34 protein-coding genes, 1 pseudogene and 2 riboswitches are annotated in these 43,992 nt (G+C 54.0%); of the genes and pseudogenes, 13 read left to right on the forward strand and 22 right to left on the reverse strand.

The features are described from left to right. Positions 1-140: 140 nt before the first annotated feature. Genes IM299_RS21200 through IM299_RS21210 form a run of 3 tightly spaced genes read right to left on the reverse strand, consistent with a single transcriptional unit; the run spans position 141 to position 1,414 of the window. Complete coding sequence (locus IM299_RS21200) at positions 141-626, reverse strand: type VI secretion system tube protein TssD (RefSeq protein ID WP_193358065.1); 486 nt, start codon at positions 624-626, stop codon at positions 141-143. Between the two features lie 18 nt (positions 627-644). Further along, a complete protein-coding gene (locus IM299_RS21205) occupies positions 645-971 on the reverse strand; it encodes a DUF1493 family protein (protein WP_047959075.1) in 327 nt (108 codons plus the stop codon). After that, complete coding sequence (locus IM299_RS21210) at positions 965-1,414, reverse strand: STM2901 family protein (protein WP_193358066.1); 450 nt, start codon at positions 1,412-1,414, stop codon at positions 965-967. Before IM299_RS21210 ends, IM299_RS21205 begins: the two co-directional genes overlap by 7 nt. A 418-nt stretch (positions 1,415-1,832) precedes the next feature. Further along, a riboswitch (TPP riboswitch) is annotated at positions 1,833-1,929 on the forward strand. Between the two features lie 67 nt (positions 1,930-1,996). On the opposite strand from IM299_RS21210, the gene IM299_RS21215 reads away from it, so the two are divergent. Together IM299_RS21215 and IM299_RS21220 are read left to right on the forward strand one after the other, a co-directional pair. Continuing rightward, positions 1,997-3,298: a tyrosine-type recombinase/integrase gene (locus IM299_RS21215; protein ID WP_193358067.1), complete on the forward strand. Its 1,302-nt coding sequence runs from the start codon at positions 1,997-1,999 to the stop codon at positions 3,296-3,298. Between the two features lie 147 nt (positions 3,299-3,445). Further along, positions 3,446-4,915 (forward strand): ATP-dependent endonuclease, encoded by a 1,470-nt coding sequence (locus IM299_RS21220; protein ID WP_193358068.1) that lies wholly within the window; start codon positions 3,446-3,448, stop codon positions 4,913-4,915. Positions 4,916-5,035: 120 nt separating this feature from the next. On the opposite strand, the gene IM299_RS21225 is transcribed toward IM299_RS21220, so the two are convergent. From IM299_RS21225 to IM299_RS21240, 4 genes are all read right to left on the reverse strand, one after another. Then, positions 5,036-5,857 (reverse strand): hypothetical protein, encoded by an 822-nt coding sequence (locus tag IM299_RS21225; RefSeq protein WP_193358069.1) that lies wholly within the window; start codon positions 5,855-5,857, stop codon positions 5,036-5,038. A 172-nt stretch (positions 5,858-6,029) separates the two neighbouring features. Beyond that, positions 6,030-6,812 (reverse strand): hypothetical protein, encoded by a 783-nt coding sequence (locus tag IM299_RS21230; protein WP_193358070.1) that lies wholly within the window; start codon positions 6,810-6,812, stop codon positions 6,030-6,032. A 449-nt stretch (positions 6,813-7,261) separates the two neighbouring features. Further along, positions 7,262-7,819 (reverse strand): recombinase family protein, encoded by a 558-nt coding sequence (locus IM299_RS21235; RefSeq protein ID WP_193358071.1) that lies wholly within the window; start codon positions 7,817-7,819, stop codon positions 7,262-7,264. Positions 7,820-8,099: 280 nt separating this feature from the next. Beyond that, positions 8,100-8,450, reverse strand: coding sequence for a hypothetical protein (locus IM299_RS21240; protein WP_045345137.1), 351 nt, complete (start codon positions 8,448-8,450; stop codon positions 8,100-8,102). 185 nt (positions 8,451-8,635) lie between these two features. Between IM299_RS21240 and IM299_RS21245 the strand changes: the two genes are divergently transcribed. From IM299_RS21245 to IM299_RS21270, 6 genes are all read left to right on the forward strand, one after another. Further along, entirely contained in the window at positions 8,636-8,842 is a 207-nt protein-coding gene (locus tag IM299_RS21245; RefSeq protein WP_047173552.1) for a hypothetical protein, read from the forward strand. A gap of 894 nt (positions 8,843-9,736) precedes the next feature. Next, positions 9,737-10,063, forward strand: coding sequence for a hypothetical protein (locus IM299_RS21250; protein ID WP_080337719.1), 327 nt, complete (start codon positions 9,737-9,739; stop codon positions 10,061-10,063). 120 nt (positions 10,064-10,183) lie between these two features. After that, on the forward strand, positions 10,184-11,644 hold the full coding sequence (locus tag IM299_RS23020) for a DEAD/DEAH box helicase family protein (protein WP_227013211.1): 1,461 nt from the start codon (positions 10,184-10,186) through the stop codon (positions 11,642-11,644). Between the two features lie 277 nt (positions 11,645-11,921). After that, positions 11,922-12,018, forward strand: a riboswitch (TPP riboswitch). 35 nt (positions 12,019-12,053) lie between these two features. Further along, positions 12,054-12,824, forward strand: a complete 771-nt coding sequence (gene thiM / locus IM299_RS21260) for a hydroxyethylthiazole kinase (protein WP_193358072.1) — start codon at positions 12,054-12,056, stop codon at positions 12,822-12,824. Further along, a complete protein-coding gene (thiD, locus tag IM299_RS21265) occupies positions 12,821-13,621 on the forward strand; it encodes a bifunctional hydroxymethylpyrimidine kinase/phosphomethylpyrimidine kinase (protein WP_193358073.1) in 801 nt (266 codons plus the stop codon). The genes thiM and thiD overlap by 4 nt, the downstream gene beginning before the upstream one ends. A gap of 42 nt (positions 13,622-13,663) precedes the next feature. Further along, positions 13,664-14,410, forward strand: a complete 747-nt coding sequence (locus tag IM299_RS21270; RefSeq protein WP_028013821.1) for a GntR family transcriptional regulator — start codon at positions 13,664-13,666, stop codon at positions 14,408-14,410. Here the strand turns inward: IM299_RS21270 and IM299_RS21275 are convergent. From IM299_RS21275 to IM299_RS21285, 3 genes are read right to left on the reverse strand one after another with little or no spacing between them, the layout of a single operon-like run. After that, a complete protein-coding gene (locus tag IM299_RS21275) occupies positions 14,384-15,337 on the reverse strand; it encodes a PfkB family carbohydrate kinase (protein WP_047363134.1) in 954 nt (317 codons plus the stop codon). The two genes, IM299_RS21270 and IM299_RS21275, sit on opposite strands and share 27 nt — an antisense overlap. Further along, positions 15,334-16,338 carry an ADP-ribosylglycohydrolase family protein gene (locus tag IM299_RS21280; protein ID WP_041909084.1) on the reverse strand — a complete coding sequence of 335 codons (1,005 nt, stop codon included), beginning with the start codon at positions 16,336-16,338 and terminating at the stop codon, positions 15,334-15,336. The genes IM299_RS21275 and IM299_RS21280 overlap by 4 nt, the downstream gene beginning before the upstream one ends. Continuing rightward, the gene (locus IM299_RS21285) at positions 16,335-17,612 is read right to left on the reverse strand and encodes a nucleoside permease (RefSeq protein WP_193358074.1); all 1,278 of its coding nucleotides are present in this window, start codon (positions 17,610-17,612) and stop codon (positions 16,335-16,337) included. Before IM299_RS21285 ends, IM299_RS21280 begins: the two co-directional genes overlap by 4 nt. Positions 17,613-17,862: 250 nt before the next feature. Here IM299_RS21285 and fbaB point away from each other — a divergent pair, with 250 nt between their 5' ends. Next, on the forward strand, positions 17,863-18,915 hold the full coding sequence (fbaB, locus tag IM299_RS21290; RefSeq protein WP_008500869.1) for a class I fructose-bisphosphate aldolase: 1,053 nt from the start codon (positions 17,863-17,865) through the stop codon (positions 18,913-18,915). A 68-nt stretch (positions 18,916-18,983) separates the two neighbouring features. Here fbaB and yegS read toward each other — a convergent pair whose 3' ends face one another. The 11 genes and pseudogenes from yegS to yegD form a co-directional block, all read right to left on the reverse strand. Further along, complete coding sequence (gene yegS / locus IM299_RS21295) at positions 18,984-19,883, reverse strand: lipid kinase YegS (RefSeq protein ID WP_193358075.1); 900 nt, start codon at positions 19,881-19,883, stop codon at positions 18,984-18,986. A gap of 160 nt (positions 19,884-20,043) precedes the next feature. Next, a complete protein-coding gene (locus IM299_RS21300; protein WP_041911991.1) occupies positions 20,044-20,595 on the reverse strand; it encodes a hypothetical protein in 552 nt (183 codons plus the stop codon). A 61-nt stretch (positions 20,596-20,656) separates the two neighbouring features. Continuing rightward, positions 20,657-21,622, reverse strand: a pseudogene (locus IM299_RS23120) (hypothetical protein). 415 nt (positions 21,623-22,037) lie between these two features. After that, on the reverse strand, positions 22,038-23,399 hold the full coding sequence (gene yegQ, locus IM299_RS21310) for a tRNA 5-hydroxyuridine modification protein YegQ (RefSeq protein ID WP_008500866.1): 1,362 nt from the start codon (positions 23,397-23,399) through the stop codon (positions 22,038-22,040). Positions 23,400-23,567: 168 nt separating this feature from the next. After that, the gene (baeR, locus tag IM299_RS21315) at positions 23,568-24,290 is read right to left on the reverse strand and encodes a two-component system response regulator BaeR (protein ID WP_028013814.1); all 723 of its coding nucleotides are present in this window, start codon (positions 24,288-24,290) and stop codon (positions 23,568-23,570) included. After that, the gene (gene baeS / locus IM299_RS21320; RefSeq protein ID WP_045260428.1) at positions 24,287-25,690 is read right to left on the reverse strand and encodes a two-component system sensor histidine kinase BaeS; all 1,404 of its coding nucleotides are present in this window, start codon (positions 25,688-25,690) and stop codon (positions 24,287-24,289) included. Before baeS ends, baeR begins: the two co-directional genes overlap by 4 nt. After that, positions 25,687-27,102: an MFS transporter gene (locus IM299_RS21325; RefSeq protein ID WP_193358076.1), complete on the reverse strand. Its 1,416-nt coding sequence runs from the start codon at positions 27,100-27,102 to the stop codon at positions 25,687-25,689. The genes baeS and IM299_RS21325 overlap by 4 nt, the downstream gene beginning before the upstream one ends. After that, positions 27,103-30,180: a multidrug efflux RND transporter permease subunit MdtC gene (mdtC, locus tag IM299_RS21330; RefSeq protein WP_048957538.1), complete on the reverse strand. Its 3,078-nt coding sequence runs from the start codon at positions 30,178-30,180 to the stop codon at positions 27,103-27,105. Next, positions 30,181-33,303, reverse strand: coding sequence for an MdtB/MuxB family multidrug efflux RND transporter permease subunit (locus IM299_RS21335; protein WP_041909095.1), 3,123 nt, complete (start codon positions 33,301-33,303; stop codon positions 30,181-30,183). Then, positions 33,303-34,505, reverse strand: coding sequence for an MdtA/MuxA family multidrug efflux RND transporter periplasmic adaptor subunit (locus IM299_RS21340; protein WP_041909096.1), 1,203 nt, complete (start codon positions 34,503-34,505; stop codon positions 33,303-33,305). Before IM299_RS21340 ends, IM299_RS21335 begins: the two co-directional genes overlap by 1 nt. Positions 34,506-34,664: 159 nt before the next feature. Next, positions 34,665-36,017: a molecular chaperone gene (gene yegD / locus IM299_RS21345; protein WP_193358077.1), complete on the reverse strand. Its 1,353-nt coding sequence runs from the start codon at positions 36,015-36,017 to the stop codon at positions 34,665-34,667. A gap of 129 nt (positions 36,018-36,146) precedes the next feature. Between yegD and alkA the strand changes: the two genes are divergently transcribed. Next, complete coding sequence (gene alkA, locus IM299_RS21350) at positions 36,147-37,019, forward strand: DNA-3-methyladenine glycosylase 2 (protein ID WP_193358078.1); 873 nt, start codon at positions 36,147-36,149, stop codon at positions 37,017-37,019. On the opposite strand, the gene IM299_RS21355 is transcribed toward alkA, so the two are convergent. Then, complete coding sequence (locus tag IM299_RS21355; RefSeq protein WP_193358079.1) at positions 36,984-40,313, reverse strand: diguanylate cyclase; 3,330 nt, start codon at positions 40,311-40,313, stop codon at positions 36,984-36,986. The genes alkA and IM299_RS21355 overlap by 36 nt on opposite strands. 343 nt (positions 40,314-40,656) lie before the next feature. Here IM299_RS21355 and udk point away from each other — a divergent pair, with 343 nt between their 5' ends. The 3 genes from udk to asmA all read left to right on the forward strand — a co-directional run bounded on the left by udk (position 40,657) and on the right by asmA (position 43,844). Then, positions 40,657-41,298 carry a uridine kinase gene (gene udk / locus IM299_RS21360; RefSeq protein ID WP_008500855.1) on the forward strand — a complete coding sequence of 214 codons (642 nt, stop codon included), beginning with the start codon at positions 40,657-40,659 and terminating at the stop codon, positions 41,296-41,298. Between the two features lie 91 nt (positions 41,299-41,389). Continuing rightward, positions 41,390-41,971 carry a dCTP deaminase gene (dcd, locus tag IM299_RS21365; protein WP_028013805.1) on the forward strand — a complete coding sequence of 194 codons (582 nt, stop codon included), beginning with the start codon at positions 41,390-41,392 and terminating at the stop codon, positions 41,969-41,971. 22 nt (positions 41,972-41,993) lie between these two features. Then, positions 41,994-43,844, forward strand: coding sequence for an outer membrane assembly protein AsmA (asmA, locus tag IM299_RS21370; protein WP_193358080.1), 1,851 nt, complete (start codon positions 41,994-41,996; stop codon positions 43,842-43,844). The last annotated feature ends 148 nt before the right edge of the window (positions 43,845-43,992 follow it).

The following is a 43,992-nucleotide window of genomic DNA, read 5'->3' on the forward strand; positions in this document are numbered from 1 at the left end:
CTTACCGCTCATGGGCACCTCTCTTTAAGCCATCTTAAATGACTCTGAGGTGTCTGTTAAACCTGTGGCGATTCATTGTTATACGAAATGGAGAGTTTAGAAGAGGGGGCATGATAGCCCCATATTTAGAGTGGGTTATGCTAAGCTTGTCTCTTTTCATGCCAGGCATCGGAATGCAAGATATTGCCATCTTTATAAAGGTGAGTGATCTTTTCATAAGCTAAAGACACATCTTCCATATGGCCTGTACCCGTAGCCGTTCGGGTATCGTGCATCACAGGGCTAAAGCTAACTACTTTCACATTTTCTAGTGTAATGGTGTAGTAAATTTCCTCTTGCCCGCTGTAGTTGATACGATAGAAATTAAACTCAGCGCTTTTAAGAGTCTGCCCCGTTGCAACAGCTTTAAACAGATAGGGTGATGAACTGTCAATCTCTTTAGTGAAATTGAATGAGCAATGTTGTCGGCTTCCTGTTACTTTACCTGTTAAATTGTCTGTAGGAATGATCACGCTATGCTGTAAGCTACGTAGTTCTATGCTTCCATCACGTCCATGAACGTCACAAGACCCCATGATCTGAGATCCACCATCATCTTTTAAAATCAAATGTACTGGTACAGCCATTTTTAACGCTCCTTGCTGTTAGTCGTATAACCATCTTCCTGCTTTAGCCGATTCTGCAAACATCCTTACAGTAAGAGGTTTTGAGATTTGCTTAACTGGTTTATCAGTAAACCATCTTCTAAAGAACCACGTTCTAAACCACGGATAATATTTCTGATAATTCATTGCTGACATGTCAACATTAAAAAAACTGTCGTATTTATTAATGCAATAAATTAAATCATCATCGTCTGCATAATCTTGAAGAATATCATCAAGCTCTAACGGTATCAGCTTTCCTGTGAATGTACCTAACACAGGTAACTCTTTACGGAATAGCTCTAAAACTTCCTGATCTGTTACCATATGCGATCTTTCTCGTGTGCGATTGTGTTGTAGTCACGAACGGTTTTATAAACGATTTGACTAATATCGCTCGCTACTATAGCCCAACCAACAACAGGTAATCCACGCCCTACAAAAGCGCCCAGGTTAGTAACATATTTAGGCTTAAGTGTTGTTATGCTCGCTTCTGTAAGAGTTGGAAGTCTTACAGGTAATTCAGTGTTAAGAAGTTGGCGAAGGTATTTTGATGCTATTGACGTACCCGCTGTGGTTCCGTAAGGTTTACCTCTTGTTTTTAATAATGGCAGACCCAGAATAATACAGCTCATTGAAATAAAATCTTTAATTCCGCCAAATTGATCATTAACTCTATCCAGTAAAATCCAAAAAAATAACTCTCCTGCAGTGATATTGCATACGCCACGATAGAAATATGTTCCATTTAATTCTTCAACTGTATCCATCAGTAACCCTTTAGTTTCAGGTAACATGTTGATTAATCGTACCGCGTGCAAGTACAAAGGGGAAGCTGTTTTTATGAAAAGGTACTTAAAATCAAAGTGCTGTTGGCTAAATGATAAAGGTTATGTGTGCAGGCTATACATTGAGATAGTCGCATACCAGTGAATTATATAAGGGAAAGAGAAGAGAATTCATTAGCTACTGCTCAATACCATCTCTTACAATGTTAATTATTTTCTTTTCTGTGAAGGACCTTATAGTTGTTTAACTAAAAAGACAGTGAGTAATAGAATGTCGTTGTTCTTTCTGAGCACTCGAAGTCTTTCGCTCCTGCCTTGTGTGAAGAATCATTATCCGAAAGAGTGGGCTTGCTTGAGCAAGCAACTTCCCCTAATCTGGCAAAAAGTAAGCTAATGCTTACCAAATGACTCGGGGTGCCCTTCTTCGTTGAAGGCTGAGAAATACCCGTACTACCTGATCTGGATAATGCCAGCGTAGGGGGCCAAAATTTGGCCTACTTATCATGAGATTGCATCTCTTTTTGTCCGTGCTGAATGCACTTGAGGTACAAAAAGGGCTTAATCATGAGGTACAGAACTCTTCCATACACGTTTCAGCGAAACGGTAACTACTACCTGCAAATCCGGCTTTCCAATGGCAGGATATATAAGAAATCCCTCCTCACTGACAGCTATCGTGAAGCATCTGCTTTGATGATTGGCGTTACTCCGCATATTTCTTTTGTTAAATCATTAGCTACGCCGATTCTCGTGTTCGAATCATTTTTGTCTAATCTGATTGCGTCAGAACGTAAGGTTGCGAGAAATCCACTTTTGTCCCACCAGCAGATAGCTCCTCCTGTTGAAATCGTGGAATCTCAACCGCCAGCCGAACCGGAAAAAGTGCTAACCCTCTCGGATGCGTGGGCTATGTACAAAGACGAAAAGGGGAGAAACTGGACGAAATCGATCTCAATGGCAAATGAGCGCTACATGGAAGTGTTGCTAACTGTCTTGGGAGGGGAAACTGATGTAGCGTCGATCACCAAGCAGGACATTAAGCAGGTGATGGAAGTGGTTGAAAATCTCCCTAAGCGCGTTGTTCAGCCCTACCGCTCAATGACCATCCAGCAACTGATCGAGTGCGATGATGTTCCACCGGATCAACTGGTAGGCGTTGAGGCTATCCATAAGCACCTCAAGCTGTATAAATCACTCTTCAAAACCTTCCTCACAGAAAGCAAAGACATTTTACCTAAGTTGCCAACTGATGGCGTAGTGGCTGCACCATCGAAAGCGAGATTTGGTGCATACAGCACAGCGGAGATGAAAAAGTTTGTAGGGTGGGCGCTTAAGCAGCCCGACAACTGGCAAAAATGGATCACATTGTTATTGGCATACACGGGAGCGAGAAGAGGCGAGATAGGAAAGCTGGAGAAGTCACAGATTAAATTCGACGAAGATAGCCAGCGTTACTATTTCCTGATTGCCGAAGGCGGGCAGGGGAAAACTGAGAACGCTACAAGGCAGGTTGCTATCCACCGTAAGTTAATCGAATGGGGTTTCATGGATTACGTTGATCGCCAGTGGAAAGAGCGGATTTTTTCAGAAGTGGCAGGTACAAACATGACTAAGATCGGTAAAGTCTTTGCTGATGTTCGAGATCAGTTGGGTATTCCTTATCTGGACGACTATGGACAGCGGCGGTTGCTGCATTCTATTCGTCACTCGGTCTGTTCTGCTGCAATGGCTGGTTGGGTGAAAAACATCTTGCACCTACAACAGACGGTGGGACATGAGAAGAGCGGCGGGATGACTAAACGTTATTTGCATAAGTTCCCATTACTCTCAGTTTGCTATGTAATTGATGGTTTAGATTGGTTGTAAATATAAAGAGCAGATGATTTTTCTTAATTCAAGATATTCATCTCAAATCTGACGATTAAACCAGTTGTGCGAATTGTTTCCAGGGTATATGCTCACATAGTGAAATTTATATAAAAGGCCATTTTGTATTTATCAAGGAGAGTAATTATGAGACCGTCCCCTAATGAACTTCAAATAGAAATGGATAAGGTTCGCGATAATCGATTTAATCAGTATGTAAAAAGTGTAAGGTTAAAGAATGTACGTGGTTTCATCGATGAAAAAGTAGAATTCAGATCACCAGTTACAGCTTTGATCGGAACTAATGGCGGTGGTAAGTCTACTATCTTAGGTGCAGTGGCCCTTGGATATAAATCAATTAAACCAGGACAGTTTTTTCCAAAGGCATTTATTGGTGATGAGTCAATGAGTGAGTGGGAAATTGATTTGGAGATGACTGACAAACCCCTGTTAAAGGATAAAAATATAAGTCGGACTGCTAAGTTCAAACAATCCCGATGGCGCAGGGATAACTTTCCACAAAGACAGGTTGTCTACATTGAAATTCAGAGGACAGTCCCTGCTGGTGAGCTTAGTCGTTTCAAACAGTTTATAGCAGGAGATAAAACTGATTTTATCGATAAAAAGTTATTGAATAATACAATAAAATATGCAGGTGCTGTTCTCGATAAAGATTTGAGCCATTACAGGGTAATATGCAAGAAAAATGATAACAACTCAAAAATGTATGTTGGAGCAGCAACTACAGGTGCAGACTATTCTCAATTTCATTTTGGAGCTGGTGAAGCATCAATAATTGAAACGATTGATCGAATAGAAAATGCCGATGATAATGCTCTTGTTTTAATAGAAGAATTAGAAAATGGTTTGCATCCAGTTGCTGTTAGAGCACTGGTAAATTATCTTTTGAACGTTTCTAAAAGAAAAAAACTTCAGATCGTGTTTACCACCCATTCTCAGGAAGCTGTAAATGAATTGCCAGCCGAAGCTGTTTGGGCTTCAATAAATAAACGGGTTTGGAATGGGAAGTTAAATATCGAGAGCTTACGCGCTATTACAGGAACAGTCCACCAAACAAGAGTTGTGTATGTGGAAGATAACTTTGCAAAAGAGTGGGTTGAAAATGCGATCGGATGGTATGCTGCTGACTTAGCCCCATCAATTAAAGTATATGCCGCAGGTGGTTACCCAAACTTATTAAAAGTGAATGAATTCCATAACTTGAATGAAACTGTTACTGTGAAGTCAGTAGCATTAGTAGATGGAGATGTCCGAGAAAGACTTGGGACTGAGAAGTTATCAGAAAATGCAGCATTTTTAGGTGATACATATCCAGATGTCTGTGTTTTCCACTATATCGCTCAAAACATTGAACGTTTAGTTTCAGTTCTTAGGCAAAGATGTCAATTGGTAAGGTTTGATGTAGACAGAATCAATAAAGAAATTAAAAGTGTTTTAAATTCAGCATGTGACCATCATGTGTATTTTTCCACATTGAGTCAGAAACTCGATTTTACATCAGAGTTATTGCTCAGAACAGGAATGATGGATATCTTTAATGAAGAGAATGAGGCTTTTTGGGAAAGGCCGATCGAGTTAATAAGAACTGGTGGATGAATATCACGGGTTTCTATAGTTAAACTTAACGATGATTTTTGAACTTGTTAGGGCATTAAATTTTACAATGCCCTTTTGAGATTAAAACTATAGCCATTATTTTAAGAAAATGGGTTCTCACTAAATAAACCAATTCCTACGTTTTTTTGCTCTTGAACAGTCTAAAAGAAAATATGGGAATATCTCATGAAAATAGGGTACTAAAGGATCCTTAATTCCTTGTTCTTCTTCTTTCATCTGTGTAGCATCTCTTAATTTTATTAGCAGAAAGTAGTAAGGTTGTAGCATACTAATTATTTCCCATACAATGCATGGCGAGATCTTGTTTACTTTCCAGTTCAGTAGATACTGATCGACGTACGTCATAATGTGACCATCAAGACCAAAATCATATGTGTAACCATACATTTTGTTCCTATCAGCCCATGCAATGACCTCTTTGCCCAATCGTTCTCTTTTAGCGGGTGATATATGTTTCCAATAACAACTTTCGAGGATGTCGTGCCATTGTTCAAGAGGGTCATTAATTGTTTTCTTGTCTTCAACAATCGTATTTAAATTATAATAACGTGTTTCTTTACCGAACTCGGATAACATCGTTAATATTTCCGTTTGCTCATCATTTAACGTCCATAAATCTTTGTCATGCCACTTATATTCCAAAGCAATTGACACAGCATTTGCATGCAATGAACTTATATCATGGCCTATATTACGTAGTTGCTTAGATGTGGGTTTATTTAAATCATTTTCAATCATATATTGAACGACATAAATGATTTTAAAGAAACGTTCCAAACCTATAGATAATTGGAAAAAGGCATTATAGAAACTGCCCTTATCGTTGTATTTACATTTATTTAATGCTGTCAGTCCACCACGTAATGAAGCACTTGCCAGAAGTGCTTCTATCGAAAATTGTTGAAACGATGCACCTAACATATAAACCCCACGATAAATTTATCAATATCAGTCGCTTGCAATACATTTCTTGCACTTTGCTTAGTATACCATTAAGGCTTAGTACTGCACCTTTGGATTTCATAAATGCTTTATGAATACAAGCAATTTTAAAATCCGAATTGCTATTTTATGTCAATCAATCGTATGATTATTATTTTGGCAACGCCATGAAAGCTGCGCATGCGCTTCCGAGTGCAGCCACAAATGATGCTACCGCAGCCCAAAACATTCTAACTTGTATCGCTTTTAACTCTTTGTACTTTTTCTCATCATCCAGATATTTTTCTTGCGTCAATAGCGATTTCCCAGTAGGAGTGTAGTTAAAATTATCATTCCGGATCACATCGGCGGTCGATTCAAACGCGCTCAAACTCATACGAACCTCTTTTTTCATTCTCTCTGATTGATCATGATATATCCATAAGCTGGAATAAACCTTGTTCATTAAATTAATGAATGGAACTGGCGTTTGTTCATCTTTATCAAGATACAGGTCAATTAATGCATCAAGAACAAGCATTCGTCTTTCGATTTTATGTTGTTTCATTCGATAACGATATTTTGCACGGCTATGATTGAAGTTTTCCCATTCAGCCCGGCGTTTATAGCACCACTCACGCCACCAAACTAAATCCTTAAGCGAGTTAAATTCAGCCTGATGTGCCTTGTAAAAAAACGTTCCTGAAAATGAGTCTTCAGTTAGTTCAGCAGGATTTATTTCATCTGCGATATCAAAACGTTCGCTTTCAGTGTTCCATTTATTTACCTGAATCAAGCCATTATGATAACTTTTAAATAGGTACTGTTCTCCCGTTAGAGGGTGCTTTATATAAACTGAGTAAATGTCATAATTTATTGCATTTTCGTAATTAAGACTAATTCTTGCCGGAGATTTTTTCTTGTCGAATTTTTCTAACTGGCTGCGAATACTCATGAACTTATCCTTTCAACGTGGCTATCCATAATATATTACCGCAAAAGTGACCCACCAAGCACGCTGGAGATTCAGAATTTTCCATGCGTTGTTCAGAACCTTACCTCTCGCTCATTCCAGACAATCACATAGTCTATTTGCGCCTCAACTTTTGCAGGAATTGTTCAGGGGGCTACGTATGACAAATAATGCGAATGAATTCAGTGCTAAACAAGAATTTTTTGACGTAACACGTTTAAGTCTGGTAAGCGTCCCAAATATCAATGAAATGATATCTCTTTTGGGTATGCGCAAATGAGACAAACTTTAGTAGTTAACTACTTGTACTTATTTAGCATCCTTAGTCGCTACTACTGAGAATAAGTTATCTTGTTGCTTGAACTGCTAAGCTCTAACTTTTCCTTCCACCTGCCTGATTAGCCAAAATCCTTAAATATCAGTGATGTAGATTAGAAGGTCTTTAGTCGGTAGAAGGTGGCTTTGCTGATACCTAACCTGTGTTGCACTACTGCTGGCGGTAGACCCTGCGCTAACAGCTCTCGTACCTGTTCAATAGTTGCTTTAATAGGTCTGCCGCAATGCTTACCTTCAGACTGAGCACGCTTAATACCCGCTGTTCTGCGTTCTGCTATCAGGTCTTTCTCAAGGCTGGCGAGTCCTGCCATCATGGTAAGCATCGCTTTGCCAACGGGCGTTGACAGGTCGAACCCTTCACGCAAGCTGACAACTTTCACGCCTTTCGTCTGCAACATTTCCACAGTGGAAAGAACATCAATCGTGTTACGCCCCAGGCGGTCTATGGCAATCACGATCAGCGTATCGCCTTCTCGCACATAACTTAGTAGTTTACCAAACCCTGGACGTTCACTTGCCTTGACTGCACCACTCACCGCTTCATCACTGAACCAGCGAGTAACGCTATAACCAGCATCGGCTATCTGCTGCTTCTGGTTTTCAACGTTTTGGTCGCTTGTGGAAACTCGCACATATCCGATCACAGTTGTCATGATGTTCTCTAAGTCTCAAAAGGTAGTATCAAAACCATAGCCGTCCCAAAATTAAAGATCAACCTTTTGAGACAAAGCGAAGCCGCATTCTGTCGTTACGTCGGTGTGGTCTTATAAGGAGATCGTTTTGAGACTGGATAATAGAGGTTTAGGACTCGGGACTGAGAGCAAATGTATATGGAAATGATAATCACGAGGCTGGTGATTGGCTCAAAAACTCGTTGCAGTTTGAATGTTGGGGTCGAGCAAATATATAGGGCGTGATTACTCACGCCTTTGTTTACATCTCAGAGCACAGGCTGAGCGTGTAGACAGCAGTCTGTCCATCATTGTTTGTGGGGCGCATAACGAAAATAGGCTCACTCCCATTGTCGATGTATGTGACGGCAATCCCTCCGTCTGGCGTGGCGTACATCTTCGCAATACTTTTCTCACCCAAGAAACCGAGCCGCCAGGTTTTACCACCCATGCTCACCTTCATACTTTTGTCCTGCACATCAAGGCGAGTTTCGACTGAAGATTTTTGGCTACCAGAATCGATCTGCCCTTCCTGGATCGCCTTACAGGTGAATGTGGTTGCACTTGAGGCGAAGGGGAGAACGATCAGTGACGCGAGAATCAATCTTTTCATGGTCTTCCTTTTCTTGTTTGATTTGGTGACAAGTCGCTGTTAGCGCATTACCGTATCTTACCACTTTCATTAATTAAATCGATCTTATAGATCAGTAAAATCGATCGATGTGGGTAATACACTGCTATTGTACAAATACTGAGCACTGTGACATTCGGCGATAACAGTCAACTGGGGTGAGGCTTATGAAGAAATCAATATTGGTGATATCGGGACTGCTGATTTCACAGTTGGTGATGGCAGGACAAATCACAATGACAGATCCGCAGCAGGAAAAAACGGAGAATGGCAAGACGCTTTGCACCTATGAGAACAGCCAGTATGTTTTCACCTACGTCACTAAAGAGCAGTGCCCGTATGCAAAGACTTTCAACACCAGTAGTTCAGAGTAAAAGTGGGAATAAAAAGCGCTGCTTATTTTAACAACGCAAGAAAGAACGGTTGCTTAGTATTAGCACTTAATGATTCGTCATTGATTTAGCTGTAAGCCGCATAGAATAAGGCTTTGTTGAAAGTTGATGGAAGGATAAAAGTTTCGTAAAGGCGTTAGAAGATGAATAATAAGGGGGGAATTATGATAGGTTATATCTATCAAATGTGGTTGTTTATAGGTTATTTACATCCTGTTAGTCATGAGGAGTTTTCCGGCTTTCTGGAGTGTTGTTTCATGCAGAGCACTGCGACCATGAAAAGTATGCTGCATGAGTAGCATGTAATGCGGAGCATGGAAGATATCGATTACAGGAAAGTAACCTTTGTACCTGATGTTATTACTCAGAAGCTATTTTCCTGTAAAGAAAATCTGCTATGCTCGCAGTACTCACATAACGAACATTAATACCTAAAAAACCATTAACTACTATTTAAATAGTAAATATTGATTATTTACTGTGTTATGTACTCGTACACCTCGTCCATGAATCCATTGTGCAAGTTACTCTTGTGAAAATGAGTTTATGCACCATTACACACTTTCAGTGTTCCATTGTAAGCCTCCACTTTTACCGAAGATGCAAATAACTCTAAAGTACCTTTAGACTTTTCTGCATCCTCTGTATCAGGTTACTTGTGCAAATGGCGTAGCCATAAGATCGGCTTACTTGCATATTAAGCCGGAAATTTCATTGTTAATAATATAGATAAGATGGTAGCCGAGTCAGTGAAGCTACCGGACAACCATGATGTATGTGGGGAGAGCAACTTTTCCATACACTCCTTGATAGTATCTTGTTGAAAGTTAATAAATAACTTGACAAAACGTTCGTTTCATGGTAAGGTGGTATTAAGTGAGGGATATCTTCACTTCTCTAACAAATGCCCACTCTGATGACTTTATCTTCATGCCTCCTCCGGGTAAACGGTGTGGGGGTTTTGTCATGTCTGGAATATACACAATACTCATTCTCGATGAGTTGCTAAGCAGGAGGAACATTGCTTTGAAATATTTTAGTAGTGACCAGGTTTTTAATGAACTGGTCAATGGCGAAGTCACTCGTGAAGTGATCTATGCATCTATGAACGTAGCCAGAAAACGCAAATACGCGGAACGTGAAAAACTGTTTGCTGATGCACTCGCTCGATTTGATGAATACCGAAAGGAAAAAACAAAATGAATATCCGATTCACTGATGACATCCACAAGGCGCTGATTGAACGTGCCAACCGTGAAGACAAATCAGCCGCCGCGCTGGTGAGTGAGTTAATAACAGCAGTCCTAAACCGAGAGGAACCGAATGACCCAAAAGAAACCAGTAGTAAACTTTGTTAATGCGATTTGCGGCTCAGGAAAGAGCCACCGTCTGAAAGAGTACATTCTCAGCTTCAATCTCGAAGCTGTCCCAGAAAAGTTCTTAATCGTAGTACCAACCCACGCTTTAGCCGAGCAGTTCAAGCAAGATCTGAATCTCTTGAGAATCCCAAACCATCACATTTTCGTTGAAGGGGCGACTCTCAACCTGAAAAGCACCCTGGCTGATAACTTCCAGACAAATGTGGTGATAACCACCCACGAATGTTTCACCAACTACTGCCACCTCGCTACGTTCAATCCTGAGATGCGCTCTCTACTGGCAGAACACAATGTGGTGGTAGATGAGATACCTGATGGTTGGTTTGGAGCAGAAGCGACGATCCGCCATGCTGACAGGACGGCAGAAAACTTCCCATTCCTGGAATGGCTGGAAGAGCGAAACGGGCTGCTGTACCTGCGCGAAGAGCACTACGACAATCTGTACAAGTATTACCATGAGAAGCACGCTAACAGTGACAATCTTAAGAAAGTGCTATACGTGGCCCTCGACGGCGGTGGCGTGATGCATACCGAGTGTGATTCTTCATTCAGCTTCTTTGGGTACACTTTTAATCCGATACTGAAGGCCGCAACGTGGGCGAAGAACTTCACTGTGCTTGGCGCTGGTGTAGATCGCAGTGGGTTTGTATGGATGGCTGAGAACGTTGCTCAAATCGCAGTACTGGAAGCCGGGGAACACCTTCAGCCAGAACCCGAGAGACGCAAGCATAAGAACGTGCCTATCAAGATGGTGGTTGTCCTCTCAGAAGATATCAAAAGAGCGGGACAGTCAGAGCTTGCTAATGTCTTTAACAATCATCTGAACGAGATAAAGCAGATTGTTGGGAAGGATTTTATCTTCGCCACTAACAAGGACAAAACCATCTGCGACTTCCAGACCATCGGACTCACTGAGCTTGGTGATCGCATGGGTGGTGTTGACGTTTCAATGTCCAGCTACGGGATGAACAGCTATCAGAGCATTCATTGTGCCGTGTTCCTCGGATGTGCAAATCTGGGCGATAAAGACCGTAAGCGATGGGCTGACTATTGCGAACGTATCGGTTGGGATTTTGAAACGGTGATGGAGAAGAAGCGCCAGGCAATGTATTTTGAACGGTGCTACCAGTTTCTTAGCCGAACATCCATTCGCAACACTGATACCGATCACTCTCTCGTGTTTGTCGTTCCCGACATGGCGGCAGCGGAATACCTCAAAACCCATTACTTCCCTGGCTCAACCATCGAATGCCTTGGAATCAAGAAAGCTGGAAAGCAGCATGAAACGTGTTTGAAGGTTCTGGAATACAAGGCGCAAGGGCTAACACCGAAGGAAACGGTTGAAGCGATGGGTGTGTCTCTGAGAACAGTTCGAAGCTATTGGAACCAAGAGGTTTGCGTATGATCACCGCGCTTTACTGGTATGTGCTGTTCCTGTTTATCTGGGATGTAATCCGCACCTTTGAACGACGTAGAAAAACAGAACGCAAAACTGAATCTCGGAATCCATGAGATCTTGGGTTATGTCACAAAGGAGCTTAACGGCTCCTTTTTTTGTTTCTGTGGTGGGGTACAAACTGAGGTACAAGCTGGGGTACAGCGTGAAGAAGCGATAACCGGACGGGCGGGCTTGCTTCAGCAAGCAACTTCCCCTAAGCTGGCAAAAAGTATAGAGATTCAATCTTCATGACTCGGGGTGCCCTTCCTTGTGAAGGCTGAGAAATACCCGTATTACCTGATCTGGATAATGCCAGCGTAGGGAAGTCAGATGCCTTCCCGGTCATCGCTTCTTCACGCAAGGCAGGAGCGAACCCATGCAGCCTGACCTGCTCGATTTACACGTTTTACACCACTTCCGTACCCGTTCTCCGCTGACCCACTGCATGACCAACGATGTCGTACAGACCTTTACAGCCAACGTTTTGCTGGCCCTTGGCGCATCCCCGGCGATGGTGATTGAGGCCGAAGAGGCCGAACAGTTTGCCGCGATAGCCGATGCGCTGTTAATCAACGTCGGCACGCTGACCGCACCGCGCGCCCAGTCGATGCGTCGTGCCATTGAAAGCGCGGTGGCGGCAGGCAAACCCTGGACGCTGGACCCGGTTGCGGTGGGTGCCCTGACGTTCCGAACCCGTTTTTGCCATCAAATTTTGGCCCTGAACCCGACCACCATTCGCGGCAACGCCTCCGAAATCCTGGCTCTGGCCGGAATGAGCGCGGGTGGGCGCGGCGTTGATACCACCGACACCGCCGCCAGCGCGTTGCCTGCCGCTCAGGCGTTGGCCCGCCAGACCCATGCCATTGTGGTGGTCACCGGCGAGGTGGACTACATCACTGACGGAGAACGGACCCGAACGGTAACGGGCGGAGACCCGTTAATGACGCGCGTAGTGGGCACCGGGTGCGCGCTTTCTGCCGTTGTGGCGGCGAGCTGCTCGCTGCCGGGGGACAGGCTGGATAACGTTGCCGCCGCCTGCGGATGGATGAAGCGCGCCGGAACGGTCGCCGCTGCGCAGTCGCGTGGCCCGGGCAGTTTTGCCAGCGCGCTCCTCGACGCGCTCTACACGCTGGAGGAGCAGGCATGAAGCGGATTAACGCCCTGACCATTGCCGGTACCGACCCCAGCGGCGGCGCGGGCATCCAGGCCGATTTGAAAACCTTCTCGGCCCTTGGCGCGTACGGCTGCTCGGTGATTACCGCGCTGGTAGCGCAAAACACGCGCGGCGTGCAGTCGGTCTACCGTATCGAGCCGGATTTTGTTGCCGCGCAGCTGGATTCGGTGTTCAGCGACGTGCGGATTGATACCACCAAGATCGGCATGCTGGCCGAGACGGATATTGTGGAGGCGGTGGCCGAGCGGCTTAAACGCTATCAGGTGCAAAACGTGGTGCTGGATACCGTCATGCTGGCAAAAAGCGGCGATCCGCTGCTCTCCGCCTCCGCCGTTGAGACGCTGCGCAATAAGCTGCTGCCGCAGGTGGCGCTCATCACGCCCAATCTGCCGGAAGCCGCCGCGCTGTTAGGCACGTCGCACGCGAAAACTGAACGTGAAATGAAAGAGCAGGGGTATGCGCTGCTGGCGATGGGCTGCGGGGCGGTGATGATGAAAGGCGGTCATCTGGATGACGCTGAAAGCCCGGACTGGCTCTTTACCCGCGACGGCGAGCAACGTTTTACGGCTCCGCGCGTACAGACCAAAAACACCCACGGCACGGGGTGCACCCTCTCCGCCGCGCTGGCGGCGCTGCGCCCGCGGCATGACGGCTGGGCTGATACGGTGCGAGAAGCGAAAACCTGGCTGTCGGCGGCGCTGGCAAAAGCCGATACTCTGGAAGTCGGTCACGGTATTGGGCCGGTTCATCATTTTCATGCGTGGTGGTAACCCAGTATACTGGCAGGAAACACCACGCCTGAGAAAACAGAGATGGAACAAGCGCATACCCGGTTAATTGCTCAACTGACTGAACGGATCGCCGCGCCTGACAACACGCCGCTTTACCTGAAATTTGCCGAAACGGTAAAAAACGCGGTGCGCAGCGGCGTGCTGGAGCACGGGAACATTTTGCCCGGCGAGCGCGATCTGAGTCAGTTAACCGGCGTGTCGCGGATCACCGTGCGCAAAGCGATGCAGGCGCTGGAAGCCGAGGGCGTTGTCACGCGTGCCCGGGGTTACGGCACGCAAATTAACAACATCTTCGAATACTCGCTCAAGGAAGCGCGCGGGTTCTCTCAGCAGGTGGTGCTACGCGGTAAAACGCCTAATACGCTGTGGGTCAATAAACGCGTGGTGAAATGCCCGGAAGAGGTGGCGGGCCACCTGTCGCTGGAGCCGAACAGCGACGTCTTTTTGCTGAAGCGTATTCGCTATGTGGATGACGATGCGGTGTCGATTGAAGAGTCCTGGGTGCCGGTTGGGCTCATTCCCGAACCGGATGCGATAGGGATTTCGCTGTACGACTACTTCCGCAGTCAGAATATCTTCCCGCAGCGCACCCGTTCACGGGTCAGCGCCCGCATGCCGGACAGTGAGTTTCAGGCGCACATTAAGATGGACGAAAAAATACCGGTGCTGGTGATCAAGCAGGTTGCGCTTGACCAGCAGCACCGGCCGATTGAGTACAGCATCAGCTACTGTCGCAGCGACCTATACGTCTTTGTGTGCGAGGAGTAATTCCTCACGAGTGGGCGCGCAGTCGCCGCCGCGATGGCTCACCACCCAGGACGCCACGGCATTCCCCAGCAGAACGGCGTCTGCCAGCGACCAATCCGCCGCCAGCCCGGCAAGCGTGCCGCCCGCGTGGCTGTCGCCAGCGCCAATGGTGTCCACTACCGTGGCGGGAAACGCCGGAACAACGCCCGATGCGTCGCCGTCATACCAGGCAGCACCGTCTTTATCATGCCGCACAATCAGCGCGGCGCCGAAGCGCTGCTGCCACTCCTCGCCCAGGTTTTCAGCCTCAACGCCCAGCCTTTCAGCAGCGAGCTCCGCTTCCTGACGATTAAGCGACACGATCGGCCTGCAGGCCATAATCCGCGCCATCAGCGCGTCGGGGATATCCGCGATGCGTGGGCCGAAATCGATAAGCGCTGTCACGTCCTCCAGCCCTTCAAGCCAGCCCGTAAGCAGCTCGCCGCACGGCGAGGCCAGCTGGTAGCCGGAGAGATAAACCAGGCTGTTTTGCGGGACGTTTAGCTCGTCAAGCCAGCGCTGCTGCCACTGGTTCTCGACGCCGCTAAAGGACATAAAGGTGCGCTCGCCGTCAGGCTCCACCAGCGCCAGACACCAGCCGTTGTCGCCGGTTTCAGCCTCCACGGCGCTGTGCAGATCCTGCTTCGCCATTGCGTTACGAATAATATCCGCCCACACGCCGTGGCCGACGGGAAGGGCGTTTTGCGCCGCAATGCCGAGCCGTTTCAGGGCGATGGCGATATTCAGCGCGCAGCCGCCAATATTTACCCCCTGCTGTTTAAGCTCGATATCGCACCCGCGCCAGGGCAGGGCGTAGGCGTCGGCGATGACGTCAATCACCGCCGCGCCCAGCACCGTCACCGGGCGCGTGGCGTGCAGGGTGTCGAGACGTTGGGCAAATGCATTCATACGCCCTCCCTTTGCTCCCTGAAGTGCAGCAGTTTTTCGCAGTAGTGACCGAAATCGAGCTGATTAACGGCGTCGAGTTCGGCTTTGAGCGCCGGGTCAATGGCCTGCACGCCGTGGAGCGCGCCGCAGATGGCCGTCGCCATCGCGCCAATGGTGTCGGTATCGCCACCCAGATTGGCGCATAAAATGGCGCAGCGGTTCGGGTCGGTTCCCGCCAGCTCCACCATCGCGATAGCTGCCGGAACGGACTCAATGGTGCTGGTACCCGCGCCAGTGAGCTGATAAATCTGCTCGCTGGCGGAGTCGATGCCGTTGGCGTCCCGCACGGTCTTAAGCGCCAGCTCAATGCGTGCCGCGAGCGACGCGCTGAAGGTGGTGGTTTTCGCCTCCTGCGCATAGCGGGCGATCCCCGGCAGGGCATCGACGATGTTCTGCCAGCGTTCCCCATCGATGGCGCGGGAAACCGCCCAGGCAATCACCACCGCGCCGGCAATCGCGAGATCCGATTTATGCGTGGGGCTGGAGGCCTGCGCCACCTGGTCCACAAAGTGCTCCAGCCGCGTCGCCGGGAGCAGGCAGCCCAGCGGGGAGGCGCGCATCGCCGCCCCGTTAGTCACGCCGTTGTTGTCCAGCTCGCTGACCGGCTTCCCGTCACGAATCGCATTAAGCGCGATTTTGGAGGTCGGGCCGAGCACGTTCTTGTTGAACGCGTCGAAGTCGAGCGCCCAGTTCAGGATGTGCTTGCCGATAACGTCCGCGTTAATCTCCCCGTCGCACTCGATGATCGCATCGGCCAGGCACAGCGCCATCGAGGTGTCATCGGTGAACTCTGCCTGTTTGAAATAGCAGGCCGCGTTATTCTCTGCCGGGCCGGGTAAAAAGCGGTCGATCCAGCCGAAGTGCGCCTTGACGCGCTTTCTCGGCCACAGCTCCGACGGCATGCCCATCGCATCCCCTAACGCCTGGCCGTAAAGGGCCCCGAGAATACGGTCTTGTTTCATTTAACTTCCCCTTGTGTCAGCGCGGTATCGCCATCAACCACCTCAATTGCGGTGATCTCTTTATCCGATTCGCGGAAAAACAGCATAAACAGCACGGCAATCACGGCAATCATGACTGCACCAAATGTCCACATTCCGGCCCAGTTGAAGGTCAGCCCATTCACCGGCTCTTTGTAAGAGAACATTTTTTCCATCATCACGCCGCCCAGGCGGTAACCCAGCAGGCTACCAAACCCCTGACAGCACAGCGTAATCAGGCCTTGCGCGGCGGTGCGCATGTGCACCGGCGCTTTTTTATCCACGTAGATGTACGCGGTCACGTAGTAGAAGTCATAGCTCACGCCGTGCAGCAGGATGCCGAGGAACAGCAGGGCGTAGGTGAAGTACTGCTCCGCACCGCCGTAAACGAAGAAGCCGTAGCGGATGGCGGCGGTAATCAGGCCCAGCAGCAAGACCTTCTTAATACCAAAGCGTTTGGTAAAGAACGGCAGGGCGAGCATAAAGAAGATTTCAGAGAACTGGCCGAGCGTCATCCAGCCGGTGGCGTTTTTCATCCCCACTTCGGTGAGATAGCCGTTGGCGAAGATGTAGTAGAAGGCCAGCGGCATGGCGAACAGGAACGAGCAGAAGAAGAACACCAGGAAGTTTTTGTCGCGCAGCAGGACCAGCGCATCCAGCCCCAGCATCACTTTGAAATCCAGCTTGCCGGTACTTTTCGGCGGCGTGTTCGGCAGGAACAGGGCAAAGACGCCGAGCAGGGCGGAGCTGGCTGCGGTCATCAGCAGCGGAATATTGGTATCGGAAATATCGCTGTAGCCGAGCATCTGTGGCAGGAACCCGCACGCCAGCCCCGAGGCGATCCAGCCGATGGTGCCCATCACGCGGATACGCGGGAAATCGGCCTCAACGTCGTCCACGTTCGCGAAGGCAATGCTATTGGTCAGCGCGATGGTCGGCATATAGGTCAGGGAATAGACCAGCAGCAGCGGGAAGAAGGTGCTGAACTGGGTTTGCTGCGCGGCGAAGTACATCAGGATCGCGCCGGCGAACATCAGCACCGACAGCACTTTCTGCGCGGCGAAGAAGCGGTCCGTCAGCGAGCCGACCAGGATAGGAGAGAGGATCGCGGCAATCGCGGTACAGGCGTAAGACCAGCCAATTTCCCCGGCGGTAAACCCGCTTTTGCTCAGCCACAGCCACAATGGCACAAACCACGCGCCCCAGATAAACCATTCAACAAACATCATGAATGACAGTTGGACTTTCGTTTTCATTTTTTAATCCTGCATGTCAGATAAGGTACGCCTTTAACATACCACTCAATAATACCTTTTAAATACCTTTGTGGCGATTGTTTGATCAATGTAACAGTTTTGTTGTACACGAATCGAGCCAGCAGATTGTGCTGAAAAAAAATGCATATGGTGGAAAATCTGTTAAGTCGGTACCAGGCTTAGTCTGCCCATAAAAGATGGGACTGGATAAACACACACCGACACGACGTCGGATTTACGGGAGTATCACATGACTGATATTGCGCAGTTGCTTGGCAAAGACGCCGACAGCCTTTTACAGCATCGTTGTATGACCATTCCAGCCGACCAGTTGTATCTGCCTGGTCACGACTACGTTGACCGCGTGATGGTGGATAACAACCGTCCGCCTGCGGTTCTGCGAAACATGCAGACCCTCTACAACACCGGGCGACTCGGCGGTACCGGGTATCTCTCTATTCTGCCGGTGGACCAGGGCGTTGAGCACTCGGCGGGCGCCTCTTTCGCGGCGAACCCGCTCTACTTCGATCCGAAGAACATTGTCGAGCTGGCGATTGAAGCGGGCTGTAACTGTGTAGCCTCCACCTACGGCGTGCTGGCTTCGGTTTCGCGTCGCTATGCCCACCGCATTCCGTTCCTCGTGAAGCTGAATCACAACGAAACTCTCAGCTACCCCACCGAGTATGACCAGACCCTCTACGCCAGCGTCGAGCAGGCGTTCAACATGGGGGCGGTGGCCGTCGGGGCGACGATTTACTTTGGCTCTGAACAGTCCCGTCGTCAGATTGAAGAGATCTCTGCGGCATTTGAGCGCGCGCACGAGCTGGGTATGGTGACCGTGCTCTGGGCCTACCTGCGTAACTCGGCGTTCAAAAAAGACGGGGTGGATTATCACGTCTCCGCCGACCTGACCGGCCAGGCGAACCATCTGGCAGCGACCATTGGCGCAGACATCGTGAAGCAGAAAATGGCGGAGAATAACGGTGGCTATAAAGCGGTGAACTTTGGCTACACCGACGATCGCGTTTACAGCAAGCTGACCAGCGATAACCCGATCGACCTGGTGCGCTACCAGCTGGCGAACTGCTATATGGGCCGTGCAGGGCTGATTAACTCCGGCGGCGCGGCGGGCGGTGATACCGACCTGTCAGACGCGGTGCGTACGGCAGTTATCAACAAACGCGCGGGCGGCATGGGGCTGATCCTTGGCCGTAAGGCGTTCAAGAAATCAATGGCCGACGGCGTGAAGCTGATCAATGCGGTTCAGGACGTCTATCTGGACAGTAAAGTCACAATTGCCTGACGTCTCCATCTCCCTCTCCCTGTGGGAGAGGGTTGGGGTGAGGGCATCATTGCGCACCGTGTGAAACATCAGCGCAAAAGCACACAGTCCGGCGGCAGCCTGCACTCCAGCGCGCCGGGCAATACCTCAATGCGGAACTGCGTCCCGCTAAGAGGCTCTCCGTCGAGGTTAAACGTCATCCCGTGCGGAGCATTCACCTCGAACCACGCCGATTTACCGTCAATGATATTCGGGCTCTCTTCCGGCTGCGTCAGCGTGGTAAACAGCGCGGGCAGCAGACCGTCGCCGGTGAAAATGCGCAGCTGTAGCTGACCATCGTTAATCAGCGCCTCCGGGCAGAGCTGCTGTCCGCCGCCTGCCTGACGTCCGTTGCCAATCCCAATCACCAGCGCGTCACCCTGCCACTGAAAAGCCTCACCGCGAATTTCGCATCGGTCCGGCTTGAGGGTGTCCATACGCATCAATCCGTGGATCAGGTACGACACGCCGCCCAGCGCCGCCTTCAGTTTTTCCGGCGTTTCGCTGGTAATGCGCGTGCCGAATCCACCCGTCGCCATATTGATAAAGCAGGTTTTGTCATTCACCTGGGCGATATCCACGGCGGTGGCTTTGCCGAGGATCGCCAGCTGAAGCGCCTTCTCTAAATCTTCCGGGATCCCGGCGCTGGTGGCAAAATCATTGGCGGTGCCGAGCGGTAATATGCCCATCACCGGGCGATCTGACGGTGGCAGGTCGATAATCGCAGAGGCGATCTCATTGATGGTGCCATCGCCGCCGCCGGAAATGATGGTGCTGATACCTAACGCTAAGCCTTCGTTGATATAGCGTGCCGCGTCGCCTTTTTCCCACGTCACGCGCACGTGGATACGTGCGCCGTCGTCACGCAAACCTATAATCGCCTGACGCAACGGATCGTTGCCTGCACTTTTGCCATTGAGAATCAATAAACTGTCTGGATAGGTTGCCATCCTCGCTGCTCCCTTTTTTAGCGTTAATAAGAGTGTATAGCAGAGAGGGAAAAAGCGGGTAAGAACAGGATGAAAGACAAAAATATGGCTGCGGAAAGGGGGGTATCCCCCTTTGAGGCGTTTACCTTTTATAGGCCGGTCTCTCAATTGACTCTTGCTGTCAACGTTTGAGCCCTGTCATGTTCCTGTTCTCAATTTTCAGCTGCTTACGCCACACCCGATTATGTAGCGTTAGCGCAATTGAACGGTAAAAGACCGATGTATTCATCCACACGATATTCAAGCAGAAAAATCCCAACCCTAATAATGAAGTTATTTGCGGTGTGTAATTCTCTACAGAGCTGAATAAAAGCGAAACCCACGTCCAGATAAAATAAACGATGCTCATCAAGCCAGTCAGTGTAATGACAGAAATATGCAGTTTAAATCCCGTCAATGACCCTCTGGCAGTTAAAAACATCGTGCACATCACAACCATGCAATACACCACTGCTCCAAGGAATACACCCATCATTACTTGAAATTCAGGTAAGCCGATCAAGCGAAATAGCAACATCCAGACAGAAACTTGTAGCATAGCGTAGCAAAAAATACTGAGTAAGGTACTTATTGCTAAGGGTATGCCAGTCATATGTACACCCACAGGAACACCGTGCTGATCTTTTAAGCGATCTTTCAATGATTCAAGCCGTTGACAATCGTCAGTCGCCATTTCACCTGTTATCACAGTACTTAATGCAAGGCTCTTCTTGATGTAATTTATCATGTCCGGGTCAATAACTTCCTGTAAATGAAAAAGACTGAATCAGACCAAAAACGTATTTACCAGATTGTGTAATATTCTGAGGATTCCGGATTGTACCCGAGAGAGCACTTCCAACAAATGCTGAGGAGTTTGAAATAGCATTCAACAGCTCTCGCTGTAAGAGCAACTGCAGCGCTTCCGATGGATAACGTTTAGGGTAAACCCCAGCTTTCATTGCCGCCTTAACCCCTGAATTCGAGATCCCGGGATTTCGGATACGAATGATCTCCTCCGTTAACCGCGTGCGGTCCGCTCGGCTCATTTTTTGTAATAACGAGAGTAAACTTTCAGACGTCGAGCGATTAAGAAGGCGGTAGGTTAATACAGCGCTTTTTAGACCTGCAGCTGCCCCGGCAAGTGAAATCGCATCCAGAGCAGTATTGGTTGCGGTATACTACTCTTGGGAGTCCATCCAGGCAACATAGTCATTATGATTCATGGCAATAAGTGACAAGCGGCCAAGCCCGTTTGCACACTGAATTCCTGTTGCTACACCGCCTGCGACAATCACAGCGGCAACAGCACCGGAAGAACCTGCGGTGAGAGGAATGGCCATACCTGCGCCTGCAGCAAGGACGACAGTAAGAATGGCGGCTCCGCAAGAAATCGCCGTAGAACCTATTTCAGTCGCTAATGACGGTGACTGAATCGTCGTCGTCGTTGCCTGGATGGGATTATTTGATGAGGCATTTACTTTAGTGATGACGACATGGCTTACCGAGCTTTCGTTTGGTGTCGCAATCCGCCTTGAGGGTCTTACTAACCACTGACGCGCACCGTCTGAGTAGATGATCCCAACCTGGCTAAAGTTACGGCTACAGTCCAACTGATTGGCAAGGGCGGTGAAATTTATATCCCCGCCGGAGGCAAGACCCAGACTACGTGCGAGTTCATAATCCGGAAAATCCTTTGAAATCTGACCAGGAAATGTCATGTCGTCTCTCCATCCATGTGAAATCGTATATCGTCAAGAAATCAAGAGTAAAGGGCATGTTTTAGACCGGAATTAGGAATAATCCGAATAATGCGCCATCCCGCCAGATCCATTAAAAGTTGTGATGAATGTCGTATACCTGCCCGATTCTCGAAAAGATCTTCCAGCAGACGCTATCACGAATCAACACCCTTCAATTGGTGGGTCTACGCAATTTGATTTTTAATAAGTGGACTGAATGCGGCAAAAAATAAGCCCGCGTAAGGGAGATTACGCAGGCTAAGGAGGTGGTTCCTGGTACAGCTAGCATTTATGGGTTATGTTTTTCAGCGGGGGGATAATACCCGTATTGAACGAAGCGGTATGTGATCCGATTCTAAGAATTATCCCAGCGCGAAAAAATTTCCCTGATTGACTATTTGCCGTGTGGATTACGTGTGCTTTCACCGTTGAAGTTACGCATCAGCAGCGCGAACTTCAGCTCCACCTCTTCCGGAACCGGCAGCCAGACGGTATGCCCGTCGCCCGGCGCAACCTCAATCGCTTCGCCTTTGCCGTTTTCCAGATGCTCCAGCGTGAAGTTCATGTTGCCCTGCGGGGTCATCAGCTCCAGGCTGTCGCCTTTGGTGAACTTGTTTTTCACCGCCACGGCCGCCAGCGCGCCTTTGCGCTCGCCGGTGAAGTCGCCGACAAACTGCTGGCGCTCGGAAACGGAGTAGCCGTGCTCGTAGTTCTGGTAGTCGTCGTGGGTATGACGGCGCAGGAAGCCTTCGGTATAGCCGCGGTGCGCCAGGCCTTCCAGCGTTTCCAGCAGGCTGGTATCGAACGGTTTACCGGCCGCCGCATCGTCGATGGCTTTGCGGTACACCTGTGCGGTACGCGCGCAATAGTAATAGGATTTGGTGCGGCCTTCGATCTTCAGGGAGTGCACGCCCATCTGCGTCAGGCGCTCAACGTGGGCGATGGCGCGCAGATCTTTTGAGTTCATGATGTAGGTGCCGTGCTCGTCTTCAAAGGCGGTCATGTACTCGCCCGGACGTTTGGCTTCTTCAATCATAAACACGCTGTCGGTTGGCGCACCGATGCCCAGCGTTGGCTCAACGTTGGTTACCGGGATCGGCTCATGCTTGTGGACGATGTTGCCGATGTCATCCTCTTTGCCTTCCTGAACGTTATATTCCCAGCGGCAGGCGTTGGTGCAGGTGCCCTGGTTCGGGTCGCGCTTGTTGATATAGCCAGAGAGCAGGCAGCGGCCGGAGTAGGCCATGCACAGCGCGCCGTGAACGAAGATTTCAATTTCCATGTCCGGCACCTGGGTGCGGATCTCTTCGATCTCTTCGAGGGAAAGCTCGCGGGACAGAATGACGCGGGTCAGCCCCATCTGCTTCCAGAACTTCACCGTCGCCCAGTTGACGGCGTTAGCCTGTACGGAGAGGTGGATATCCATCTCCGGGAAGTTCTCCCGAACCAGCATGATTAAACCCGGGTCCGACATGATCAGCGCGTCCGGCCCCATATCCACCACCGGCTTCAGGTCACGGATGAACGTTTTCAGCTTGGCGTTGTGCGGCGCGATATTCACCACCACGTAGAATTTTTTACCCAGAGCGTGCGCCTCGTTGATGCCGAGCTGCAGATTCTCGTGGTTGAATTCGTTGTTACGCACGCGCAGCGAGTAGCGTGGCTGGCCCGCATACACGGCGTCGGCGCCATAGGCGAAAGCGTAACGCATATTTTGCAGCGTTCCCGCCGGGGAAAGGAGTTCCGGTTTAAACATGTTTGTTCTCGTTCTGATGACAGGTCAGATCCGCATGCACCAGGTGCAGCGGTAAGGGGAGATCCCCCACTTTAAGGGCGGGCATTGTAGCGCTGCGGGGCAGGGAGGTAAAGTTATTGTGCCGGGTGGCGGCTTCGCCTTACCCGGCCTGGATTCACCAGCGGCTAGCTAGGCAATCCTGCACGCATCCGCTTCCCAGCGATACCCCACGCCGTACACCGCGCGAATAAATGACTGCTCGGCGTCCAGCGCCTCCAGCTTGCGGCGCAGGTTTTTGATGTGGCTGTCGATGGTGCGATCGGTCACCACGCGGTAATCGTCGTACAGGTGGTTCAGCAGCTGTTCGCGGGAGAAGACTTTTCCCGGCTCGTGGGAGAGGGTTTTCAGCAGGCGGAACTCCGCAGGGGTGAGGTCCAGCAGCTTGCTGCGCCAGCTCGCCTGGAAGCGGCTCTCATCCACAATCAGCGGGCTTTCGGCGTCCAGCATCTGAAGCTCGCGCTGCGGCCTGCAGCGGCGCAGAATGGTTTTCACGCGGGCCACCACCTCACGCGGGCTGTAGGGCTTGCAGATGTAGTCGTCCGCGCCAATTTCGAGCCCCAGCAGACGGTCAATCTCTTCAATTTTGGCGGTAACCATGACGATCGGCACGTCGGAGAAGCGACGAATTTCCCGGCACAGGGTCAGGCCATCAACGCCAGGCAGCATTAAATCCAGCAGGATAAGGTCCGGCGGAGTCTGGCGCACGTACGGCAGCACCTGGTCGCCGTGGCCGATCAGTGACGGGGCATAGCTGGCCGCGCGTAAATAGTCGATCAGCAGCTGTCCCAGCTTGGGTTCGTCTTCGACGATCAAAATGCGCGGCGTGTTTTCGTCAATCGGTAACTCGGTCATACTTCTCTCGATAAATCCCGTTCCAGAGGTAACTCTACTGTAATGCTAACCCCGCCAAAAGGCGAATGGGCGGCGCGAATGGTGCCATTATGCGCCTCGACGATGTTAACGCAAATCGCCAGCCCCAGGCCGGAACCGCCGCTGGCGCGGTTGCGGGAGCCTTCGGTGCGGTAAAAGCGCTCAAACAATTTTTCAAGCTGCGCGTCCTGCACGCCGGGAGCGGAATCCGCGAAGGTGAGGGCGAAGCGTCCGTTTTCCTGTTTGCCGGAGATATGCAGCCCGCCACCGCTGTCGGTGTAGCGCAGGCTGTTCTCCAGCAGGTTGTTGAACAGCTGCATCAGCCGGTCTTTGTCCCCAAATACTACCGCGCTGTCCGGCAGGGAGAGGTCGATTTTCAGGTTGCGGCTGGCAAACCGTTCCCGGAAGGCGCCGCTGGCAACTTCGAGCACGTTAATGACATCGACGGGCGCCTTCTGGTAGGCCAGTGCGCCTTCGTCGGACATGGAAAGCTGGTGGAGATCGTCCACCAGCTTGGTGAGCGTGCCCACCTCCGCCTGCAGAGAGGCCACCGATTCGGGCGTAAACTGGCGTACGCCGTCCTGAATCGCCTCCAGCTCACCGCGCAGCACCGCCAGCGGGGTGCGCAGCTCGTGGGAAATATCGGCCATAAAGTCGCGGCGCATCTGCTGGTTTTTCTCAAGCGTGCTGGCGAGTTGGTTAAAGTCCTGCGCCAGCTTGCCCAGTTCGTCCTGGCTGCGGGTGTCGACGCGGGTGGTGAAATCCCCGGCGGCCAGCTTGTGCGTGCCTTCCACCAGCCGTTTCACCGGCGCGAGCAGACCGCGCGCCAGCGGGAAGGTGGCGAGCGCGGCGAGCAGGGTGGAGAGAGCGACGATCAGCCAGCTGGTCCGGCGCTGCTGGCGGTCAAAGTTGATATCGGTGTTGCGCGTCAGGCGCTCCACCGGTGAGGCGATAACCCAGCCGACGGTCGCGTTATTCACCTTAATCGCCCGGCGGGTGCCGTCCGGCGGTATCGGCGCGCGCGGCCCAACCAGCGTGCGCATATCCTGATCGATTACCCAGAACTGGGTGCGCCAGCCGTGCGGCGGCATGCCCGGCCCCGGGCGATCGTCACCGGTGTCGTGCTCCAGCGAGCGCAGGATCTGGAAAATAAAGCGGTCGTTATTGCGGAGAAAACGCCAGTTGCCGTGCTGGGCGTACTGTTCACTCAGCGCATCGCTTAAGCCCTGTAAACGCTGTTCATTGCCATGCTTGATGTAATCAATAAAACCGCGCTCAAAGCTGATCCGCACCGCCCAGTGCATAGTGATCAGCAGGACGATACAGGTGGCGAAGATCGCCACGAAGAGCTTTCCGGTAATACCCGGACGCCAGAATTTCATGAGCCACTCCTTTTGCCGCGCCTAATCACGACGTTCTTGCTGGTATCATCCGGCACTCGGGCAAAGATGACGGCGGGCAGGGCGATAATCACCGCCATGCTGAGATAGGTATATAAAAAGACCTGATGCGCCACCGGCGTGTCGACGCTGAGGTGGTGCTGGCCGTATATGCCGAGCAGTAACCCCGCGATAGTCACGCCCACGCTCATGGAGAGCTGCATGATCATCGACAGCAGGCTGTTGCCGCTGCTCGCCAGATCGTCCGGCAGGTCTTTCAGCGTCAGGGTATTCATCGATGAGAAGCGCATGGAGTTGACGATCCCCTGACAGAACAGCACCAGCGGCAGGACGTAGTACCAGCCCATCAGCGCCACGGCCATAAACAGCAGGCTGACCAGCGACAGCCCCAGCGTGGCGGCCACCAGCACGTGACGGTAGCCAAAGCGGTTCACCACCTGCACCACGATGCGCTTCATCCCCATGCTGCCGAGCACCATCGGGATCATCATCAGGCCCGCGTGAAACGGCGAAAACCCCATGCCAATTTGCAGAAACACGGGCGTCATAAACGGCAGCATGCCGCTGCCGATACGTCCGGCGAAGCTGCCGAACAGGCCAAGACGGTAGGTGGGGTTTTTAAACAGATTCAGGCTGAACAGCGCCTGGTCATTCCCGCGAGCGTGCCACCAATACCATCCAATGGCGGTAAGGCCGAGGGCAACCAGAACGCCCAGCGTCAGGGACGAAATGCCCAGCCCCTTTTGCCCGTCGAGCGCCAGGGTGAGCGTGGCCATGCCCGCCGCCAGCAGAATAAAGCCGAAGAAATCAAAGCGTCGGGTCTGCATTTTGTAGTTCGGCATCAGCGTCAGGGTGGCGATGGCGCCGATGATCCCCACCGGCAGATTGATCAAGAAGATCCAGTGCCAGGAGGCGTACTCCACCAGCATCCCGCCCAGCGCCGGGCCCAGCAGCGGCCCCACCTGGCCGGGCAGGGTGACGAAGGTCATCGCCGCCATATATTGCTCGCGCGGCACAATCTTCATCACCGTTAACCGCCCGACGGGCACCATCATCGCCCCGCCGACGCCCTGCAGCACGCGCGCCGTCACCAGCTGGTCGAGGGTGCTGGCCTGGGCGCAAAACAGCGAGCCAGCGGTAAACAGCACGATGGCGGTAAAGAAGATATTCCGCACGCCCACTTTGTCCGCCAGCCAGCCGCTGGCAGGCAGCATCACCGCAACCGTCAGCACGTAGGCGACAATCACCATGTGCATATGCAGCGGACTTTCCCCCAGGCTTTTCGCCATCGAGGGGAGGGCGGTGTTGACGATGGTCGTATCCAGCGACTGCATAAAGAAGCCGAAGGCGACTATCCACAATTGCCAGCGAACGTTGCTGGGAAGCTCAGTCATTTACCCGTTTACCGTTTCTCTGTTTTTACGCGAAAAGCGCAGCCGCAGGCGGTCGAAGAACAGATAGACCACCGGCGTGGTGTACAGCGTCAGCAGCTGGCTCATCACCAGGCCGCCGACGATGGTGATCCCCAGCGGCTGGCGCAGCTCTGAGCCGTCTCCGCCCGAGATAACCAGCGGCAGTGCGCCAAACAGCGCCGCCAGGGTGGTCATCATGATCGGACGAAAACGCAGCAGGCAGGCCTGGAAGATCGCCTCTTCCGGCGAGAGGTTGCCGTTGCGCTGGGCGTCCAGCGCAAAGTCCACCATCATGATGGCGTTTTTCTTAACAATGCCGATTAACAGCATAATCCCGATAAGCGCGATCAGGCTGAACGGCGCGCCGAACAGCTCCAGCGCAAGCAGCGCCCCCACGCCCGCCGACGGCAGCGTTGAGAGAATGGTCAGCGGGTGCACGTAGCTCTCATACAGGACGCCAAGCACAATATAGACCGTGGCGATGGCCGCCAGGATCAAAATCACCTGCGAGTTCATCGTCTCCTGGAATACCTGCGCGGTCCCGGCAAAGCTGCCGCGCACGGTGGACGGCACGCCAAGCTGCGTCATCCCGCGGTTGATCGCGTCGCTGGCCTCGGAAAGCGACGAACCGGCGGGCAGGTTAAAGGAGATGGTCGACGCCGCCGACAGCCCCTGATGGTTCACCGACAGCGGCGCGTTGGCTGGTCGCCAGCTGGCAAAGTAGGAGAGCGGAATCGCCTTGCCGTCGCTGTTAATCACAAACATTTTATCCAGCGCGCTGATGTCCTGGGTGTAGCGAGGGTCGACCTCCATCACCACCTTATACTGGTTCATCGGCTGATAGATGGTGGAGATCTCCCGCTGGCCGAAGGCGTTGTTCAGCAGGCTGTTGGCGGCTTCAACGTTAATGCCCAGCCGCGACATGGTTTCGCGGTCGTAGGTGAGCGCCATCTCCGCGCCGTTGTCCTGCTGATCGGAGTTCACGTCCGCCAGCTCCGGCAGGGCGGCCAGCGCCTTACGGATCTTCGGCTCCCACTCGCGAAGGGCGGCTAAATCATCTGAGAGCAACGTGTACTGATAGCTGGCGTTCGCCTGCCGCCCACCGACGCGGATATCCTGAACGGCCATCAAAAACAGGTTTGCGCCCGGCTCTTTGGCGAGCTTCACACGCAGGCGGTCAATCACCTGCTGCGCCGTTTCGTTGCGCTCGCCGCGCGGTTTGAGGGTAATAAACATCATCCCGCTGTTGACGCGTGATCCGCCGGTAAAGCCGGTGACGTTGTCCACGGCTTTGTCTTCACGAATAATCTTCATAAAGTCCTGCAGCTTGCCGCGCATGGCCTGGAACGAAATGCTCTGGTCCGCCTGAATGCCGCCCATCAGCACGCCGGTGTCCTGCTCCGGGAAGAAGGTTTTCGGGATGGTGATGTACATCCAGACGTTGAGCCCAATGGTGGCGATCAGCACCAGGCCGACCAGCCGAGTATGGTTCAGCACCCACTTCAGCGATTTGCCATAGCCCTCCTGCATCGCCATCAGGAAACGGCCAAAGCCTTTGCGGCGCGGCTGCGAGTGCGGTTTGCTGCGCTTGAGCATCCAGCCGCACATCATTGGCGTCAGCGTTAAGGAGATAACCAGCGAAATGCCGATGGCGACGGAGAGGGTGACGGCAAACTCGCGCAGCAGCCGGCCCGGCAGACCGCCCATCAGCAGCAGCGGCAGGAATACCGCCACCAGCGACAGGCTCATGGAGAGCACCGTAAAGCCCACCTCGCGCGTGCCCTGCAGGGCAGCCTGCAGCGGCTTCACGCCCGCTTCCAGATGGCGGGAAATGTTCTCCAGCACCACGATGGCGTCATCCACCACGAAGCCCGTCGCAATCGTCAGCGCCATCAGCGACAGGTTGTTAAGGCTAAAGCCGCACAGGTACATGGCGGCAAAGGTCCCAATCAGCGACACCGGCACGGCCACCGCCGGGATCAGCGTCGCGCGGCCGGAGCGCAGGAACAGGAATACCACCAGGATCACCAGCGCGACGGAGATAATCAGCGTTTGCTCCACCTCTTCAAGCGAGGCGCGGATGGTCGGGGAGCGATCCTGGGCAATCTGCAGATCGATTGCTGCCGGGATGGTCTCCTGCAGGTCCGGAAGACGGGCGCGAATGCTGTTCACCGTCTCAATAATGTTCGCCTCCGGCAGCTTGCGGATCATCAGCAGGATCGCCGGTTTAGCGTTGGTCATCCCGGCGTTGCGCACGTCCTGCACCGAGTCGGTGACGCTGGCGACGTCGCTCAGGCGTACCGCCGCGCCGTTGTTGTAGTGAATAATCAGCGGCTGGTATTCCGCGGCGGTTTTTAGCTCGTCGTTGGTCTGGATCTGCCAGCGGTGGCTGCCGTCCTCAATCGCCCCCTGCGGTTTACGCACGTTGGCGCTGCTGATGGCGGAGCGCACGTCGTCCAGCGACACGCCCTGGTTGAACAGCGCCTGCGGGTTCAGGCCCACGCGCACGGCGGGCAGAGAACTGCCGCCAACGCTCACGTCACCCACGCCGTTGATTTGTGAGATCGTCTGCGCCAGCTGGGTCGACGCAAAGTCGTAGAGTTGCCCCTGAGAATAGGTGTCCGAGGTCAGCGTCAGGATCATGATTGGCGCGTCGGACGGATTGGCCTTGCGGTAGGTCGGACGGCTCGGCATCCCGCTCGGCAGAAGGCTTTGCGCGGCGTTGATGGCCGCCTGCACGTCACGCGCGGCACCGTTAATATCCCGGTCGAAGCTGAATTCCAGAATGATGCGCGTGCTGCCCAGCGAGCTGCTGGAGGTCATCTCGTTGACCCCCGCAATCCGCCCAAGAGAACGCTCCAGCGGCGTGGCAACGGACGAGGCCATGGTCTCCGGTGACGCACCCGGCAGCGAGGCGCTGACCATGATCACCGGGAAATCCACCTGCGGCAGGGGGGCTACTGGCAGCAGCCGGAAGCCCAGCACGCCGCACAGGGTAATGGCGATGGAGAGTAAAATCGTCGCCACCGGACGGTAAATGAAGAGGGCGAAAAACTTCACTTACGCCTCCTCTTCACGTTTCGGGAAACGGCTTTTGGTCCACAGCGCCAGGCGGTCAAACAGCAGATAGATCACCGGCGTGGTGAAGAGCGTCAGCACCTGACTCACCAGCAGGCCCCCGACCATACCGATACCCAGCGGGCGGCGCAGCTCCGCGCCGACGCCGGTGCTGAGCATCAGCGGCAGCGCGCCCAACAGGGCGGCCAGCGTGGTCATCAGGATCGGGCGGAAACGCAGCAGGCAGGCCTGGAAGATAGCATCGCGCGGCGACATGCCCTGCTCGCGCTCGGCGGCCAGCGCAAAGTCGATCATCATGATGGCGTTTTTCTTCACGATCCCGATAAGCAGGATGATGCCGATGATGGCAATAACGTCCAGCTCGCTGCCCGCCAGCATCAATGCCAGCAGCGCCCCCACGCCCGCCGTTGGCAGGGTAGAGAGGATGGTGATCGGGTGGATAAAGCTTTCGTACAGCACGCCAAGCACGATGTACATCGCCACGACCGCCGCGACGATCAGCCAGACGGTGTTGCCCAGCGCGGCCTGGAACGCCAGGGTGCTGCCCTGGAACTGGGTCTGAATGTCGGACGGGAAGCTGAGCGCTTTTTCAGCAGCCTGGATGGCTTCCACCGCCTCGCCCAGCGAGTAACCGTCCGGCACGTTGAAGGAAATGGTGGTGGACGGGAACTGATCCAGGTGGTTAATCGACAGCGGGGTATAGCGCTCCTCCACCGTGGCGATGGCGCTCAGCGGCACAATGCCGCCGTCTTTGCTGGTCAGGCGCACCGAGTCCAGGCCGGCCAGGCCGGGGGTGTGCTCGGTGTTGTGCTCCAGCACCACGCGGTACTGGTTCGCCTGGGTGTAGATGGTGGAGATCAGGCGCTGCCCGAAGGCGTTGTACAGGGCGTTGTCCACATCAGACATGGTGATGCCCAGACGGCTGGCGGTGTCGCGGTTAACGTTGACGTAGGCCGCCAGCCCCTTGTCCTGCCAGTCGCTGCTGACGTCGGCGAGCTGCGGCAGGGTGTTAAGTTTTTCAACCAGCTGCGGCACCCAGGTGCTGAGGGCGTCAAGCGACGTAGCCTGGAGCGTGAACTGATACTGCGTGCGGCTGACCTGGGTATCAATGGTCAAATCCTGAATCGGCTGCAGGTAAAGCTCAACGCCCGGCACGCGGGCCACGGCGCTTTGCAGGCGCTCGATGACGGCGTTCACGCGGTCGTCGCGCTCATCCAGCGGCTTGAGGTTGATCTGCAGACGCGCGCTGTTGAGCGACGGATTGGTGCCGTCCACCCCCACGTAGGACGTCAGGCTCTCCACCGCCGGGTCTTTCATGATGATTTCAGACACCTGCTGCTGGCGCTGCGCCATGTTCGCGAAGGAGACCGACTGCGGAGCCTGAAGCGTGCCCTGAATAATGCCGTTATCCTGGATGGGGAAGAAACCTTTCGGAATAAAAATCCACAGCATTACGCTGAGCGCCAGCGTGCCCAGCGCCACGCCAAGTGTGGCCCACGGATGGTTCAGCACTTTCGCCAGCACGCGACCGTAGGCGGCAATAATTTGCTCGAACATCCGCTCGGAGGCGCGGGAGAAGCGGTTTTGCTTGCGCAGGGATTCGTGGCTCAGCATGCGGGCACACATCATCGGCGTCAGGGTCAGCGACACCACGGCAGAGATCAGAATGGCGACCGCCAGCGTCACGGCAAACTCGCGGAACAGCCGCCCGACGATGTCGCCCATAAACAGTAGCGGGATCAGCACCGCAATCAGCGAGAAGGTCAGTGAGATAATGGTAAAGCCGATTTCCCCTGCGCCCTTCAGCGCGGCGGCCAGCGGCTTTTCACCTTTCTCGATATAGCGCGAGATGTTCTCGATAACGACGATGGCGTCATCCACCACGAACCCGGTAGCGATGGTGAGCGCCATCAGCGTCAGGTTGTTAATCGAAAAGTCGAGGAACACCATCACCGCAAAGGTCCCGACCAGCGAGAGCGGCACGGCGACGGCGGGGATAATGGTTGCCGGAACGTTGCGCAGGAACAGATAGATGATCATCACCACCAGCGCAATCGCCAGCATCAGCTCGAACTGGGTGTCGGTGACCGACGCACGAATGTTGGTGGTGCGGTCGGAAAGGACTTTTACGCTGACCGATTTCGGCAGGCTTTCAATCAGCTGCGGCAGCATGGTGCGGATGCTGTCGGCGGTTTCGATGATGTTGGCGCCCGGCTGGCGCTGCACGTTCATCACGATCGCCTGCTGCTTGTTCGCCCACGCGCCGAGCCAGCTGTTTTCCGCGCCTTGTTCCACGGTGGCGACGTCGCCCAGGCGGATCGGCGCGCCGTTCTGGTAGGCCACAATCAGCTGACGGTATTCGTCGGCGGACTGCATCTGGTCGTTTGCCGAGAGGGTGACCGCACGGGTCGGGCCGTCCAGCGAGCCTTTCGCCGAGTTGACGTTGGCACTGCTGATGGCGGTGCGGATGGTTTCGCTGGTCAGCCCCAGCGCGGCAATCGCCTGTGCGTTAAGCTTCACGCGCACGGCCGGGCGCTGGCCGCCCGCCAGCGTGACGAGGCCGACGCCGGAGACCTGAGAAATCTTCTGCGCCACGCGAGTTTCGACCATGTCTTCGACCTGGGTCATCGGCATGGCGGAGGAGGTGACGGCAAGCGTCATGATCGGCGGATCCGCCGGGTTCACCTTGCTGTAGACCGGCGGGTTAGGCAGGTCCGACGGCAGCAGGTTGGTGGCGGCGTTGATGGCGGCCTGCACTTCCTGCTCGGCGACGTCCAGCGACAGCGTTAGCTGGAACTGCAGCGTCACGACGGATGCCCCGCCGGAACTCTGTGAGGACATCTGTTTTAATCCGGACATCTGGCCAAACTGGCGCTCCAGCGGGGCGGTAATGGCGGACGTCACCACGTCCGGGCTGGCGCCAGGATAGAGAGTGACAACCTGAATCGTTGGATAATCCACCTCCGGCAGCGCCGACACGGGCAGGAAGCGGTAGCCAATGATCCCGGCCAGCAGGATCGCCACCATCAACAGCGTGGTGGCGACAGGGCGGAGGATAAACAGGCGTGACGGCCCACCTGTAGAGCTCGGGGGCATAACCTGCATCAGGAGGTCGCTCCCTGTTTCGCAGGTTCAACCACCTCAACTTTCGCGCCTTCGGTGAGGCGGTCGATGCCGTCGGTGACCACGCGGTCGCCGGCGGAGAGCCCGGCGCTGATGACCACCGTCTGGCTGTCCTGAATCCCGGTTTTCACCAGATGCTTGCTCACTTTATTGTCGCTGTTCAGCACCCAGACAAAGCTTCCTTCGTTACCCATCTGCAGCGCTGCGGTGGGGATCACTACCGCGTTCTCTTCGGTAGCGACCAGCATTCGCGCGTTGACGAACTGGTTCGGGAAGAGGGCATCGTCCTGGTTGTTAAAGCGCGCCTTCAGCTTGATGGTGCCGGTGGTGGTATCGATCTGGTTGTCCAGACTAAGCAGGGAACCCTCGCTCAGCTTCTGCTTGTTGGTGCGGTCCCAGGCTTCCACCACCAGGCCTTTACCGGCTTTTTGCGCCTGCATGACGGTTGCGATATCGCTTTCCGGCAGGGTAAAGACTAAATCAATCGGGTGGGTCTGGGTGATCACCACGATGCCCGTGGTGTCGCCGCTGGAGATCTGGTTACCGATATCGACCTGCTTGAGGCCCACGCGTCCGTCAATCGGCGCGGTGATGCGGCTCCAGTCCAGCTGCAGCTGCGCGCTGGCTACGGCGGCCTCGTCGGCTTTGATGGTGCCCTGCGTTTCGCTGACCAGCGACTGCTGGGTGTCCAGCTCCTGACGAGAAACGAGGTTGGTTTTCACCAGCTGCTGGTAGCGCGCCAGATCGCGACGGGCGTTGGCGAGGGTGGCTTTGTCTTTCGCGAGCTGCCCCTGCGCCTGAGCGAGGGCGACTTTAAACTGGCTCGGGTCGATTTCCGCCAGCAGATCGCCCGCTTTGACCTGCTGACCTTCCTGGAAGTGGATTGCGATGAGCTGACCGTCAACGCGGCTGCGCACCGTGGCGGTGTTGGCGGCGGTGATGGTTCCGAGCCCCGTCAGATAACGCGGAACGGCTTTGCTCACCGCCGTTGCCGCCTGAACCGGTGCCAGCGCGCCGCCGCGCATGCCGTGACGGCCGCCGCCAGCCGGGCGCTGGGCCTGGCTGCTGGCGCCAGCGGGAGCGGCGGAGTTCGCAGATTGACTGTGCCAGTACCAGGCGGCGGCAAGGACCACCACAATGATGCCAGCGGCGATTGCCCAGCGGGATTTGTTACTGCCTTTCATCGTTATACGTTCTCATCCTGAATACTTCGGGGAATGATACTAGTTTAGTCAGCTAACACAGCGGAAAAATGGAGGAAATATGGAAGACTGTCAGGAATGGTCTGAGTGTGGCGATCGTTTTAGCCGGGTAAGGCGAAGCCGCCACCCGGCACAACCGCATTAGCTAAACATCACCTGCGCCCAGCGCGCCAGCCCTGCGGTAACGGAGCCAAAGTCATCCCCACCGGCAATCGGAATGCCCGGCAGCTGTTCCGCCAGCGCTTTCTTGATCAGCGGCGAACGGGCGCTACCGCCGGTCAGGTAGATCACATCCGGCTTCTCTTTGCCGTTCTCCAGCGCCAGCTGGACCTGCTCCAGAATGCGCTGCAGCGGCTGAGCAAGCGCCGTCTCCAGCCCCCCCTGTGAAATCGCCGTGGCCAGATCCTCGCGGATAAACGGCAAGGAGACCGCATGTTCAGGACGGTCGGAAAGGGCGATTTTGCACTCCTCCGCAGTTCGCACCACGCGGTAGCTCAGGCGCTGACGCCAGACTTTATAGAGCAGGGCGACCTTCTCGGCATCCTGCGCGTCGCGCACCAGGTCGTTGAGGAAGCGCCCGTTCGCGGTGCTGTAAAAATCACTCTGCGCCGGAACGTCGTTGATGGCAATCACGTTCCACCACGGCAGGATCGGCAGGGCAATGCCTTTTTCGGTTTGCCCACCCATGCCGAGCAGCGGCATCAGGCTCTTAAAGGCCAGGGCGATATCCAGATCGTTGCCGCCTACTCGGCAGCCGCTGTGCCCGAGCAGGCTGTTTTCGCGGTCACGACGGTGATGCCACTGCGGTCCCATCAGCAGCAGCGAGCAGTCCGTTGTACCGCCCCCGATGTCGACGACCAGCACGCGCTTCTCTTCCGTCAGCGTGGCTTCAAAATCCAGCCCCGCCGCAACCGGCTCGTACTGAAACACTACGTCGCGGAATCCCGCCCGGTGCGCCGCACGTTCAAGGATCCCTTGCGCCTGCTGGTTGGCTTCGTCACCGCCCAGCCCCTGGAAGTTGATCGGGCGGCCAATCACCGCCTGGGTGATAGTATCCGGCACCTGCGACTGCGCCTGATTGCGGATATGCAACATCATGGCGCACACCAGATCTTCAAACATCGCCACCTGCTGCGGCTTCAGGCCGCTCGCGCCGAGGAAGGACTTTGGCGATTTAACGAAGTAGACCTCTTCCGGATCTTCAATGTAATGCCCGAGCGAGGAGAGGCCAAACTGCACGCTGGAAGGGGTAACGTCGATGTCTTCCTCGCGGTTAAAGCTGACCGCCCGACGCAGCAGCGCCTGGGTCTCCGCCGCGGTAGCCGGAACCTGATGGTGGCGGAACAGCCACTCGCTCACCGCTTCGCGCGTCGGCGCGCAGAGCATTGATGGCAGCAGCGTGCTCTCTTTTTCCATTTTCAGAAGCTGCGGTTGGCCGTTTTGCATGATCGCAACCGAGCAGTTTGCCGTACCGTAGTCAAATCCAATAAACACGATTAATCCCCATGCCGGTGAGAAGGGGCGAGACTTTAACGAAATGTCTGCATCGCGACAACAGGAATATGAAAGCAAGGCAAAACAAGGTCTTTCCGTTTATGCTGATAAAAATAAAAAGGAGCAGCGATGTATACCCTGACGTGGCAACCCCCTTACGACTGGCAGTGGATGTTTGGCTTTCTCGGCGCGCGTGCGGTGACGGGCATTGAAATCGTCACGAGCGACTACTACGAGTGCAGCTTTGCCTGCGACGGCCATCAGGGGATATTTCGCGTGACGCCGGATATCGCTACCCATACGCTGATTGTGACGCTCAGCCCGGGGTTGGTTCCGGTTGCGCAGACGTGTCTTGAACGCATCGCGCGCCTGTTCGATCTCGCCTGTAACCCGCAGCACATCGCGGATACGCTGGGGGATCTCGGCGCTGCCCGCCCCGGCTTGCGTCTGCCGGGGGCGATGGATGCGTATGAGCAGGGCGTACGGGCCATTCTCGGGCAGTTGGTCAGCGTGGCGATGGCGGCGAAACTGGCTTCCCGCGTTGTCGCCCTGTGCGGTGAGCCGGTGAAGGATGCACCGGGTTATGTCTGCTTTCCCTCCCCGCAAGCGCTGGCCGCTGCCGATCCGCTGGCGCTCAAGGCGCTCGGGATGCCGGTAAAACGCGCGGAGGCGCTGATTCATCTGGCGCAGTCGGTTGTTGACGGGACGTTTCCGTTGACGCCGCCCGAGGACGTTGAGGCGGGCATGAAGGCGCTGCAGCAGCGGCCGGGCATCGGGCGCTGGACGGCAAATTACCTGGCCCTGAGAGGCTGGCAGGCGAAAGATGTGTTCCTGCCGGATGATTATCTGATTAAGCAACGCTTCGCCGGGATGACCCCCGCGCAGATCCGTCGTTACGCCGAGCGCTGGCAGCCGTGGCGCTCCTACGCGCTGCTGCACATCTGGTATACCGACGGCTGGACGCCGTCAGTTGATGGCGAAATAACTGGTGTTGAGCAGTAGATCCAGCGGCTGCGGCTCGGCGATGGTGTCGCCATAGATAAAATCAATGCCGATGCCGGAAAGCGTATCCATCATGATGGGCTGGTTGCAGGGGCCCGCGATGGTTTTCATCCCCAGACGCTGGGCGTGGCCCTGAACGATGGTCACCATCATCTCATCCATCAGATTACCATACACGTTGCTCACCACCTCGGCGTCCAGCATCAGATAATCGGCCATGTTCGGGCTCAGGTGGCTGAAGACGTTCATGTCGCGCCCTATCTGGCTGAAGATCACCCGGCAGCCCGCCTGGCGAAGCTTTTGCAGCCCTCGCTGCAGATTCTCATCCGGATTACACACCACGTCGCTCGCGATAACCAGATGCAGCAGACGGCCCGGCATGGGGCTGTTATCGAGCAGCTCGAGGAGTTCATCGACCAGCGTTACGCTGGCTAAACCGGCGGCAGAAAGCGGCAGTGCTACCCCCATCCCTTTACGGGCGACCTGTGCGGCAGAGGTGCGGAAAAACTCACCAAAGATACGTCTGTCGAGGGCGTGCAGCAGTTCGGGCTCCGCCAGACCAGAACGGAAGGCGTGCTCCTCCTGGACTTCACCCTGGCTGGTCCACAGGCGTAGCGAAATCAGCCAGAAGTTACAGCTTTCCGGTATGCGCGGGGAGGCGACGCTGCGGGCTATCATCATCAGATGATTGTCTTTGATCATATGCCACTGTTCGTCCAGCGACATCATGCTGCGCGCGCTCCGATCCCGCTCCTGCTGCGGTTCGTACACCGTCACGATGCCGCGGCCGCTGTTTTTCGAGGCATAACAGGCAATATCCGCCTGCGACATCACTTCTGACGCCTGGTTATTATGCTCATCAATCAGCGTGATCCCTGCGCTGGCGCCAATCCGGTGCAGGCGACCTTCCCACATAAAGTGATAGTCATTGATGATATGGATCAAACGCCCGGTGATATAGCGCGCGCTCTCAATATTGCAGTCCGGCAGCAGCAGCCCAAACTCGTCGCCGCCCAGGCGCGCCAGCACGTCGCTGGAGCGAAGCATGGTTAACATCATGGAAGAGAGTTCCCGCAGCAGGGCATCTCCCGCCGCATGGCCTGCGCTATCATTGACGGCTTTGAAGCGGTCCAGATCGATAAAGACCAGCGCATGACGCTGACGCGTCTCGCGAACGGTTTGCAGAAGCCGTTTGAGATGGTTTTCGAAGCTGACCCGATTTGCCAGGTGGGTGAGGGCATCGTGCGACGCGCTGTAGCTTAGCTGACGCAGCATTTTGCGCGACTCGGTGACGTCCTGAATAACGATCACCGAGCCAATACTGTGCCCATCAAGGGTACTGAGTGGCGTAATGCTGTAGTGGATATCAAACGATCCGCCGGTGCGGCAGTTCAGCACTACATCCTGGTCGATATCGGAGCGTGACATATCGCCGCTGTGAATATTCTCCATCAGCGGGCCCCGTTCCCCAAAGGTGATGTGTAACACCTTCAGGATCGGCTGGCCGATGGCCTCGGTCTGCAGCCAGCCGCTCATCTTCTCGGCGACCGGGTTCATAAAGGTGACGTTCATGTCGATATCGGTACAGAGCACCGCTTCGCCGATGGAGTCGAGCGTGATGTGCAGGCGCTCTTTTTCCTGAAACAGCGCTTCGTTAAGCTCCTTCACCTCGGTCATGTCCATATTGATGCCGAGCAAACGTTCGACTTCACCCTCTTTATTCAGCACCCGGTTTGCCAGGGAGCGTATATGGCGCACGCCTTCCTTCACGCGGATACGGAATTCAAGCTTAAACGGCAGACGAGAAACCAGTGAATCCCGCAGCACCTGCTCCGCATGGGCGCGATCCTCCGGCAATATTCTTTCGTGCCAGAGCTGCCAGGTGGGCTTGATGTGCGGCGGAATTTCATACAGCTCAAACATCCGCTTATCCCAGCTGATGATGTCTGGCTCCAGATCCCACTCCCAGATGCCGATGCCGCCCGCTTCGTTGGCCAGCGTAATGCGCTCCATCAGCCGTTTATTGACCCACTCGGTCTGCTTCAGATCGTTAATGTCTTCAATCTGGGCGATGAAATAGAGCGGCGAGCCATCGGCATGGCGCACGACGGAGACGGCCAGAAGCGCCCAGACGACCTCTCCGTTGCGCGTGTAATAGCGCTTTTCAAGGGTGTAGGTGTTGATCTCGCCGTTGACCAGCTGTTCCAGCTGTTCCAGGTCGGTATGCAAATCTTCCGGCCAGGTGAGCTGCTGGAAGGTGAGCGACTGTAGCTCGGTCTGGCTGTAACCGAGGAAATTGCACAGCGCCTTGTTGGCCTGAAGCCACTGGCCCTCCATGCTGACTAACGCCATACCGATGGCGGAATACTCCATTGCATTACGAAAGCGCTCTTCGCTCTCGGTGATGTGTTTGCGTTCGGCACGGAAGGCATACATCACCATGGTCATCACGTTAGCGGGGAGGAGGAGCATCAGGAACGGCAGCCACGGCGCGTTCATCATCGGCCCGGCATGTTGGGTGGTCAGCGCCGAAGGGTTATGGGCAATCATCAGTGAAACGACCATCACGGTAACCAGAAACACCATGAACGCTTCCATCCGCGGCAAGCGTACGGCGCTCCACATCAGCAGGACAATCACGCAGGTAAAGGGCCACGGCAGCCAGGTGATGGATGCCCAACTGAGGGCCAGCGTTACGGCCATGGTAACCAGGGTTTCCAGCAGCAATCTCGGGTCACGGTGGCGGAGCAGGTAATGGGATTTAAACAGCAGCCCCAGCGGCACCAGCGCCAGCGCGCCAATGGATTCAGATAGCACCCAGACGATGAAATTACGCAGCGGCTCAGGGCCGGGGATCAGAAGCGTCATCAGAATACCGCCCACCAGCGGCGGCACCAGCGCGCTGCCTATTGCCAGGCGGATCCAGTCGTTTAAATTTTGCAGCGGGTTGTACCACGGAAGCAGCTTGCGCAGTAACACGGCACCGATGATGGCCTCAATAACGTTTATTGCGGTGTAGGTGGGGTTTATCGACGCCCAGGAGAACACCATCCACGAGGCCAGAATATTGCCAAATGAACAGGCCAGGGCTATCCCGGGCCACATTTTTCCTGCATGGCGGTAAAACGCCACCATCATAATGGCGGTAGGAAACCAGAGTGGCGCCAGCAGGGTACCGAAGCGGGTAAGCTCCAGCGAAAATAAGGTAAAGATAAAGGTGACCAGGCCCAGACAGACAAGTCGTAATAAAGGATGTGGGGTGGTAACCAAAACCCGCTGGTATTGTTTATTCATTACCGCTTTATCCAGAGACGCCATGCCGTCAGGAGAGAAGTGCGCACGAGTGAATTTGATAATTTGGTTTATGCTAGTACAAACAATTTACAATTCATATGGCGACTGCTCATAATTTGACATCATAGACTTATTAAATAGTTACTCGCTAAAAAATTCCTGTTAAACGCTGAAAAAACGGTCATTAAAATTTCTCTCAGGGATCAATGCGCCACTTTTCAGCCTGTCTCGCAGAACCTGCGCATTCGACTGGTATCACGCCCGCGAAATCCCTATAATTGCCGTGTTTGACGCTCCGGCGTCGTCCTTCCTTAACATCCAGGTTATTCAGGTCGCTAAATTTATGACTGATAAGTCTCATCAGTGCGTCATTATAGGCATCGCCGGCGCATCGGCTTCAGGTAAAAGTCTAATTGCCAGTACGCTTTATCGCGAACTGCGTGAACAGGTAGGTGATGAGCATATCGGCGTCATTCCCGAAGACAGCTACTACAAAGATCAATCCCATCTGTCGATGGAAGAACGTGTAAAAACCAACTACGACCACCCGAATGCGATGGATCACAGTTTACTGTTCCAGCATTTAGAAGCGCTTAAGAGCGGCCAGGCGATCGAACTGCCCGTTTACAGTTACGTAGAACACACCCGTACCCAGGAAACGATCCGCATCGAGCCGAAGAAAGTCATTATCCTTGAAGGCATCCTGCTCCTGACCGATGCCCGCCTGCGTGAATCCATGAACTTCTCCATCTTCGTCGATACCCCGCTGGATATCTGCCTGATGCGCCGCATCAAGCGTGACGTTAACGAGCGCGGCCGTTCGATGGACTCCGTCATGGCGCAATACCAGAAAACGGTCCGTCCGATGTTCCTGCAGTTTATTGAACCATCCAAACAATACGCCGATATCATCGTGCCTCGCGGGGGCAAAAACCGCATTGCTATTGATATCTTAAAAGCGAAAATCAGCCAGTTTTTTGAATAAGCCGCGCGAATTGTGTACCGTTCAGAGATAACCTGGTTTTACCCTGAGCGTTCAACGGCTCAGGGTACGATGCATGAAAGGAGAAAGTACCATGCGTCTTTGCGATCGTGATATTGAAGCCTGGCTGGATGAAGGCCGCTTGTCTATTACCCCACGTCCCCCCGTGGAGCGTATCAATGGGGTGACCGTTGATGTACGGTTGGGGAATAAATTCCGCACCTTTAGCGGTCATACCGCGCCGTTCATCGACCTCAGCGGGCCGAAGGATGAAGTCAGCGCCGCGCTCGATCGCGTCATGAGTGATGAAATCATCATTGACGAAGGCGAAGCTTTTTATCTGCACCCGGGTGAACTGGCGCTGGCGGTGACGTATGAATCCGTGACCCTGCCTGCGGATCTCGTCGGCTGGCTTGATGGCCGTTCTTCTCTGGCCCGCCTGGGGTTGATGGTTCACGTGACCGCGCACCGTATCGACCCAGGCTGGTCCGGCCGTATCGTGCTGGAGTTCTTCAATGCCGGTAAACTGCCGCTGGCGCTGCGCCCCGGAATGATGATCGGTGCATTAAGCTTTGAACCGCTGACAGGCCCGGCAGACCGGCCTTATAACCGCCGCCAGGACGCAAAATACCGCGACCAGCAGGGTGCGGTTGCCAGCCGTATTGATAAAGACTGATCGTTAGTCCATTGAGGATGCCATGAGAAGAGTTCTGACAACGCTGATGATTTTGCTGGTAGTGCTGGTTGCTGGCCTTTCGGCGTTGGTTCTGCTGGTTAACCCGAATGATTTCCGCGCTTACATGGTGCGGCAGGTCGAGGCACGCAGTGGTTACCAACTGAAGCTTGACGGGCCGCTGCGCTGGCACGTCTGGCCGCAGCTCAGCATTCTCTCTGGTCGCATGTCGTTAACCGCGCCGGGCGCGGCACAGCCGCTGGTCTCTGCGGACAACATGCGTCTCGATGTGGCGCTGATCCCGCTCATCTCCCATCAGCTGCAGGTTAATCAGGTGATGCTGAAGGGCGCGGTCATTCAGCTTACCCCGCAGACCGAAGCCGTGCGCGACGCGAATGCGCCGGTTGCGCCGCGCGAGAATACCTTACCGGATGAACCGTCCGATACGGGCTGGTCCTTTGATATAGGCAAACTGAAAGTGGCCGATAGCGTGCTGGTATTCCAGCATGAGGATCAGGAGCAGGTCACCGTTCGCAACATCAACCTGCAGATGGAACAGGATGAACACCATCTTGCGTCGCTGGAATTTAGCGGACGGATAAACCGCGACCAGCGCGATCTGTCCCTCTCGTTGAATGCAAACGTGAATGCGTCGGACTACCCGCATCAGCTGACGGCCGACATCAAGCAGCTTAGCTGGCAGCTGACGGGAGCGGATCTCCCGACCCAGGGGATCGCCGGGCAGGGGACGCTGCAGGCCGTATGGCGCGAAGAGCAAAAACAGCTGGCGCTGGATAACCTTAACCTGCAGGCCAACGACAGCAGCCTGAAAGGGCAGGCGAGCGTCACGCTCGACGATAAGCCGAAGTGGGTGCTGAACCTGCAGTTTGACAAGCTCAACCTGGAGAACATCCTGCCACCGGTGCCGGCAAGCGCAACGGACAGCGATGCCGTGCAGACGGGGCAAAGCCAGTCACCGGTGTCGCGTCCGGTTATCTCATCCAACCTTGAACAGCCTGACTATAACGTGCTGCGCGGCTTCACGGCGGATATTCTGCTGAAAGCCAACAGCGTGCGCTGGCGCGGTATTGATTTTACCGACGTGAGCGGCCAGATGTTCAACCACAACGGGTTGCTGGTAATTTCAGAACTGAGCGGCAAAATGGGGGCGGGTCACCTGTCACTTCCGGGTACGCTGGATGTGCGTAAGGACGTTGCCAGCGCTGAATTCCAGCCGCGTCTCGACAACGTTGAGATTGGCAGCATCCTCAAAGCCTTTAACTATCCGATATCCCTGACGGGTCAGCTGACGCTGGCGGGCGATTTCTCAGGCACCAAAATTGATGCCAACGCCTTCCGCCGTGAGTGGCAGGGCGAGGCGCATGTTGACCTGAAAGATTCGCGAATGGAAGGGCTCAACTTCCAGCAGCTGGTTCAGCAGGCGGTGGAGCGCAGCAGCGATGTTAAAGCCCAGGAAAACTACGACAGCGCAACTCGCCTCGACAGCTTCACCACTGACCTGACGCTGGATAACGGGGTGCTGACGCTGGCCGGGATGCAGGGAACTTCATCTATGCTGTCGTTAACCGGAGAAGGCTCGCTGGATCTGGTCAAAGAGACGGCGGACACGCGCTTTAACGTCCGGGTGCTTTCCGGCTGGCAGGGCGAAAGCAAGCTGATTGACTTCCTCAAAGAGACGCCGGTTCCGCTTAGCGTATACGGCAAATGGCAGGCGCTGAACTACAGCCTTCAGGTAGATCAGATCCTGCGTAAGCATCTGCAGGATGAAGCGAAGCGTCGGCTCAACAGCTGGGCGGATCGTAATAAAGATTCCCAGAACGGCAAGGATGTGAAGAAGCTGCTGGATAAGCTTTGACGGCGGTGTGGCCTGATGGCCTCACCCAGACCCTCTCCCACGGGAGAGGGGCAAACACTAAAACGGCAACGGGGTTGTAATGCCAGTCAGTTAAGCAACTGACTGGCTTTTTTTCGGGGCTGTGGGGTATCTCCAGGGCCTTTCCTTT

This window comes from Enterobacter cloacae complex sp. P47BA, from assembly GCF_014930485.1.
Classification (GTDB): Bacteria; Pseudomonadota; Gammaproteobacteria; order Enterobacterales; family Enterobacteriaceae; genus Enterobacter; species Enterobacter bugandensis.

Excerpts from the sequence above, each read along its gene's own strand:
- IM299_RS21235 (WP_193358071.1), bottom strand. The coding sequence starts at position 7,819 with ATGACAACTGTGATCGGATATGTGCGAGTTTCCACAAGCGACCAAAAC.
- IM299_RS21245 (WP_047173552.1), top strand. The coding sequence starts at position 8,636 with ATGAAGAAATCAATATTGGTGATATCGGGACTGCTGATTTCACAGTTG.
- IM299_RS21340 (WP_041909096.1), bottom strand. The coding sequence starts at position 34,505 with ATGAAAGGCAGTAACAAATCCCGCTGGGCAATCGCCGCTGGCATCATT.
- yegS (WP_193358075.1), bottom strand. The coding sequence starts at position 19,883 with ATGGCAACCTATCCAGACAGTTTATTGATTCTCAATGGCAAAAGTGCA.
- dcd (WP_028013805.1), top strand. The coding sequence starts at position 41,390 with ATGCGTCTTTGCGATCGTGATATTGAAGCCTGGCTGGATGAAGGCCGC.
- yegQ (WP_008500866.1), bottom strand. The coding sequence starts at position 23,399 with ATGTTTAAACCGGAACTCCTTTCCCCGGCGGGAACGCTGCAAAATATG.
- IM299_RS21230 (WP_193358070.1), bottom strand. The coding sequence starts at position 6,812 with ATGAGTATTCGCAGCCAGTTAGAAAAATTCGACAAGAAAAAATCTCCG.
- IM299_RS21200 (WP_193358065.1), bottom strand. The coding sequence starts at position 626 with ATGGCTGTACCAGTACATTTGATTTTAAAAGATGATGGTGGATCTCAG.
- IM299_RS21280 (WP_041909084.1), bottom strand. The coding sequence starts at position 16,338 with ATGAAACAAGACCGTATTCTCGGGGCCCTTTACGGCCAGGCGTTAGGG.
- thiD (WP_193358073.1), top strand. The coding sequence starts at position 12,821 with ATGAAGCGGATTAACGCCCTGACCATTGCCGGTACCGACCCCAGCGGC.
- IM299_RS23020 (WP_227013211.1), top strand. The coding sequence starts at position 10,184 with ATGACCCAAAAGAAACCAGTAGTAAACTTTGTTAATGCGATTTGCGGC.
- thiM (WP_193358072.1), top strand. The coding sequence starts at position 12,054 with ATGCAGCCTGACCTGCTCGATTTACACGTTTTACACCACTTCCGTACC.
- udk (WP_008500855.1), top strand. The coding sequence starts at position 40,657 with ATGACTGATAAGTCTCATCAGTGCGTCATTATAGGCATCGCCGGCGCA.
- asmA (WP_193358080.1), top strand. The coding sequence starts at position 41,994 with ATGAGAAGAGTTCTGACAACGCTGATGATTTTGCTGGTAGTGCTGGTT.
- IM299_RS21215 (WP_193358067.1), top strand. The coding sequence starts at position 1,997 with ATGAGGTACAGAACTCTTCCATACACGTTTCAGCGAAACGGTAACTAC.
- IM299_RS21285 (WP_193358074.1), bottom strand. The coding sequence starts at position 17,612 with ATGAAAACGAAAGTCCAACTGTCATTCATGATGTTTGTTGAATGGTTT.
- IM299_RS21355 (WP_193358079.1), bottom strand. The coding sequence starts at position 40,313 with ATGAATAAACAATACCAGCGGGTTTTGGTTACCACCCCACATCCTTTA.
- IM299_RS21325 (WP_193358076.1), bottom strand. The coding sequence starts at position 27,102 with ATGACTGAGCTTCCCAGCAACGTTCGCTGGCAATTGTGGATAGTCGCC.
- IM299_RS21275 (WP_047363134.1), bottom strand. The coding sequence starts at position 15,337 with ATGAATGCATTTGCCCAACGTCTCGACACCCTGCACGCCACGCGCCCG.
- IM299_RS21205 (WP_047959075.1), bottom strand. The coding sequence starts at position 971 with ATGGTAACAGATCAGGAAGTTTTAGAGCTATTCCGTAAAGAGTTACCT.
- fbaB (WP_008500869.1), top strand. The coding sequence starts at position 17,863 with ATGACTGATATTGCGCAGTTGCTTGGCAAAGACGCCGACAGCCTTTTA.
- baeR (WP_028013814.1), bottom strand. The coding sequence starts at position 24,290 with ATGACCGAGTTACCGATTGACGAAAACACGCCGCGCATTTTGATCGTC.
- IM299_RS21270 (WP_028013821.1), top strand. The coding sequence starts at position 13,664 with ATGGAACAAGCGCATACCCGGTTAATTGCTCAACTGACTGAACGGATC.
- IM299_RS21220 (WP_193358068.1), top strand. The coding sequence starts at position 3,446 with ATGAGACCGTCCCCTAATGAACTTCAAATAGAAATGGATAAGGTTCGC.
- IM299_RS21240 (WP_045345137.1), bottom strand. The coding sequence starts at position 8,450 with ATGAAAAGATTGATTCTCGCGTCACTGATCGTTCTCCCCTTCGCCTCA.
- baeS (WP_045260428.1), bottom strand. The coding sequence starts at position 25,690 with ATGAAATTCTGGCGTCCGGGTATTACCGGAAAGCTCTTCGTGGCGATC.
- IM299_RS21300 (WP_041911991.1), bottom strand. The coding sequence starts at position 20,595 with ATGGCGACTGACGATTGTCAACGGCTTGAATCATTGAAAGATCGCTTA.
- alkA (WP_193358078.1), top strand. The coding sequence starts at position 36,147 with ATGTATACCCTGACGTGGCAACCCCCTTACGACTGGCAGTGGATGTTT.
- IM299_RS21210 (WP_193358066.1), bottom strand. The coding sequence starts at position 1,414 with ATGGATACAGTTGAAGAATTAAATGGAACATATTTCTATCGTGGCGTA.
- IM299_RS21335 (WP_041909095.1), bottom strand. The coding sequence starts at position 33,303 with ATGCAGGTTATGCCCCCGAGCTCTACAGGTGGGCCGTCACGCCTGTTT.
- IM299_RS21225 (WP_193358069.1), bottom strand. The coding sequence starts at position 5,857 with ATGTTAGGTGCATCGTTTCAACAATTTTCGATAGAAGCACTTCTGGCA.